Origin of the sequence: Shewanella mangrovi, from assembly GCF_000753795.1 — a bacterium.
Taxonomy (GTDB): Bacteria; Pseudomonadota; Gammaproteobacteria; order Enterobacterales; family Shewanellaceae; genus Shewanella; species Shewanella mangrovi.
In genome coordinates this window covers 1-57,671 of the sequence record NZ_JPEO01000021.1, presented here as the reverse complement: position 1 = coordinate 57,671, position 57,671 = coordinate 1, and the positions used below count along the sequence as shown (strand labels likewise).

General features: G+C 49.2%; 48 protein-coding genes (1 of these 48 running past the window's edge). 20 read left to right on the top strand and 28 right to left on the bottom strand.

Annotation, left to right across the window (positions count from 1 at the left end; translation table 11 throughout):
* The 5 genes from gorA to mog form a co-directional block, all read left to right on the top strand.
* Window positions 1-1,279 carry the 3' portion of a glutathione-disulfide reductase gene (gene gorA / locus HR45_RS17015; RefSeq protein ID WP_037445408.1) on the top strand. Its footprint begins 77 nt before the window's first position, so 1,279 of the gene's 1,356 nt are visible here — the last part of the coding sequence; the start codon falls outside the window, past its left edge; the stop codon is at window positions 1,277-1,279.
* Between the two features lie 100 nt (window positions 1,280-1,379).
* Complete coding sequence (locus tag HR45_RS17010; RefSeq protein ID WP_037445407.1) at window positions 1,380-2,402, top strand: FAD:protein FMN transferase; 1,023 nt, start codon at window positions 1,380-1,382, stop codon at window positions 2,400-2,402.
* Between the two features lie 69 nt (window positions 2,403-2,471).
* Complete coding sequence (locus HR45_RS17005) at window positions 2,472-2,960, top strand: NlpC/P60 family protein (protein ID WP_037445406.1); 489 nt, start codon at window positions 2,472-2,474, stop codon at window positions 2,958-2,960.
* Window positions 2,961-3,144: 184 nt separating this feature from the next.
* Window positions 3,145-4,257 (top strand): GGDEF domain-containing protein, encoded by a 1,113-nt coding sequence (locus tag HR45_RS17000; RefSeq protein WP_052074815.1) that lies wholly within the window; start codon window positions 3,145-3,147, stop codon window positions 4,255-4,257.
* A 93-nt stretch (window positions 4,258-4,350) separates the two neighbouring features.
* Window positions 4,351-4,884, top strand: coding sequence for a molybdopterin adenylyltransferase (gene mog / locus HR45_RS16995; RefSeq protein WP_037445405.1), 534 nt, complete (start codon window positions 4,351-4,353; stop codon window positions 4,882-4,884).
* 65 nt (window positions 4,885-4,949) lie between these two features.
* On the opposite strand, the gene HR45_RS16990 is transcribed toward mog, so the two are convergent.
* The 4 genes from HR45_RS16990 to HR45_RS16975 form a co-directional block, all read right to left on the bottom strand.
* Window positions 4,950-5,624 carry a hypothetical protein gene (locus tag HR45_RS16990; RefSeq protein WP_037445403.1) on the bottom strand — a complete coding sequence of 225 codons (675 nt, stop codon included), beginning with the start codon at window positions 5,622-5,624 and terminating at the stop codon, window positions 4,950-4,952.
* Window positions 5,625-5,759: 135 nt separating this feature from the next.
* Window positions 5,760-6,200, bottom strand: a complete 441-nt coding sequence (locus HR45_RS16985) for a DUF2057 family protein (RefSeq protein ID WP_037445402.1) — start codon at window positions 6,198-6,200, stop codon at window positions 5,760-5,762.
* A gap of 83 nt (window positions 6,201-6,283) precedes the next feature.
* Window positions 6,284-6,640 (bottom strand): hypothetical protein, encoded by a 357-nt coding sequence (locus HR45_RS16980; protein ID WP_037445401.1) that lies wholly within the window; start codon window positions 6,638-6,640, stop codon window positions 6,284-6,286.
* Between the two features lie 208 nt (window positions 6,641-6,848).
* A complete protein-coding gene (locus HR45_RS16975; protein WP_037445400.1) occupies window positions 6,849-7,727 on the bottom strand; it encodes a DUF2989 domain-containing protein in 879 nt (292 codons plus the stop codon).
* 223 nt (window positions 7,728-7,950) lie between these two features.
* Between HR45_RS16975 and HR45_RS16970 the strand changes: the two genes are divergently transcribed.
* On the top strand, window positions 7,951-9,621 hold the full coding sequence (locus HR45_RS16970) for a KAP family P-loop NTPase fold protein (RefSeq protein WP_037445399.1): 1,671 nt from the start codon (window positions 7,951-7,953) through the stop codon (window positions 9,619-9,621).
* A gap of 204 nt (window positions 9,622-9,825) precedes the next feature.
* Here the strand turns inward: HR45_RS16970 and HR45_RS16965 are convergent, their stop codons facing one another.
* Window positions 9,826-10,593: an SDR family NAD(P)-dependent oxidoreductase gene (locus tag HR45_RS16965; RefSeq protein WP_037445398.1), complete on the bottom strand. Its 768-nt coding sequence runs from the start codon at window positions 10,591-10,593 to the stop codon at window positions 9,826-9,828.
* A 45-nt stretch (window positions 10,594-10,638) separates the two neighbouring features.
* On the bottom strand, window positions 10,639-11,403 hold the full coding sequence (locus HR45_RS16960) for an SDR family NAD(P)-dependent oxidoreductase (RefSeq protein ID WP_081933527.1): 765 nt from the start codon (window positions 11,401-11,403) through the stop codon (window positions 10,639-10,641).
* A gap of 222 nt (window positions 11,404-11,625) precedes the next feature.
* Here HR45_RS16960 and HR45_RS16955 point away from each other — a divergent pair, with 222 nt between their 5' ends.
* Complete coding sequence (locus HR45_RS16955) at window positions 11,626-12,513, top strand: LysR substrate-binding domain-containing protein (protein WP_052074814.1); 888 nt, start codon at window positions 11,626-11,628, stop codon at window positions 12,511-12,513.
* A gap of 53 nt (window positions 12,514-12,566) precedes the next feature.
* On the opposite strand, the gene HR45_RS16950 is transcribed toward HR45_RS16955, so the two are convergent.
* A complete protein-coding gene (locus HR45_RS16950) occupies window positions 12,567-14,723 on the bottom strand; it encodes a xanthine dehydrogenase family protein molybdopterin-binding subunit (protein WP_037445395.1) in 2,157 nt (718 codons plus the stop codon).
* A 3-nt stretch (window positions 14,724-14,726) separates the two neighbouring features.
* Complete coding sequence (locus HR45_RS16945) at window positions 14,727-15,194, bottom strand: (2Fe-2S)-binding protein (protein WP_037445394.1); 468 nt, start codon at window positions 15,192-15,194, stop codon at window positions 14,727-14,729.
* 293 nt (window positions 15,195-15,487) lie between these two features.
* Here HR45_RS16945 and mtnC point away from each other — a divergent pair, with 293 nt between their 5' ends.
* The gene (gene mtnC / locus HR45_RS16940; protein WP_037445393.1) at window positions 15,488-16,168 is read left to right on the top strand and encodes an acireductone synthase; all 681 of its coding nucleotides are present in this window, start codon (window positions 15,488-15,490) and stop codon (window positions 16,166-16,168) included.
* Window positions 16,169-16,330: 162 nt separating this feature from the next.
* Entirely contained in the window at window positions 16,331-17,260 is a 930-nt protein-coding gene (gene pbpG / locus HR45_RS16935) for a D-alanyl-D-alanine endopeptidase (protein ID WP_206537917.1), read from the top strand.
* 50 nt (window positions 17,261-17,310) lie between these two features.
* On the opposite strand, the gene HR45_RS16930 is transcribed toward pbpG, so the two are convergent.
* The 12 genes from HR45_RS16930 to HR45_RS16875 all read right to left on the bottom strand — a co-directional run bounded on the left by HR45_RS16930 (window position 17,311) and on the right by HR45_RS16875 (window position 35,542).
* A complete protein-coding gene (locus HR45_RS16930; protein WP_037445390.1) occupies window positions 17,311-17,700 on the bottom strand; it encodes a DUF1850 domain-containing protein in 390 nt (129 codons plus the stop codon).
* The gene (locus HR45_RS16925; protein ID WP_037445389.1) at window positions 17,700-19,721 is read right to left on the bottom strand and encodes a TRAP transporter permease; all 2,022 of its coding nucleotides are present in this window, start codon (window positions 19,719-19,721) and stop codon (window positions 17,700-17,702) included. The genes HR45_RS16930 and HR45_RS16925 overlap by 1 nt, the downstream gene beginning before the upstream one ends.
* Before the next feature lie 81 nt (window positions 19,722-19,802).
* Window positions 19,803-20,756 (bottom strand): TAXI family TRAP transporter solute-binding subunit, encoded by a 954-nt coding sequence (locus HR45_RS16920; protein ID WP_037445388.1) that lies wholly within the window; start codon window positions 20,754-20,756, stop codon window positions 19,803-19,805.
* Between the two features lie 680 nt (window positions 20,757-21,436).
* Complete coding sequence (locus HR45_RS16915) at window positions 21,437-23,227, bottom strand: AMP-dependent synthetase/ligase (RefSeq protein WP_037445387.1); 1,791 nt, start codon at window positions 23,225-23,227, stop codon at window positions 21,437-21,439.
* A gap of 286 nt (window positions 23,228-23,513) precedes the next feature.
* A complete protein-coding gene (locus tag HR45_RS16910) occupies window positions 23,514-24,395 on the bottom strand; it encodes a transglutaminase family protein (RefSeq protein ID WP_037445386.1) in 882 nt (293 codons plus the stop codon).
* A complete protein-coding gene (locus tag HR45_RS16905) occupies window positions 24,392-26,959 on the bottom strand; it encodes a circularly permuted type 2 ATP-grasp protein (protein WP_037445385.1) in 2,568 nt (855 codons plus the stop codon). Before HR45_RS16905 ends, HR45_RS16910 begins: the two co-directional genes overlap by 4 nt.
* A 23-nt stretch (window positions 26,960-26,982) precedes the next feature.
* On the bottom strand, window positions 26,983-30,327 hold the full coding sequence (locus HR45_RS16900) for a transglutaminase family protein (protein ID WP_037445384.1): 3,345 nt from the start codon (window positions 30,325-30,327) through the stop codon (window positions 26,983-26,985).
* On the bottom strand, window positions 30,324-31,268 hold the full coding sequence (locus HR45_RS16895; protein ID WP_037445383.1) for an alpha-E domain-containing protein: 945 nt from the start codon (window positions 31,266-31,268) through the stop codon (window positions 30,324-30,326). The genes HR45_RS16900 and HR45_RS16895 overlap by 4 nt, the downstream gene beginning before the upstream one ends.
* Before the next feature lie 2 nt (window positions 31,269-31,270).
* Complete coding sequence (locus HR45_RS16890) at window positions 31,271-32,725, bottom strand: circularly permuted type 2 ATP-grasp protein (RefSeq protein WP_037445382.1); 1,455 nt, start codon at window positions 32,723-32,725, stop codon at window positions 31,271-31,273.
* 317 nt (window positions 32,726-33,042) lie between these two features.
* Window positions 33,043-34,296, bottom strand: coding sequence for a hypothetical protein (locus tag HR45_RS16885; protein ID WP_037445381.1), 1,254 nt, complete (start codon window positions 34,294-34,296; stop codon window positions 33,043-33,045).
* A complete protein-coding gene (locus HR45_RS16880; RefSeq protein ID WP_037445379.1) occupies window positions 34,293-35,138 on the bottom strand; it encodes an ABC transporter ATP-binding protein in 846 nt (281 codons plus the stop codon). Before HR45_RS16880 ends, HR45_RS16885 begins: the two co-directional genes overlap by 4 nt.
* Before the next feature lie 11 nt (window positions 35,139-35,149).
* The gene (locus HR45_RS16875; RefSeq protein ID WP_037445377.1) at window positions 35,150-35,542 is read right to left on the bottom strand and encodes a GntR family transcriptional regulator; all 393 of its coding nucleotides are present in this window, start codon (window positions 35,540-35,542) and stop codon (window positions 35,150-35,152) included.
* Between the two features lie 87 nt (window positions 35,543-35,629).
* Between HR45_RS16875 and HR45_RS16870 the strand changes: the two genes are divergently transcribed.
* Genes HR45_RS16870 through HR45_RS16860 form a run of 3 tightly spaced genes read left to right on the top strand, consistent with a single transcriptional unit; the run spans window position 35,630 to window position 38,969 of the window.
* On the top strand, window positions 35,630-37,102 hold the full coding sequence (locus tag HR45_RS16870) for an alpha/beta fold hydrolase (protein WP_156104107.1): 1,473 nt from the start codon (window positions 35,630-35,632) through the stop codon (window positions 37,100-37,102).
* Window positions 37,102-37,836: an ABC transporter ATP-binding protein gene (locus HR45_RS16865; RefSeq protein ID WP_037445375.1), complete on the top strand. Its 735-nt coding sequence runs from the start codon at window positions 37,102-37,104 to the stop codon at window positions 37,834-37,836. Before HR45_RS16870 ends, HR45_RS16865 begins: the two co-directional genes overlap by 1 nt.
* Window positions 37,833-38,969: an ABC transporter permease gene (locus HR45_RS16860; protein ID WP_430742028.1), complete on the top strand. Its 1,137-nt coding sequence runs from the start codon at window positions 37,833-37,835 to the stop codon at window positions 38,967-38,969. The genes HR45_RS16865 and HR45_RS16860 overlap by 4 nt, the downstream gene beginning before the upstream one ends.
* A gap of 61 nt (window positions 38,970-39,030) precedes the next feature.
* Here the strand turns inward: HR45_RS16860 and coaD are convergent, their stop codons facing one another.
* The 6 genes from coaD to HR45_RS16830 all read right to left on the bottom strand — a co-directional run bounded on the left by coaD (window position 39,031) and on the right by HR45_RS16830 (window position 44,950).
* The gene (gene coaD / locus HR45_RS16855; RefSeq protein WP_037445373.1) at window positions 39,031-39,519 is read right to left on the bottom strand and encodes a pantetheine-phosphate adenylyltransferase; all 489 of its coding nucleotides are present in this window, start codon (window positions 39,517-39,519) and stop codon (window positions 39,031-39,033) included.
* 177 nt (window positions 39,520-39,696) lie between these two features.
* Complete coding sequence (locus HR45_RS16850) at window positions 39,697-41,781, bottom strand: YjbH domain-containing protein (RefSeq protein ID WP_037445371.1); 2,085 nt, start codon at window positions 41,779-41,781, stop codon at window positions 39,697-39,699.
* 24 nt (window positions 41,782-41,805) lie between these two features.
* Window positions 41,806-42,537 (bottom strand): capsule biosynthesis GfcC family protein, encoded by a 732-nt coding sequence (locus HR45_RS16845; protein WP_037445369.1) that lies wholly within the window; start codon window positions 42,535-42,537, stop codon window positions 41,806-41,808.
* On the bottom strand, window positions 42,534-43,121 hold the full coding sequence (locus tag HR45_RS16840) for a YjbF family lipoprotein (RefSeq protein ID WP_037445367.1): 588 nt from the start codon (window positions 43,119-43,121) through the stop codon (window positions 42,534-42,536). The genes HR45_RS16845 and HR45_RS16840 overlap by 4 nt, the downstream gene beginning before the upstream one ends.
* Before the next feature lie 132 nt (window positions 43,122-43,253).
* The gene (locus HR45_RS16835; protein WP_037445366.1) at window positions 43,254-43,532 is read right to left on the bottom strand and encodes a hypothetical protein; all 279 of its coding nucleotides are present in this window, start codon (window positions 43,530-43,532) and stop codon (window positions 43,254-43,256) included.
* A gap of 377 nt (window positions 43,533-43,909) precedes the next feature.
* Window positions 43,910-44,950: a glycosyltransferase family 9 protein gene (locus HR45_RS16830; RefSeq protein WP_037445364.1), complete on the bottom strand. Its 1,041-nt coding sequence runs from the start codon at window positions 44,948-44,950 to the stop codon at window positions 43,910-43,912.
* An 85-nt stretch (window positions 44,951-45,035) separates the two neighbouring features.
* Between HR45_RS16830 and HR45_RS16825 the strand changes: the two genes are divergently transcribed.
* On the top strand, window positions 45,036-45,767 hold the full coding sequence (locus HR45_RS16825) for a 3-deoxy-D-manno-octulosonic acid kinase (protein WP_037445362.1): 732 nt from the start codon (window positions 45,036-45,038) through the stop codon (window positions 45,765-45,767).
* Between the two features lie 47 nt (window positions 45,768-45,814).
* On the opposite strand, the gene waaA is transcribed toward HR45_RS16825, so the two are convergent.
* On the bottom strand, window positions 45,815-47,086 hold the full coding sequence (gene waaA, locus HR45_RS16820) for a lipid IV(A) 3-deoxy-D-manno-octulosonic acid transferase (protein ID WP_037445361.1): 1,272 nt from the start codon (window positions 47,084-47,086) through the stop codon (window positions 45,815-45,817).
* Between the two features lie 92 nt (window positions 47,087-47,178).
* Here waaA and HR45_RS16815 point away from each other — a divergent pair, with 92 nt between their 5' ends.
* The 6 genes from HR45_RS16815 to HR45_RS16790 all read left to right on the top strand — a co-directional run bounded on the left by HR45_RS16815 (window position 47,179) and on the right by HR45_RS16790 (window position 53,346).
* A complete protein-coding gene (locus HR45_RS16815; RefSeq protein WP_037445360.1) occupies window positions 47,179-47,820 on the top strand; it encodes a TetR/AcrR family transcriptional regulator in 642 nt (213 codons plus the stop codon).
* 184 nt (window positions 47,821-48,004) lie between these two features.
* The gene (locus HR45_RS16810; protein ID WP_037445359.1) at window positions 48,005-49,198 is read left to right on the top strand and encodes a glycine C-acetyltransferase; all 1,194 of its coding nucleotides are present in this window, start codon (window positions 48,005-48,007) and stop codon (window positions 49,196-49,198) included.
* 20 nt (window positions 49,199-49,218) lie between these two features.
* Window positions 49,219-50,244, top strand: coding sequence for an L-threonine 3-dehydrogenase (gene tdh / locus HR45_RS16805; protein ID WP_037445358.1), 1,026 nt, complete (start codon window positions 49,219-49,221; stop codon window positions 50,242-50,244).
* Window positions 50,245-50,348: 104 nt separating this feature from the next.
* Complete coding sequence (gene glpE / locus HR45_RS16800) at window positions 50,349-50,657, top strand: thiosulfate sulfurtransferase GlpE (RefSeq protein WP_037445417.1); 309 nt, start codon at window positions 50,349-50,351, stop codon at window positions 50,655-50,657.
* Window positions 50,650-51,480, top strand: a complete 831-nt coding sequence (glpG, locus tag HR45_RS16795) for a rhomboid family intramembrane serine protease GlpG (protein ID WP_037445356.1) — start codon at window positions 50,650-50,652, stop codon at window positions 51,478-51,480. The genes glpE and glpG overlap by 8 nt, the downstream gene beginning before the upstream one ends.
* A 117-nt stretch (window positions 51,481-51,597) precedes the next feature.
* Window positions 51,598-53,346, top strand: coding sequence for a M1 family metallopeptidase (locus tag HR45_RS16790; protein WP_037445355.1), 1,749 nt, complete (start codon window positions 51,598-51,600; stop codon window positions 53,344-53,346).
* Between the two features lie 76 nt (window positions 53,347-53,422).
* Here the strand turns inward: HR45_RS16790 and elbB are convergent, their stop codons facing one another.
* On the bottom strand, window positions 53,423-54,076 hold the full coding sequence (gene elbB / locus HR45_RS16785) for an isoprenoid biosynthesis glyoxalase ElbB (protein WP_037445354.1): 654 nt from the start codon (window positions 54,074-54,076) through the stop codon (window positions 53,423-53,425).
* Between the two features lie 386 nt (window positions 54,077-54,462).
* Between elbB and polA the strand changes: the two genes are divergently transcribed.
* The gene (gene polA, locus HR45_RS16780) at window positions 54,463-57,222 is read left to right on the top strand and encodes a DNA polymerase I (protein WP_037445352.1); all 2,760 of its coding nucleotides are present in this window, start codon (window positions 54,463-54,465) and stop codon (window positions 57,220-57,222) included.
* Window positions 57,223-57,671: the final 449 nt, after the last annotated feature.

Sequence of the window (57,671 nt, the reverse complement as noted above, 5' to 3'; positions counted from 1 at the left end):
TGGCGCAAAGGTACTACTGATTGAAGCCAAACAGTTGGGTGGCACCTGTGTTAACGTCGGCTGTGTCCCGAAAAAGGTCATGTGGTATGGCGCTCATATCGCTGAAGCGATGAAGCTATATGCCGCAGATTATGGTTTCGACGTCAGTATCAATAAGTTTGATTGGCAAACACTGGTCAACAGCCGCGAAGCATATATCGAGCGCATTCACGGCTCTTATGAACGTGGCCTAAGCGGCAACAAAGTTACTGTCGTCAACGGTTACGGACGCTTTGTCGATAATCGCACCATTGAAGTTAACGGCGAGCAATACACGGCCGACCACATTTTGATCGCCACTGGCGGTGCCCCAACCATTCCCAACATTCCTGGTGCAGAATACGGCATTGACTCTGACGGTTTCTTTGCCCTGACTGAACAACCTAAGCGCGTTGCCGTGCTGGGGGCTGGTTATATTGCGGTTGAGATTGCCGGGGTACTACATGCACTCGGTAGCGAAACACACCTGTTTGTACGTAAACATGCGCCGCTGCGTAACTTTGACCCAGTGCTGTGCGACACGTTAATGGAAGCAATGGCTGCTGATGGTCCAACATTGCACACTCACAGCGTACCTAAATCGGTCATCAAAAATGCTGATGGCAGTCTAACGCTGACGCTGGAAAACAATGAACAGTATGACGTCGATTGTCTGATCTGGGCTATTGGCCGTCATCCATCGACCGATAATATTGGCTTAGAAAACACTGATGTGGAGCGTGATGAACGCGGCTATATCATTACCGATGCCCAACAAAACACTTCAGCAGCAGGCATCTATTGCGTCGGCGACATTATGGCGGGCGGTGTTGAACTAACGCCAGTAGCGGTCAAGGCGGGTCGCTTATTATCAGAGCGACTGTTTAATGGCATGAGCGATGCCAAAATGGATTATCAAAACATTCCAACCGTTGTATTTAGTCACCCGCCCATCGGCACTATGGGCTTATCTGAACCCGAAGCGATCGCGCGTTACGGCGAAGATAAAGTCAAAGTCTATAGCTCAGGTTTTACCGCCATGTACACCGCAGTAACAGCCCATCGTCAACCATGCAAAATGAAACTGGTCTGCGTCGGTGAAGAAGAAAAAGTGGTCGGCATTCACGGTATCGGCTTCGGCATGGATGAAATCCTGCAAGGGTTTGGTGTCGCCATCAAGATGGGAGCCACCAAAGCTGACTTTGATTCGGTCGTTGCGATTCACCCAACTGGCGCCGAGGAGTTCGTGACCATGCGTTGAGTTATACGCCAGTCATTTGTTGCTATTAAGGTCGCACTCGCGACCTTTTTATTAAGACGTTCATGTTGAACGTGATGCATGACTTAAGGACAGTCAGTCAATGAGCAAACTTCTTTATCTTGGTAAACAGTTAGTCAGCCTTGTTAGCGTGCTGCTGCTTTGTAGTTGCGGCCAGAGTGATGAAGTAAAAGTGCAGCTAACCGGCAGCACGATGGGCACTAGCTATCACATAACCTATATCGCAGATGCAAACACGCCGGATAAAGCCTATCTACAAGCGAAAATCGACCATGAGTTGGCCAAGGTCAATCAGGTAGCATCGACTTACATCGACGATTCTGAGCTCTCCACACTCAACCAGAACAAATCAACAGAACCACAACAATATTCTGTTGCACTGACCGATATGCTCGCCGAAGGCATACGTCTGGCAAATGTAACCCACGGCTATCTGGACATTACCGTTGGCCCTTTGGTCAATTTATGGGGGTTTGGTCCAGACCATCATCCGAAGTTCATTCCCTCACCAGAGATGATCACACAAGCCAAGCAAAGTGTTGGTGCCAATTTTTTACAGTTGCATGGAAGGTCGGTTCGAAAACTGAATCCTGATGTGTATGTTGACCTATCAACGCTGGCGAAAGGTTATGGTGTCGATGTGGTGGCCGATACACTGGCGGCAGCAGGTATCGGTAACTACCTTGTTGAAATCGGCGGAGAGATGCGCATTGCTGGTCACTCGCTCAAACAACAGGACTGGCGTGTAGCGGTAGAGAAACCCGTTGCAACCCAGCGCCAAGTGCAGCACGTGTTTCAGCCTAAAGACAGCGCGGTGGCGACTGCAGGTGACTACCGTAATTTTTTTGATGAAAACAATGTTCGATACTCCCATATCATCGATCCAAACACTGGCTATCCGATTCATCACCATACGGTGTCGGTGACTGTAGTCGCCAAATCCTGCATGGTGGCCGATGGTCTATCTACCGGCCTGATGGTCATGGGTGTGGAAAAGGGCTTACGGCTTGCCAATGAACAACACCTTGCCGCGATGTTTATTACCCGCAACGCCGACGGCAGTTTTAGCGAGCATTATTCGCAAGAATTTCAGCAATATTTGTAGTGCTGGCTGACGCTAACAGGCGATAACTGCTAGGCTAAGCCCTGAATTGGTTGCGTTGGAGTCGGTCACATGCGTTTATCTGTCGTGTTGATCATCAGTGTATTACTGCTATTGCTCACTGGTTGTAGCAGCACTAACACGCCTGCAGCAAACAGCGTAACTAACACCAATGCACCGCTATTGCCTGTGAAAACGCTAACAGCATTTGAGCAACAATGGCGCGGTGTGCCCTATCGTTTTGGTGGTAACAGTAAACGCGGGATCGATTGTTCCGCGTTTGTCCAACTCACTTACCAACAACTAGCCAATATCCGTTTACCGCGCACCACAGAAGCACAAGCAAACCAAGGCTTCAAAGTACCGCTTACCGCGGTGACAAGCGGTGACTTACTCTTTTTTAAAACGGGCTGGAGCAGTCGCCATGTCGGCATCTATCTCAGCCAAAACAATTTTATGCATGCTTCCACTAGCGAAGGGGTGACCATCTCTTCACTCAACACGCCTTATTGGCGTGAGGCCTTTTGGCAGGCTCGGCGGTTAATCACGCCCACACACTAGTTACCCTCGTACGCAGCACTAAAGTCACTAAACAACCATATACTCGGCTGCAAACTGCTTATATGATGGCGTTAAAGCTGAACAGCGATGTTCTTTTTCTCGCATGGAGCGCCAACACAAACCATAACTCGCAGCGCTCTGCGGTAATGAGCGGCACGCGCAGGTGAATTTTGAGGCGATATCGGTGAGCATTAACAGCATCTTAGACAGGGTCAGGCGTGAGCCACCTATCCAGCTACCAACAGATTTCAACACTTGGTATTTGTACGCCAAGCTGCCACAAATTCGCTACACCGCACTCGTTACCACACTGTTGTATCTTATCTACTCAGTAGTCGAATATCAGATCGTCGCCGATTACCATATTGAGCGCTTTTGGTTACACGCTGTGCTGGTACCAATCACTATGGCCACCGTGGGTATATTGACCCACATGCCGAAGCATCATCGCGCCATGCTGATGTTGTTGCTGCTCGCACCAATTGCTGCCAACGCAGTTAACGTTTATCTCAACCTTGATTCCGGTCACTTCAGCTACTTTTCGCCCGAGCTTTATCTCAGCATTATGTGGACCTTTGCCATATCGGGGCTGAGATTACGGCATGCATTGCTGTCAGCGCTGATCAGTTGCGGCATTATTCTGCTGGCCAGTTTTAGCGCCAAACTGCCCACCGACTTCTTTTGGCTACATCTGATGTGGCTGTTTTCCGCCTTTAGCTTTGGCTTTGTCAGCGCCTTAGTGCTGGAAAAAGTGCATCACACCTTGTACGAAAAGCACATGGAACTAGCCGCGCTTGCCAGTCACGATCCGCTCACACAACTGTGGAATCGCGAAAAAATGGCCATGCTGTTTAACGATGAAAATCAGCGTGCTATCGAACAAGACAGTAGCATTTCACTGATCATGCTGGATATCGACCACTTTAAAGTGGTCAATGACGTTCACGGCCATGAAACGGGCGATATCGTACTGCAGCATTTTGCCGACATTTTGCAGCACAATGTGCGCAAGCAAGATCATATCGGCCGCTTTGGCGGCGAAGAATTTGTGATTATTTTGCCGCACACGACGGGCGCAGAGGCGCTACAAGTCGCGCAAAAATTGCAGCAGCGCATCAGCCAATATCAATTTCCGACAGTTGGCCGCAAAACCGCCAGCATCGGCGTCACCGAAGCGCGTTATGCGCACGAACCGCTCTCCCAGCTAATGCGTCGCGCTGATGTTGCCCTCTATCAGGCTAAGGAAAGTGGCCGCAACTGCGTGATGTTTGTCGCCAAAGAGTTAGCCAGCGCCTAACGCAACAACACAAACTGCGTCACCTAAGCTCTTTGGTCGTGATTATGGTATCGTGGCGCTTTTACAGTGCCGAACGAGATTGTGGAGTAGAGCATGGCAAAAGCTAAAATCGGGATTGTTACCGTTAGTGACCGCGCAAGTGCCGGCGTATATGAAGATCTGTCTGGTCAGGCGATTATCGATACCCTTAATGATTACCTCACCAGCGAATGGGAACCGGTTTATCAGGTGATCCCAGACGAACGCGATGTCATTGAAGCCACGCTAAAGCGGATGGCGGATGAAGATGGCTGTAGTTTAGTGGTGACCACAGGCGGTACCGGTCCGGCGAAACGCGACGTAACTCCTGAAGCCACTGAAGCGGTATGTGATCGTATGATGCCGGGCTTTGGTGAACTGATGCGGCAAGTGTCGCTGCAATACGTGCCAACCGCCATATTGTCGCGTCAGACTGCCGGATTACGTGCAGACACACTGATTGTTAACCTTCCCGGCAAACCTAAGTCGATTCGCGAATGTTTGGATGCGGTTTTCCCGGCGATCCCTTACTGCATCGACCTGATGGAAGGGCCATATCTGGAATGTGATGAAACCGTCATTAAGCCATTCCGCCCTAAAAATAAGTAAGTCTGAGACATAAAAACGTCGGACATTGTCCGACGTTTTTATTCATTCAGCGCGTAGCGCATTCGCTATTTACGCAGCTTGATATACAGCTCACCATCGCGAATTTGAATATCTTCCACACCATCGGCGAAGGTGTTCCAAAAACCACGATCACCAAACTCACTCACCAAATTCACGTGCTTCATATTGCCTAACCAAGCGTTGGGGATAGGCACCCCCATCAAGCTCACGCCGACTAACGCCACCACCGGGCGACGATTTTTATCTAAGTGAATATCTAACCCGGCATTCACCCGTAAAATTTGCCCCGCCATAATAGGAAAATCCTGCGGAATAGGGATCAGCACCTTGGCGCTGGCAAGATTGTCAGAAAAGTCGATTGCCACCCGCTCAGAAAAATCCGGACTGCGGGCAATAATGGCGTTCACCTCTTTTTCGCTAAAGGTTACCTGGCGCTTGGCATCTGACTCGCTATAAGGCTCTGGAGTTAGGTCATTGCTGTCAGATTGATTGCGGCTGAAATCACTTTGCCAGCCCAACACCTGCAATTTGGAATCAAGCTTACGTTCTTCCTTTTGACTCAACGACACTGGCGTAAAAGGCTGCGGGAAAATATAGGTGCGAATAACAAAGTAGCTCACCGCAATGGTTACCAACACAGTCGCAAGTAACATCAACAGCACCTGTGCGCCCGTAAAACCGCGTTGCTTTGCACTTGAACTCGAAATGGACTGTATCATCAGACAGCCTTTGCCAAAGGAAACATGGCTCTATAGTAGCCTCGCCGACGCTGATGGCAAAGTTTGCTGCTCATCCATAACCAAATAAGAAAAGAGTGTGCTCAATAAAGCACACTCTTTAATACTAATCAGCGATTAATGACTCTCTAAAAGGTTTGCCAATACGCCATACGCCGACTGTAACTTAATGGTTTGGCTATTACCTTGACCATCGCGTTGTAACAGTGTTGGCTGCTGTACGAATGCTCGGGCATCAGCAACATCCAAGATTTTGGGTGTTGCTAAAGAAATTTCAGTTTGTTGCCCAATATTTATCTTGCCAAACAAAGTATTGGAATTTACCCAATCACCAGAATCATCGGCATAAGTATTAAAATAATCGCGGTATTTCAACGTGATTAAATGTTCACCAGCATCAAGTTTGATAGTGGAAAACACGTTGACGGCATGGCCATCAATACTGCTGATTTGAATGCTGTCAGGCACATGTAATGTTGCAGCAGAAGCCAATGGAGCAGCAATTGCAGAAACAACCAAAGAAGCAGCGATAACGGTTTTAGTCATAGATACAAACATAGTCATAATTCCCAAATCAATGAAAGGTAAAACGTAAATAAATTAATTAGCTAACAAGAAATTAAGCCGCAAAATGCGGTCATTTACGCTTGATTTGGCGGAGGAGTTTGTACCGCAGCTAACGCAGTTTGCACGCTCCAAAGCGGAACGTTAATGCGTTGTGTCACAGGGGAAGAAAGGAGCACAGCACCCAAGTCAGCAACAGCAGAGGTAGCACTGCAATGAGCAGAACAACCCGCGCTAGTCGCGCAATGATCGCCGCTCATGTGGCACTTACAGCCCGTCGCACTTTGGCAACATGCCATATCGCTTGAGTGAGCCACCTGAGTTGTGGCGGTGCTTGCAGATTGTGGCATCGACATAGCAAAACTGTGGTTGGCAACTAAACCTTGCCCCACGAGCGCTAATATCAATGAAACAACTAGCAAGAGATTACGCACCTAATCACCATCACTCCCAAATAACTGCCTTTTAGCCTATGCCTCCAAAACGGCGGAGACAAGTGGTGATTTATATTCATGATGTAAAGATTAGCCTTAGCTCACATTTGGGGCTGCCACGCCAAACCAAAACTCATCATAAACGAGCAAATCTGTTGTGAAGAAATGTCACATGACGCAATGGGGGGCGAAGACTCGTGATACAGGTTTAGCCTTCCGCTGCAATAATGCTCGGCAGTACCTGTTTATTGCCTGCTAAAAAGTCGGGCCAGCGACTGTTGCTATAACTACCGCTGGTAAACGCTTTGGCTAACAACAGCGCCTGCTGATCCAATTGCGCTTGCACCTCGGCGGGGGCGGCCAATTGTGCGCTCAACATACGCTGATCAGCTTTACGCTCCGTCAAATCGATATTGGTTTTCTGCAGTAGATATTTGATTTCCCGATCTGGGGTCACTTTCGCCAGCGCTAACAGCCAGTCGGCAACGAACTCTTTAGCTGAGGCATTGCGCAGCGCCTCAAGGAACAACATTCGCGCAGTATCGGGCTCATCATCAAGCTGAGATGTCGCTAGCCCCGCCAGAATATAAGCCTCTTTGATTTGACCATTGCGTTGCGCCGCTAACAAAACGCGAAGTGCCTGTCGATCACCTAAATGCACCCAATGGTAATAGGCTAAGTGGGGATTCGTACTGCCTTCAGTCTGTTCCAATATCTGCGCCAAGGTAAGTGACGTCAGCGCATACGCCCGCTGGGCATTATTGGTCAGATAGGGGTTATTCACATGTTGAATGCCGGACGCTCGCTTAAGGCAGCGGTTATACGCCTCAACCAACTGCAGTTGCTTAAACTGCGTTTCATCCTGTTGCAGCAACTCCGGTTGCTTGCTCAACGCAACACGCAGCGCCACCAGCGGCGTACGAGCTTCACGACAAGTTGAGTCAAGGTCGAGATCCTGACAGATAGCAGGCGATGCCTGACAAACTTCAGCCAGTGAGTCTCGCCGGGAACAGCCAACTAGCAAGCACAGGCTCACGCTCACCAATATGCCAACACACCTCAGCCCCAACTTATCTAAACTCGCCATTTGTCCCTTTATCCTTAAGGCTCGTGTCGTTACGACGTCCTTGAAACACCACTAAACAGCATTTAATAGATAAGCGACCTTTCAGCGGAAAAACTTCAATGAAAAGTTGATATTTCGTAGGGTGAAATTAGTGCGAAGCAAGACAATAATCACTCAACTTAATTGCCTATATCAAGTTTCAAGCCCATGATGAGCCTATGGTTTTTAGGGATAGTCATCACTCATGGATTTTGACTGGTCAGTTGAACACTTTACCTCAGATAACGAACTACTACCTGCCGATGCGCTCGATAGAGCCAAGTATGCTGAGTACTTAACCCACTTTCTGGTTGGCAAAGGCCATACTCATAAAGACAACCCCAACTCAGGGCATTATGTCCTCAACCTCAATGCCGAATGGGGCGCAGGTAAAAGCTACTTTCTTAAGCGCTGGGCGGAAGATTTAAAGCAACACTATCCGGTGGTGTATATCGATGCGTGGCAACAGGATTACTCGGACGATCCGCTGCTCACCGCAGTATCAGCCATGATTAATCAGTTGCGTGTGCAAGCAGGAAAAGACGCAGATAAAACTATTTTTAAAGCACCACGAAAAATGCTTGGTTTGCTCAAAGCTGCTGCGCCCGCCGCCATTGCTGGCATCGTCAAACGCTACGCAGGGTTTGATTTTCAAGAGATTATGCAAGCGGCAGATGATGCTCTTGGCACAGTTACAGATGAGCATACTGGCAAAGAGATCGATTTAAGTAAGGCCGCCAGCGCTATGGTCAAAAGTCTGTTAGATGACCATGATGCCAAGGCACAAGCGATACAAGCGCTGAAAGAACAAGTTAAACAGTGGGTTGGTGCAGTTGTTGGCTTAAACGGGCAAAGCGAACACCCCAAAAATTACCCAGCGTTTATTTTGGTGGATGAGCTCGATCGCTGCCGTCCAAGTTATGCGGTGGAGATGCTGGAAACTATCAAGCATATCTTTGATATTCCCCGCGTAGTATTTGTGGTAGCAACCGATACAGAACAACTGCAACACACAGTGAAAGCGCTCTATGGCGAGGGGTTTGACGCCCACGCCTATCTCGGCCGCTTCTTCAACAGCCGCTACACACTCAAAACCCCAAGCCTCGAAAAACTGCTTCCAGTGCATTGCGAAGTACACAAACTGTCCAAGGAGTATTTAGAAGGAAGAGGTATTATTTCATGGCCGGATTTGGACTATCCGCCGGAAGCCAATGACCTACCAGAAAAAGGTAATTTGAAGAATCTTATTGCAGTATTTGATGCGTACAAGCTAAATGCGAGGTTAGCACTACAAGTTACGGAAAGACTCATATGTTCCATAGATTCATTAAAGCCGAGCCAACATATAAATCTCGTTTACTTAGCATTTTTAATGTGTTTGAGAGAAGCTAATTACCCACTATTTAAGGCTTTTTTAAATAACAAAAATTTAAGTGGCAATTTCAGGTACGAGTCTCGTCCAATTTCTATTGATGAAACACTAAGGGAACTCTTAGATTTAAGCGATAAAAAAATCATCATACACCTTGCTCCGAGTCAAATAGTTCCCGTGTTTACACCAGAAAATACTGGAGATCGGTATTTCAACAGGAGGTTTAATGAATACTGTAAGATGAATTATCAAGGGAATTTGTCAGAATTCATAAACCGAGTTCACCCTTATATCTTTTCCCTGAATGCTCAAAAAGACATTGACCAATGTATGAGAAATCTTGGGCAGAATAAAAACCAAGGACAATCAACGTCTGATGCCAGACTGTTTGGTAGCTGGGTTTCAATCTACACATCATTTAATCGTAACAACAACCACACTATAGATTTCTACAAAGATCTAGTCGAACTCTCAGCTTGCCTCGATAGCGGAGATGCTGAATAGCAACGAGCCGACGCTTAGCGCCATGGATGGCGCGCGGCAGCCTTCAGGGACGAATTCACGGCGTGTCGGCGAGCGCTATTCAGCATTAACAACAAACTATCAAGCAAATATCACAGTAATTAGTTATCTAAACTAACTAATAACCACCAAACACACCCAACAAAAAAGGGCCAATTGGCCCTTTTCGAATATTACTGCAGCTAATTAACGCGCTAAGAAGCCGCCATCAACAGGGATATAAGAGCCGTTGACGAACGACCAAGTTGGCGCAGAAATCGCGGCCACTACGGCGCCGACTTCTTCTGGTTCGCCCATGCGGCCGATTGGGTGAGCTTCATCCAAGGCGGCACGGGATTTAGGATCTAGATTGCTTTCCAAACCGGTTTTAATAAAGGCTGGGCCAACCGCAATCGCACGAATGTTTTGCGAAGCGTAGTCCACCGCGACTTGTTTGGTTAGGCCAACAATGGCGTGTTTAGTCGCAACGTATGGGCCTAAGCCGGGGAAGCCAACTTGACCAAGAATAGAGGCGATATTGACGATAGTGCCGCCTTGGCCGTTGTTTTGTTGCATCGCTCTAATTTGTGCACGCATACCGTAGAACACGCCATCTAAATTCACTGAGGTGATTTTGTGCCACAGCTCGTCGCTCACTTCTGCCAGTGGCGTGGCCGGTGGTGCGACACCAGCGTTGTTACAGGCGATATCGAGGCGACCATATTGATTAACGGCAAATTCCACCAGCGCTTCCGCGTCAGCCGCTTTTGATACGTCGGCGCGTTTGAACGAAGCGGTACCGCCGTTTTCGGCGATCAAGGCGGCGGTTTCCTTACCGTTTTCTTCATTGATATCAGACACCACTATAGTGGCACCCGCGTTGCCATAATGCAGCGCAATTGAGCGACCTAAGCCAGCACCGGCGCCAGTCACCAGCGCGATTTTTCCTTGTAAAAATTGATTATCCTGAGACATAACATTTTCCTTTTGTCATGGTGATAATAGACGTGGAACCGCGCTCTAGTGCGCAGTCTGTCCACCATCGACCAGATAAACTTGACCAGTCACAAAGCTTGCAGCTGGCGAACATAAAAACAGCACTGTGCCGCTCATCTCGGCAGGATCGGCTGGGCGACCAATAGGGCTATTTGCCATCAGTGCTTCGACAAACTTAGGATCTTTTAACCAACGCTCGGTCATCGGCGAAGCCACTAAACCGGGGGCTAAGGCATTCACTCGAATACCATCTTTGGCGTAATCCAACGCGGCGGCGCGGGTTAAGCCCACCACACCATGTTTGGCCGCCACGTAAGGCGCCATACCGGGATCAGCCACAACCCCAGCAACTGAAGCGGTGTTAACGATGGCACCCCCACCAGATTGTTTCATGGCTGCAATTTCATACTTCATGCTGAGAAATACGCCTTTGAGGTCGACTCCGATAACACGGTCAAAATCGGCCTCAGATTGTTCAGCTAATGGCGCAGTCGGCGGCAAAATACCGGCGTTATTAAATGCCGCATCAATTTTGCCAAACTGTTTTACGGCGCTATCAACGAGGTGCTGTACTGACTCAGCACTGCTAACATCGGTTTTTACAAACAACGCCTGCACACCTTTTGCGACCAGTTCAGCGACGGTTTGCTCTGCGCGAGGATCAACATCACCGACAACGACATTCGCTCCCTGCTCGGCAAACGCTAACGCGGTAGCTTTACCAATACCGGTTGCGGCGCCTGTGACTAATACGGTTTTGCCGCTGTAATCCAATAAATTGTTGCTCATAACATCACCTTTCATTGTGCTTGGCACCTTTGCGCAATATCGCTTGCTAAGGTGCAGATGAATGCTGCGGGATGAGTGATTGACCTGATTAGGCAGTGTTATCACCGCTCATAAAAACGTGATCAACATCACCCTTTATTGGTTACTTTATGCGGTTGGATAAATTTCTGCCAATTGTTTAAAAGCCTGATACCATACTCAAAAAGTATGGAAACCAAGCTTATGGAACTTAGACATCTACGCTATTTTGTTACCATTGCCGACACCGGAAGTTTTACTGAAGCGGCCAACCAACTGTGCACGGTACAGCCATCGCTAAGCCGTCAGATTAAAGACCTTGAAAGCTACGTTGGCGCCGAGTTATTAATTCGTGGTCACCGCCAGGTAAGTCTGACGGAAGCGGGTAAGGTGTTTCTGGATGAAAGCCGATTGGTACTGGCACAGTGTGAGCGAGCAGTAGAAAGAGCACGCCAAGTTGCGCAAGGTGCGGCACCGCAATTTGTCGCGGGATTTGACTATGGTTTGGAGCACAAATATCTCGCGCAAGTTTCCACCATAGTGCAGCAACCAGAGCAGGTTGACTTAGTGGTCAGAAGCTTACCGGCACCCACCTTATTTGATGAAGTGCAGGCAGGAAAAATTGACGTCGCCTTCACTCCTCCCAGACCTGATATGTATGGATTCAAGCATCATGTGTTAGGGCATGCGCCGCTGATTGCGGCGATGCATCAAGATCATCCGCTGGCGCAACATGAGCAGCTGTCGGCAGCCACCTTAGCCAACGAACCAATCGTCACCGCCACACCCAAGTTTGGCCCAGCGCTGCATCAAGCCAGTGTTGATTTTGGGCGGCGTAACGGGGTTAATTTCGCGTTGAGTTATCAGGCTGAAACCTTGACCATGGCGATCTCGTTGATGCAATCGATGAAGAAGCATGTTTGCTTGCTGCCAAGCTATAGCCGCCACCTATTTCCACATAATATCAAAGCGGTGCCGCTGCAAGGTAACGTACCGGAAATCCCCTATGCGATGGTATGGCACGCAGATAACCACTGCGATGCAATAACCGCCATGTTGGCGGTATTCAGCACTGACAACAGCGCCAAATAAACAAGCCGCTCAGTAGCGGCTTGTGATGGAGAAAGTACGCGGCAAGGCACTGTTTAAGCAAACATTTCCGCTTTAATCGGCAAACTGCGTACTCGTTTACCTGTGGCAGCAAACAACGCATTACAGAGCGCGGGGATCACCGGTGGCAATGCTGGCTCGCCTAAACCGGTCGTCGGATTATCGGTGGCTAAGAATTCCACCTCAACCTCAGGTACGGCATTCATCGCCAGTATCTTGTGTTGATGGTAGTTGCTTACCTGCGCCCCACCATCAATCAATACTTGCTGATACAGCGCCTGTGATAAGCCTTCTAGCACCGCACCTTGCACCTGATGCATGGCGCCACTGGGGTTCACAATAAACTGACCGACATCGCCAACCACCCAAATTTTCTCAACCTTCACCGCTCCCATCTGGTTGACGCTGGCTTGCACCACTTCGGCAAAATAGCCTGCGTGACTGTAATAGCAAGCGATGCCTTTACCATGAAACTCAGGTACAGGCTTGCCCCAGTCACTGAGCTCAGCAACCCGCTCTAACACCGCGGCCATACGCTGTGGTGAGAAACCATTTTGCGGCTTAGCATCACTGCGTCGCAGTAACGCCAATTGGAACGCAAGCGGATCTTGGCCAGCAGCGTGCGCCACTTCATCCAGCATTGACTGGAATACAAAGCCCATGGCGTTGCTGGTCGGTGCCCGCAACCAACCGGTGGGAATCTGCGCCTCAATTAAAGAGCTGCCAAATTGCAGGTTAGGCACAAAGCCGGTTGGAAACTCTGCAGCATGCATTCCCGCCGCTAGCAGTGTGCGGCCATTATTGCCAAAGCTGACAAAGTGGTCGCTAAAGGCCTGTAGTTGCCCCTGCGCGTCGATGCCCGCCTTAAACTTGTGATAGCCACCCGGACGATAATAGTCATGCTGGAAGTCATCCTGGCGATTCCACAGCAATTTCACCGGCACGCCCACCTGTTTGGCGATAATGGCGGCTTCCGCCATGTAGTCGTTAAACAGCCGGCGCCCAAAACCTCCGCCCATACGAGTGACATTAACGGTGACATCATTGACGTCAATACCGATGGCTGATGCCGCCTGACGCTGACCACTGGCAGGATTTTGCGTTGGTGCCCACAGGGTTAAATGCCCCGCTTGCCAGTGCGCAGTGCAGTTGATGGGTTCAAGTTGTCCGTGGGCAATAAAGGGGTAGGCATATTCAGCTTCAATTACTTTGGCTGCATCAGCAAATGCCTTGTCGACATTGCCGACTTGCTGGGTTATCTGGCTTGGCGCCTTTCGCCATAGTTGCTGAGCTTGCTTATCAAAGTCAGCGCTATTTTGCTGTTTGGCCTTGCCTTCGTCCCATTGCACCTTGAGCTGACGCCGTGCTTTTTCTGCCTGCCACCAGCTATCCGCCACAATCGCGACGCCACTATCAACACTTGAAGTGTCAATCACAAAGGCGTGACGAATACCGGGCAAAGCGTTAATCGACGCCAGATCTACCGTCTTCACCCGGCCGCCAAATACCGGGCACTTATGAATAACTGCGTGCAGCATGCTAGGCAGCTCAACATCGATACCAAATAGCGGACGACCATGCACTAGCGCATCGTTATCCACGCCAGAGGTAAATTGGCCAATCAGGCTAAAATCAGCCGGATTTTTCAGGGTTATTGAGGCTAAATCGGGCGATTGTTGCCGCGCGGCTTGGTTCGCCAGTCGCGCATAGCTCAGCTGGCGGCCGCTGGCGCCATGATGAACAATCCCAGCTTGAGTGGTCAACGATGCCAACGGCACCTGCCATTGCTCTGCTGCAGCTTGCAGCAACATCTGCCGTGCGGCAGCACCGATACGACGATGTTCATCAAAGTGGGCGGGCGTACTGCGACTCCCTCCCGCTGACTGGCGGCCAAAGGCGTCACTGTTAACTGGGGCTTGCAACACACTCACTTGCGCCCAGTCGGCATCCAATTCTTCACAAATCACCATCGGCAGCGAGGTTTTAATTCCCTGACCGATTTCAGGCGCTACCGACATAATTTCGATAACACCGTCAGCAGTAATCCGCACGTGCGCACTCAATACCGCCATTTGGCCGGCTTCCGCGGCATAAGCTATGTTCGGCAGATACAGTCCCAGAAATAACCCACCGCCAATAGCAGCACTGGCTTTAAGAAAATGACGTCTTGCCGGATTGAGAGTCGTGGTCATCGCTTAGCCCTCCTTGACCGCATCTGCGACCTGATGAATCGCCGCTTTAATACGATGGTAGGTAGCGCAGCGACAGAGATTACGGCTCATGCCGGCATCAATCTGCTGATCTGTGGGTTGCGGAAACTGCTTGAGCAGCGAGACAGCCGCCATGATTTGCCCCGCTTGGCAGTAACCGCACTGTGGTACATCGAGAATTTTCCATGCCTGCTGCACTTTTTGGCCAACGGTGTCGTTGCCAATGCCTTCGATAGTGGTAATGGATTTGCTGCCGACGGCACTTATTGGCGTCACGCAGCTGCGTATCGGTTTACCGTCCAGGTGCACTGTGCAGGCACCACACAGCGACATGCCACAACCAAACTTGGTGCCCTTAAGTTTGAGTGTGTCACGCAACACCCACAGCAGCGGCGTATCTGGATCGACATCCGCTTCGAGTTGACTGCCATTGATGGATAACGCGTATTTCATTACATCCTCCTTAATTTGCCGCTCACACAGCTATTGCTGAGGTTGAATCCCGTCGTTCCCACCAGACGTGCGCGATCCGCTTCAGTGTTCAATTTTACAGCAGTTCTAACAGAAGAAGTTAAACAATACAAAGATTAAGGTGTTTCTAAATAGGTCTGAAGGCAACCGAAATTGATAGGGCCTATGAATTAAACTCACAGACACTAAGCAAATCGGTGTTTGACTGGTCAAATGCGGCAATAACGCTTAGTATGCTCTCAGCGCTAACAAGGAGTCTCGGGAGTACCAATCTCATGGGCATCAGAGCCATTATCGTCGACACTGCAGGAACCACCACGGATCACGCCTTTATCCATGATGTGCTGTTTCCTTATTCCATTAAGGCCATGCCGACCTATCTCGCACAACATAAAGATGATGTGCTGGTGGATAACTGCATCTGTGATACTCGCGAAATGGCACTTGAAGAAGATGCTTCCATTGAGCGCGTGGCGGAAATTCTACAGCAGTGGGTTAAAGAAGATCGCAAAGCCACCCCACTGAAAACCCTGCAAGGGCTGATTTGGAAAGAAGGCTACGCCAAAGGTGAATTCACTGGTCATATCTTCCCTGATTTCATCGACGCTGCTACACGTTTTAAGGCGCGCGGCATTCGTCTCTACAGCTTCTCTTCTGCCTCAGCTGAAGCGCAAAAGCTGCTGTTTAGCCACAGCGATGGTGGCGACCTGACCGAAATTTTCAACGGCCATTTTGATACCCGTACCGGCGGCAAGCAGGATAAGCAAGCCTACAGTAATATCATCAACACCATCAGTATGGCGCCGAAACAGGTCATGTTTATCTCCGATTTAGCGGATGAATTGAAAGCAGCCCAGTCTGCCGGACTACAGACCTGTCAGATGCTGCGCGATCCTGCGGAAGCCGCAGGCAGCTTCCGCCATATTCGCAGCTTTAACGACCTGCAATTAAGCTAAGTTTTAGCCCTAAAAATGAAAGGATGGCCCAATGCCATCCTTTTTTGGTTGTCGCCCGCAAAAGGCAAATTAATCTCCGCTTGGCCGCCACATCCCTTGCAACAGCAAACGATTTTATTACACTGAGCAACGATATTTTTACCAGAAATGCGTTTAGTGCCAATGTTGAGACGACTTTTTACAGCCAGCCTCTGCTGCTTAATGCTGCTATCCAGCAGTGTTTTTGCCGCTCCTAAGATACCGGAAAACCAACAGCTTTTAGCCTCACAAAGCACAATGTTGGTCGACCTCGACACTGGTAAAACCCTCTATTCTGAAGCGCCTGATCTGGTAACCCCTATCGCTTCGGTCAGCAAACTGATGACCGCATTGGTGGTATTGGATGCTGGCTTACCTTTGAATGAACGCATCAGGGTAGATGTCAGCCAATCACCAATTATGCAAAACGTGATTTCCCGTATTCGCATCGGCAGCACCCTCACCCGCAAAGAGGCACTAGCGTTGTCACTTATGGCCTCAGAAAACCGCGCAGCGACAACCTTAGCGCATCATTATCCTGGTGGTTTTACCGCTTTTGTTGCAGCGATGAATGCCAAAGCGAAAGCATTGGGCATGAACAACAGTCACTTTGAAGAACCTACGGGTTTGTCGTCACACAATGTGTCGACGGCAGCCGACTTAATCAAACTGGTGTTGGCCGTCAGAAAGTATCCACTCATTGGCAAACTGAGTTCGGCGAAAAACCGGAGTGTCACCTTTCATCGGCCACGCTATAGCCTTGCCTTTTATAACACCAACCCGTTGGTTAACCGCAAAAGCTGGCATATTGAATTGACGAAAACCGGCTATACCGATGATGCTGGCCACTGCTTGGTGATGCTAACCAAAATGGGCCACCGTCATGTCGCATTTGTGGCGCTTGATTCCTACGGTAAATACACCCATATCGCCGATGCCACCCGCTTAAAAAAATGGATTACGACCGGCAAAAGCTCACCGGTACCTGACGAAGCATTGGCGTATAAGCTGAAAAAACGCGCCGAACATGAGCAACTCTCAGCGCAACAGGAGAATCTGCTAGCAGTGCCTTAGTTGCATAAAAAACGGCGCAATTAGCGCCGTTTTTTATTGCGGTTCTCGACTCAAGGGTTGACTGCACAACTCCATAGCTCAACCGCCTCGACTTGATGATTCGGTGCGCCAATCCAGTGACTCATCGGCTGACATTTACCATTAAAGCACAACTGGTAGTCACCCGCTTCCGGTGCCCGCCCCAAGCGCAGCACAGCAATGGGCGCCAATTTTGGCTGATAATGCCAACTGTCATCATAAAACTTAGCATCATCGGGGATCTCCATCCCAGCACCAGTGCCTTTCACCCGCGCCTGCAATATTTGTAAGCCTGCTGGGGTGAGCCGGTAATCCTCCTGCCAGACGATTTTCTCCACCGTGTGATGCCAACTGAGGGTGAACTGCTGTTGCGGCAGTTCAGCCCACACATGACCAGCAAGCCCTAAACATAAACCGAGCATCAGGCTTTACGACGCGCTAAGAAATCGCGTCCCAGGTGTTGCAGCAGGAACAAGCCTACTAGCGTAAAGCCGAGTTCATCGCTCATTGGCGTCGCCAAAATCAGCGAAGCACCAGCAGCAAAGCCCAACAATCGCTCCCACCATGCCAAAGGTTTCGTAAGATAGCCGGTAAACACCGCGCCCCATAAGCCAATTGCCAATGCCGCTTTGATCACCACGTAGATAATCGCTAAGGTGCTATCGCTCTGTAGCATCAACGCTGGCGAGTAGACCGACATATAGGGAATGATAAACCCGGCAATCGCGATGCGCACCGCCCACAGGCTGATCTTTAAACCACGCTCTTTCGCAATGGGGGCTGCAGCAAAACAGGCCAAGGCGACCGGCGGAGTTAAGTCCGACATGATGCCGAAGTAAAACACGAACATGTGCGAGACGATGAGCGGCACACCAAGATCCAGCAGTGCTGGCGCAGCAATGGAGCTGGTAATGATGTAGTTCGGAATCGACGGGATCCCCATACCGAGGATCAGGCAGGTGATCATGGTCAGCACCAGCGACAGGAACAGATTATTTTGTCCCACATGCAGAATGTAACCCGCAACGGTTGAAGCCACACCAGTAAGCGACACAATACCGATAATCACCCCGACCAGCACACAGGCAATCCCCACTGGTACCGCATGACGCGCGCCATCGACCAACGCATGCAAACAGATTTGCAACGTGTCACGGCCACCTTTAATAAACCAGCACACGCCGACCAAAGCCGCGATCACACCAAACACCACCGCGATGCCCATTTGGAAAAAGCCCGCGCACAAAATGCCTAAGGCAATCCAGAACACCAGCCGTAACCACTTAGACGACACTTGCATCACAATTGCCGAGCCAAGGATCACCAACGCCGTCAGCGATAAGCCAACGGTGCCACTGAACAACGGCGTACGACCAGAGAACAACAAGCCAATCAATACCGCCAGCGGAATCAGCAAATACCAGCGTTGGCTAATCGCTTGCCATGGATTTGGACACTCCTCTTTTGGCAGGCCGTCCAATCCGGCGCGTTTTGCCTCCAGATGCACCATCCAAAATACTGAGCCGAAGTAAAGCATGGCGGGGACTAATGCCGCTTTAGCAATCTCGATAAATTCTACGTTGATGGTTTCCGCCATAATGAACGCCACCGCGCCCATGATGGGCGGCATGATCTGACTGCCCATACTTGATGTCGCTTCAACACCACCAGCAAACGCAGGGCGATAACCAAAGCGCATCATCAACGGAATAGTAAATTGGCCAGTGGTCACCACGTTGGCGACACCAGAGCCGGTAATGGTGCCCATCAGCGCTGATGACACTACCGATACTTTGGCTGGCCCGCCCGATTTATGCCCGAATAGCCCGAGTGCAAAATCGGTAAAGAGCTTGATCATGCCCGCCTGTTCGAGGAAGGCGCCAAACAGAATAAACAGGAAAATATAGGTCGCCGACACATAGGTAGGTGTGCCGTAGAAGCCTTCAGTACCAAAGGAAAGCTGATTAACGATTTGATCAAAGCCATAGCCACGGTGCATCAGCTCGCCCGGCAGATATTGACCAAACAAGCCGTAACCTAAAAAGATGGTGCAGATAAATGGCAGCGCAAATCCCATCACCCGCCGCGCCGCTTCAAACACTAACGCAATCAACAGTGTGCCAATAATCAGATCGGCGGTGGTCAATTCGCCTGAGCGATAGATAAGATCCGCTTCAAACACCCATTGATAAACGGCGGTACAAAACCCCAAAATCCCTAACAGCCAGCCAAACGGCTTGAGTGGATGACGCTTAGTGGTGGGATAAGTAATAAATACAATCAGCAACAAAAAGCCGACGTGAACTGCGCGCAGCACCTGCGTGGAAACAGGATGGAATGCCGCAGTAATTAATTGAAACGCCGAAAACAGCAGCGCTACAGTGAACAAAGCCTTGGGCCAATCTTTGGTGGCCGCATGTAACCCCTGTTGGGAATCCGTCATTTTTGCCTCGCTACATCAGAAACGACAAATCGCTTCGACATTTCGTCGAAGCGATTTCTGAAATGGAACTACTGGCGAGCATTATTTGATTACGCCAACTTCCTTGTAATAACGCTCTGCACCAGGATGCAGCGGAATTGCAGTACTCACCGCTTTTTCTAGACTAATAGCCTTTGCAGCAGCATGCGCATTGCGCAGATAGTCGAGGTTTTCAAAGATGAGCTTAGCCATCTGATAAGCCACTTCATCTGGCACATCTTTCTGGCTGACCAGCATGTTTTGAATCGCAATAGTGTCAACATCGGTATCTTGACCATCGTAAGTGCCAGCAGGGATCACGCCGGGTTGGAACGCTGCGTTACCGATACGGTCAATCACCTCTTTTGGGATCGGTACAAAGTTCACTGGCATTGTGGACGCTAAATCGCGAAACGCCGCCATGCCTAAACCAGAGGATTGCAGGGTGGCATCCAGCTGACGGTTTTTGATCAGTTCAACCGACTCGGCATATGGCAGATATTCCACAGCGCCCAAATCATCATAAGACAGACCAGCTGCCGCAAAGATGGCACGCGCATTCAACTCAGTGCCAGATTTTGGCGCGCCTACCGACACCCGCTTACCTTTGAGGTCGGCCAGCGATTTGATATTGGCATCTTTATTGGCAACGATTTGAATGTAGTTAGGGTAAACAGCGGCGATCAAACGCAATTTATTCAGCGGCTTTTTAAAGCCCGCTTCTGCATCACCTTTCCAGGCAGCAGCAACAGAGTCACCTAACGCGAAGCCTAATTCGCCACGGCCAGCTTGTAATAAGTTAAGATTTTCTACCGAGGCTTTAGTTGCTTGCACTGAGGTTTTGGCGCCGTCGATGTTGTTGCCGTACAGCTGAGATAACGCCACGCCCAACGGATAATAGATACCGCTAGTACCGCCCGTGAGTACGTTAATAAAGGTAGGTGCGGCCCATACCGCCGAGCTGAAGCTGACGATCGCCGCAGCGCCTATCACACCAAGTTTCTTATAAAGTTTCATTTTGGTATTCCTTGTTTGACTTTGACACAGCGTTACAGACCCCCGCATAACGCTGACAAAGAAGTGATGATGCCTTCATCAGTTAATTGCCAATCAATTAATAATCGCTTATTGCTGTTTATTCAATAACCAAAAAAGTTAACTAGCAGTTAATTTTGGTCAAAAAACACTGTTACAGCAAATGCTAATATATTGGTGTGATTCTGATAAAATCACCAACTGGACAAAGGTCGAATAGCTTTTAAGATAAGTGATTTAGCGGAGATAAATTATAAAGACGTTAATTTTTGCAGAAGATATTAAATTTTTAATCATAACAATAGAAAATATAAAAACAGATAGGAGAACAACCTATAACCAATTGAATATAAACAATTTTAAAATAAAACATGAAATCCATAATTTCAAATAAATCAACAACCCACCATTTTTAACTTGGCATTAACAAAAATTCACCGTCAGCTATTCTCCCCCTTAAATATGGCTATTCATCAGCGATGACGGCTCGACGATAAAAACAAATATTGCGCCATTTTCAGCCCTGAATAATCGAATAAAAAATGTACTTTTATGTGGTAATTAAGCAAATTGCAGTCAACGCGCTGAAAATCCAATTTTTGTGAGCCAGTCGACAAAAAAGGCCGCTCCATGGCGACCTTTTTTATCGACTAAAGATTCACTTAACCACCATACATGGCGTTAATTTCACGCGCATATTTCAGGTAGATCATCTTTCGGCGTAACTTCAAGGTGGGGGTGATTAGTCCGGCTTCCATTGAGAACGCTTCTGGCAGCAGAGTAAACTTCTTAATCTGCTCAAAGCCCGCCAATTCGTGCTGTAGCTGCTTGAGACGCTCTTCAAAATGCGCCACCACCTGCGAGTTACGGATCAGCTCCAACGGTGAGTCATAGCTCAACCCTTTCTGCTTTGCCCACGACTCTAACGCTTCAAAGGCAGGTACGATCAACGCGGTCACATAGTTACGCGCATCGGCAACAATTGCGACCTGTTCAATAAACGGACAGCAACCCACTTTTCCTTCCACCCGTTGCGGCGCAATATACTTGCCGTTTGAGGTTTTCATCAGCTCTTTCAAGCGGTCAGTGATAAACAGATTACCCTTGTCATCAATTTGACCAACATCGCCCGTTTTCAACCAGCCATCTTCAAACACTTCGGCAGTTTCCATTGGCCGGTTAAAGTAACCGCGCATCACGGTCTCACCGCGCACTAGGATTTCGTTATCGGTGCCAAGGCGTATTTCAACTTCATCCAAAGGCTGACCGTTAGCCCCTTTGACGCGATTATCTAGTGAACAGCAGGCGACAGTGGCGGTGGTTTCGGTCATGCCATAGCCCACCAACAGTGGAATATTGATAGCAGCAAAGAAAGCACCTACATCGGCATCCAGCGCCGCGCCACCACAAGGCATATACTTGATACGGCCACCCAGTGCCGCATGTAACTTGCCGTAAACCAGCTTATTAGCCAACAGCCATTGCCATTTCAGCAGTAGCCCGCCTTTAGCGCGACCTTGCTCAGCTTCAAACTGGCGCTGACCCACTGACATAGCCCAAGCAAACAATTTACGCCGCGATGCAGGGCCTTTGTTGACCTTTTCCATGACCGCGCTGTAAACCTTCTCAAGAAAGCGTGGCACCACACAAACAGTATGTGGTTTAACAGCGGCGATGGCTTCTTTAACCCTTGGGGTATCCGCCAGATAGACGTTACGACCTCCGCGGCTCATCACGTAGTAGCTCCAGCCACGCTCGTATACATGGCTTAATGGCAAGAACACGAGTGATACATCACCTTGCTCAAACGGCACTCGTTGATGATGCTGTCGCATCGCCGAGGCGAAATTACGCTGATCGAGCATCACCCCTTTCGGATCACCCGTCGTCCCCGAGGTGTAGATCAATGTCATCAGGTCATCGAGGCTCGATTCTGCAATGCGCTGCTGCAATTGCGGATGTTCAATGCCCGCTTCTTCAGACAACAAAGTATCCAGATGGTAGTGCAGATTACTCTTTAGCTGCACATCGTTATCAAACACGATCACTTGTTGCAGCGACGGACACAAAGGCTGCAGTTTGCAGGCCATGTGATATTGCGCTTGGTTGGTCACACACAGCACCTTGGCGCCGGAATCACGAATGATATAGACCGCTTGTTCCAAGGTAGAGGTAGGATAAATCGGCACCAATGCGCCACGTGCTTTATTGGTGGCGATATCGACAATTGACCATTGTGGACAGTTGTTAGATAGAATAGCGACGCGATCTTGAACTGCCAGACCATGGTCGATAAAAGCGGCCGCAAGTTGGTCACTATAATTTTTAAATTGAGTCCAGCTGACCTTGTCCCATGGGGACGCCATTTCAAAGCCTTCCAGGGCGATATTATCCGGCTGCTGTTGCACTTGTTGTTCCAGCAGGCTGACAATTTGGTATTGCTCAAGAGACATGATGTAAATCACCTTTTAGCTTACAGCTGTTTCGCTTTTATCATTTTAACCCAAGCACCCGCAGAGCAGAAAGATTTTTGCCTTAATTAAGCGATGACTCACACTCAAAAAATCTGGTTCGACCAGATGCTAATTTATTGAAATAACGGACAATGAATTTATATGACCGGTTAATCACCATTATTCAGATTAGGCTAAAGTAGAATAAAAACTCTATTTTACAACCGCTTGAATGGCGCAGACGGAGGCGTCTGCGCTGGCTGGTTTTATGAACAGCTGGCGTGTATTAGATGCGTTGAACGTCAACAGAAACTGACAGTGAGTGAGTCTCCCCACCATCAAAGATCACGCCTTGCAATGGCGAAACATCGGCATAATCGCGTCCCCAGGCGGTGACAATGTGCTGCCCGTTGGGCATTAAATCATTGGTGGGGTCGAATTCAACCCAACCTAACTCAGGCACATAGATAGCAAACCATGCATGTGATGCATCAGCGCCGACGAGCTTTTCCTGTCCGGGCGGCGGTAGGGTTTCGAGGTAGCCGCTGACATAACGAGCAGGTAGCCCGACAGAACGAATACAGGCAATCGCAAAATGGGCAAAATCCTGACATACGCCGCGCCTTTCCTTCAACACGGTTTCCGCTGGCGTGGTCACATCGGTTGCCGTGGCATCAAAAGTAAATTCGGTAAAGATTTTATGAGTAAAATCTAACGCGGCTTGCAATACTGGCACCTCATCCGCAAAGGTTTCCGCCGCATAGTCACGGAGCAATTTCGAACACTGGATATGGGTCGAATCCAGCATAAACTCTTTCACCATGCGTAGCTCAGGCGTCCACGGCTGCGCTAATAGACGGCGTAAGTCACCGCAGGTCATGTCATGCAGTTGCAACTGATTGGGGAGATCTTCTTCCTCAATCTCAAAAAAGCATTCCACCTCAATCGCCAGCTTTTTATGCGGTTCCTGAATCGAGAAATAGAAGGTTTCATTGCCGAAGTAATCTTCACCGGCACTCTGGTAGATAGGTGTTGGCGTCACCAGAATACGTTGACTCAAACACTGCTGCTTCGGCGTGTTGCGCGGCAGTAAATGGGTCATGTTGTAACACAGCGTCACTGCGGAGCTGTATTGATACTCAGTGAGATGACGTACGCGATATCTCATATGTCTGCCTTCCATTGCGCTTTAATCAACTGTTGCGGCCCGGCGGTGTGGTCAAAATACTTATCACTCAGCAAGCTGGTGAACTGATCGAGCTGATCACTGATTTGTGTCATCAGTTGCTCTAAGTTCACGCGGGTTTCAGTGTCTTCATCAATTAACGCCAGCGCCTCAAGGTCGGCCAACTGGATATCGTTAAGCGACTTAATGATCAGCCGATTTTCCGCATTGAGCCCAGAACTTTGGGTGTAGCTGCGTGGCAATTCATTCAAATACTTGCGCAGTTGATCAATCTGATAAATCAGCGAGCGTGGGTTGGAGGCATCGATCATCAATAAATCCAAACCATAGGCGATACGGGCCCGCGTGCGATAACGACGACGGAAGGAGATCAAGGCTTCTACGCTAAGCAGCACGGACTCTAAGATCTGCTGCTGTTGCAGACTTGGCAGATGAGAGGTTAGCGTTGCTTTGAGCAATGTGGCCGTTTGCAAGGCGCGCTCGGTGCGGCGACCAATCTCTTGGAACATCCAATCCATACCACGCAACATGCTTTCGTGAGTCAAACCTGACAACGCCAGTAATGAGGTCACCAAGCTATCGAGCGACTCTTCCGGTACCGCTGGCAGACCATCTCGGTAGGCTTCATCGACTGCCAGAATATGGTCGCGCAGTTCATTCAAAATAATGCGCGTATCGGCAGAAAGCATCTCTTTAACCTGTTCACCACAGGCCAACATAGATTGCAGGTTGTACTTGATGCTGCCAACCCGTTCACCATCAATCACTAATGCCGCCAGCTCATCATTAGGATTCTCCAGCAGCTCTGGATCCTCTGTAAAGCCGGGCAAACATCCGGTGAGCTGCGACATAGCACTGAGCAACACATCACGGCTTTCTGGTGGAAATGGTTCAATACCATTCAGTTGTTTAAAGATGGTGCGCATCAAACGCAGACTCAGTTCTGCTCGCTCTGCGTAGCGACCAAACCAAAACAGATTTTCGATAACCCGCGATGGCAGATTGCTGGCTTCAGCACGATCACGCGGCTGCGCATCCAAAACCGGTAAGCTACTGTTATCTGGTTGGTCGCTGACGACCCAGGTATCTTTACTCATAGCGCCAGATAAACTGGTCACTATCGCTTCGGCAGTGGACTCTGCCACTCGCGTCAATCCGCCCGGCATCACACAGTAACCTTCTTTATCGGCCACAGTGAAACCACGGAAAATACTGGGGCGCGGTTCGATATTGTGCGCGTTCCAGATCGGCGCAATGGCCCCAGGAATATAGCTCTGTGCCACATAAGAATGAGGATTTTGTTCAATCTGCTCGATGATCTCTCGCCGTGTTTGCTCATCCAAACTATGGCCATAGACGCTGCGACTGTTATAGCTGCGATAAGCCGGCTTAATGATCAACTGTTCAAGGTTAGCCAATACATAGTTTTTTTCATCGGGGTTACCGCACCACCACGTACGCACCGATGGCAACATCAGTGGCTCATTCAGTAAAAATTGGCTGATTTGCGGTAAAAAGGCCAATAAGGCTGGCGCTTCCAGCACCCCACTACCCAACGGGTTGGCCAACACTACATTGCCGTTACGCGCCACTTCCAGTAGACCGGGCACCCCGAGACGAGAATCAGCGCGCAACTCACTCTGGTCACAATAGCTGTCGTCCATACGTCGCAGAATCACATCTACTTGGGTGAGACCGTTAAGCGACTTCATCCATACCTTGCCATTACGCACGGTAAGATCGCCGCCCTGTACCAGCGGGAAACCAAGATAGTTGGCCAGATAGGCGTGTTCAAAGTAGGTACTGCTGTACGCGCCCGGAGTCAGCACCACAATCCGTGGTGAATCGGTCTTATGCGCAACAAGGTTCGCTAAGGTTTGCCGCACCGTGTGAAAGAAGCTCGACAAGCGCAGCACGTTGGCATTACGAAACATGCCAGGTACAACCCGCGATACTACGGTACGATTTTCTAGCGCATAACCCGTGCCGCTAGGCGCCTGCGTGCGATCACCGATGGCGATAAAGTGCCCGTCTTGACCACGCACCATATCCACCGCATGAAAAATGAGTTGATGCGTCCCTGGCAGCTTAAGCCCATGGCACTGCCGCAGAAATCCCGGATGGGAAAAGATAATCTCCGACGGAATAATGCCCTCTTTTAACAAGCGCTGTTCGCCGTAGAGATCTTGATAAATCAAATCAAATAATGTGGCTCGCTGCGCCAGTCCACGTTCAACAATCTGCCACTCCGCTTGCTCAATCACATTTGGCACTATGTCCAATGACCAGACCGTTGGTGAAAGCGGGTCGTTATTGAGGTTATAAGTGGCCCCATCGTCGCGCAAAATGCGTTGGGCGCGGCGATAGCGATCCTGCATGGCATCGTCACCCAATCTGGCAATATTATCCATGACCAGTTGCCAGTGAGGTCGCACAGCCCGTGCAAAATCGAACGCTTCATCATAAGCGCCCTGCGGCTGCGCATAGGGTGCCTGCGGCTGCAAATCATCGCTTGCAGCGGCAGACAGAGAACCTGTTGATGTCATGTTTTACTGCTAATTGTCGAAAATTAGAGCCTAGTATACTTTCTTCTGAGATCTAAGGTATGCGGATATTCCTGCGTTGGTTCCTCCTCAGCAGGAGCTAATTGTTTTGGCAGGGTTTTATTTTCATAAAACTCGCGCAATGCATTAAATTCCGGCGGTGGAATCAAAGGTCCCTGCGTAAAGCCCTGATCAAAGAAGCGATTGACGCGACGCGCCTCGGCCTCATTGCTGTTCACTGGCAGCGTATCGTAGTTACGTCCACCGGCATGGCTGACATGATAAGTACAACCACCGACCGACACACCATTCCAACTGTCCACCAAATCAAACACTAACGGCGAGTCGACACCTAAGGTGGGGTGTAATGCCGAAGGCGGAGCCCAGGCTCGATAGCGCACGGCACCGACCATTTCTCCTTGGGTGCCCGTGGATGACAGCGGCACACGACGACCATTACAGGTGAGCACATAGCGATTATCGCTCATGCCAGTCAAGCGCACTTGTAAACGCTCGACGGAGGAGTCGACAAACCTTGAGGTGCCAGACTGAGTGATCTCTTCACCGAGCACATGCCATGGCTCAATCGCCCAGCGTAGCTCTAACTGGATATCACCAATCTGCTGTCGGCCATAATGGGGAAAACGAAACTCTTCAAACGGCGCCAACCACTCTAACTTGAATGGATAACCGTGGCGCTGCAGATCGTCGACAACATCTTTAATATCCTGCCATACGTAATGCGGCATCATAAATTTGTCGTGTAACAACGTGCCCCAACGTACCAGCGGTTTCTTGTACGGCTTGTGCCAAAAGCGCGCCACTAAACAGCGCAATAGCAGCATCTGCACCAAAGACATTCGCGCATGCGGTGGCATTTCAAAACCACGAAACTCCAGCAGGCCTTGACGCCCACTGGCGCTGCCCGCGGCATAAAGTTTGTCGATACAGAACTCGGAGCGATGGGTGTTGCCGGTAATATCCACCAGCAGATTACGCATCAGACGATCCACCAGCCATGGCGCATTCACTTCGCCATCAGGCATATTGTCAAAGGCGATTTCCAGCTCGTACATGGCTTCATCACGGCCTTCATCGACCCTCGGAGCTTGGCTGGTTGGGCCGATAAACATGCCAGAAAACAGATAAGACAAGCCCGGATGATGCTGCCAGTAGGTCACCAAACTGCGCAGCAGATCGGGGCGCCGTAGCATAGGGCTATCGGCGGGCGTGACGCCACCTAAGGTCACATGGTTACCGCCCCCTGTGCCAGTATGACGACCATCGAGCATAAATTTCTCGGTGTCGAGTCGTGATAGATAGGCTTGCTCGTACAGCGTTTCAGTGTTGTGTACCAGCTCATCCCAGTTCTTCGCCGGATGAATGTTAACTTCTATCACACCCGGATCTGGGGTGATAAGGAATTTCTGCAGGCGGTAATCTTTTGGCGGCTCGTACCCTTCAATCACCACAGGTAACTGCAACTTACTCGCGACTGCCTCGATGGCATTGATCAGTGCCACGTAGTTTTCTAAGTAACTCACCGGCGGCAAAAACAGGTGCAAGCGGCCATCACGCACTTCTAAACAGATAGCGGTGCGCACCACATTTTTGACGATTTTCAGTGCTGGCTGACAATGCCCAGCAGCCTGTTGCTGCTCGGCAATAGCAGGCGCATCAGCTGCAATATTAAATACAGGCAGCGGTTCACGAGGTTCGAATGGATCGCGCTCGGCATCCAGCTCTTCTTCCGACACAGCAGGCAAGGATGCCAACGGCAAACGGAATCCCATCGGGCTATCACCGGGGATCAAGGTGATCACTTCGGCACGCATCGGCCACAAACTGCTTTGCCATGCCACGCCATTGAACTCAACGGGCAGAATAAAGCCGGTCGGGTTTTCCAATCCATGACTCAATAGTTTGGCCAATCGGCGCCGTTCTAAATCATCTTTTAAGTCGGCTTTACGCGGGTCTACGCCTTCTGGCAACTGCCGCTCTAGCCATAAGTAATACAGTGTGTCTTCAAACGCTGGTTGCAGATAGCGCGACGCGACGCCAAGCTGGGTGCAGAGCTGCTCACCAAATTGCTGCGCTTGTGCCAATGTATGCCCATAGTTGGTATCGACGCGCGCCAACAACTTAGGGTCGTGCCACAGCGCTTCACCATCGGTACGCCAAAAACAACCAAGGGCCCAACGCGGAACTTCCTCACCGGGATACCACTTGCCTTGGCCGTAATGCAGCAAACCATTGGCACCAAATTGCTGCTTCATGCGCAGCAATAGATCTTTGGCTAAGCGTAATTTATCGGCGCCGAGCGCAGCAGTATTCCACTGCGCGGAGTCCATATCGTCTATGGAGACAAAAGTAGGCTCTCCGCCCATGGTAAGCCGCACATCGTGCTCAGCAAACTCCGCATCTACGGCGCGGCCCAGCGCTTTTATGTTTTGCCACTCGTCATCGGAATAGGGCTTAGTCACTCGAGGGTCTTCGTGAATACGAGTGACCACGTTTTCATAGCTGAATTCGCACTCGCACAGGTCGGTAAAACCGGTAATAGGCGCAGCAGATACCGGATCTGCAGTACACGAGAGCGGAATATGCCCTTCACCAGCGAATAAACCACTAGTTGGGTCGAGGCCAATCCAGCCAGCACCAGGCAGATAAACCTCGCACCACGCATGCAAGTCGGTAAAGTCGTGGTCAGTTCCCGAAGGACCATCGAGCGCTTTCACATCGGCGACCAGTTGCACCAGATAACCGGAAGCAAAACGGGCGGCGAGACCCAGACGGCGAAGAATTTGCACTAATAACCAAGCGGTATCACGACACGAACCTTTCTTCAGCGTCAGGGTTTCTTTGCAGGTTTGCACCCCGGGTTCTAAGCGGATGCCATAACCAATATCCTGCGATAAACGGCTATTAAGCGATACCAAAAAACCGACAATGGCTTGCGGCTTGCGATTGATGCCCGCCATCCATTCATCTAATTCAGGACAATCTTCCACTGTCTTTAAGTAGGGCGCTAACTCCTCTTTTAAACCATCGGCATAGTTGAACGGGAATTTTTCGGCGTATTCTTCGATGAAAAAATCGAACGGATTGATAACCGTCATATCGGCTATCACTTCAACCGCGAACTCCAGCTTCTTGGTTTTTTCCGGAAACACTAAGCGCGCCATCCAGTTACCGAACGGGTCTTGCTGCCAGTTGATAAAGTGATCTTCTGGCGTCACCTTGAGCGAATAGCCATGAATGTGGGTGCGTGAATGTGGCGCAGGCCGCAAGCGCAAAATATGCGGCGACACATTGATGTAGCGATCAAACTCGTAAGTGGTTTTGTGTTGAATCGCAACGCGGATGGTCATGCGGCATCCCCTTGCTGAAAATGAAACCAGTTTTCAGTGATTTGATGATGCAGGGTGATCATACCGAGCTGCACTTCATTTAAGTAATCACTAAACTTCTCATTTAGATCAGTGGAATGCTCAACACCATTGGTGATTTGCAACAGCTTGTCGACATTAGCCGCAATAATACCGAAACGCGGTAAGGTCGCAGCGGCGGCTTTGACTTGCTCTAAACAGTAGCGTTGCGAGCGCGGGAAGCAGGGATCGGTCAGCATAAAGGTCACCACCGACGCACCGTTAATGGAACAACGCATGGTACGACGAAAACTCAGATACGCACTCTGTGATTTCAATACCTTAGACCACACCACTTGGCCGAGTTTAACGCTCTCTTCCTCTTGCGAATGCTGCATCTGGAAGTTAGCCGCATCCAGAATACGAGTATTCATGTCAGCACGCTCTAAAAAGCGCCCCATCATAATGAAATGCCAACCGGCATGGCGATCCATGGTGCCGGTGAGCAAACCAATAATCTTTTGGCAACCTTCAATGATGGTATTGAGATAGGCGTGACGAACCGAGCGATTGATCCCTTGTTTGATATTTTGCCGGGCATACAGATCGAGCTCGTTAATCAACTCCCACATCTCGCCCGGCACCACGTCGCGGGTCGTACGGATATTCTCACGCACCATTTTCACGGAGGACAACAAGGAACTCGGATTGGTATCGTCCGCCAGCATAAATTTCAGCACATTGTGCTCATCGCGCACTTTGTAACGTTGGTTATAGAGCTCAACCCCACTGTTTATCTCCACCAAGTTATACCAAGACACCGCAATGTCCCGCGGCAAGTCATACAACAAGTCATCGTAGACACTGACCAAACGGGCGATGTTCTCGGCCCGTTCCAAATAACGCGCGCTCCAGTAAAGCCGTTCTGCAACTCGAGATAACATGTTTATTCTCCTTTGGTCACTACGATCCAAGTATCCTTACTACCACCACCTTGTGACGAATTAACGACCAAGGAGCCTTTTTTCATGGCTACCCGCGTCAAGCCACCAGTGGTCACATAGGTGTTGCGGCTTTGTAAAATAAAAGGACGGAGATCAAGGTGGCGCGGTTCGAGTGCGCCAGTACCAATTAAGGTTGGTGCGGTCGATAACTTGAGTGTCGGTTGCGCAATATAGTTGCGCGGATTGGCTTTAATCAGCTCGGCAAAGGTTTGCTGCTCTTTTTTGCTAGAGTGCGGCCCAACCAACATGCCATAACCACCGGATTCGTTGGCTGGCTTAACAACTAATTTGTCGAGATTTGCCAGCACGTATTCGCGCTGTTCCGGATCGTCGCACAAGTAGGTTTCAACGTTCGGCAGAATCGGTTCTTCATCGAGGTAGTAACGGATCAGCGCTGGTACGTAGGCATACACCACTTTGTCATCGGCGACACCTGCACCAGGTGCATTCGCCAGCGCTACATTGCCCGCTTTCCACGCCCGCATCAGCCCGGGAACGCCTAATACCGAATCAGGATTGAAGGCTTCCGGGTCGATAAATAGATCGTCAATGCGGCGATAAATCACATCCACCCGTTCCGGACCGTAAATGGTTTTCATGTAAACACAGTCGTCGTCGCCGACAAACATGTCACTGCCTTCAACTAATTCGACGCCCATCTGTTGTGCTAGAAACGCATGCTCAAAGTACGCCGAGTTATAAATGCCGGGCGTCAACACCACAATTTCAGGGCGGGCGATATCCCGTGGCGACAATGCCGCTAAGGTTTCAAATAACTCTGCCGGGTAGGATGCATTGGGCTGAATATCATCGTTTTCAAACAGTTCAGGTAAAACACGTTTGGTAATAGCGCGGTTTTCCAACATGTACGAGACACCTGACGGCACCCGCAGGTTATCTTCCAGTACATAGAACTTGCCGTCATGATCGCGCACCAAATCGGTACCACAGATATGTGCCCACACCCCAAAAGCGGGCGAAACACCGACACACTCTGGGCGAAAGTTTTTCGATTCTTTGATGATATGTTCAGGAATGATGCCGTCTTTGATACAGTTCTGCTCGTGGTAGAGGTCATCAATAAAGCGGTTAAGTGCGGTGAGTCGTTGTTTGAGGCCCGCTTCGGTGACTGCCCAATCCTTGGCTTCAATGGTGCGCGGAATGATATCGAATGGCCAAGCGCGGTCGATGTTGCCCTCTTCGGTATAGACGGTAAAGCTAATGCCCATCTCCTGCACCGTAGCTTCGGCGGTAATGCGCCGTTTTTCTAGTTCTTCAGCGGTGAGCGAGTCGAGATATTTGAGCAGTTGTTTGGCGGGTGGGCGTGGCGCTCCTGATGGTTCGATGAGCTCATCGAAAAAGTCACCAGAGTCATAATTTTTTATTAGTTTATCCATAGACCGAATGTCCTCTTTGACAACCTTGGTGCAGGCTATCGCTGCTGTGCGTTTTTCCAGCGCATCCTGAGCTATCAATGCCCCAAATTGGTGCTATTAGCAAGCAGAACTCCCCGTTATACGGCAAAAAACGAAGATTTATCTACCGAATTGCAGACAGCGATGCTGAAAGGATAGAGCAGCAAATTCCATACCACAGCAGGAAGCAATTGCAGCGAACAGAATGGCCACCAACGAAGACAACGTTAGTGCAAAAATTAGCATAAAAGTTTTGCTAACAAAGAAGTGTTAGCTTGCCCTCAAATAGTTAAGGGAAGCTAATAGGACCAGCCAGAGCGCCACAGACGCTGATTGCTCCAGCGGAAAAAGAGAGTTGAGAGCAGCATTATCACCACGTCAACCAGTAACAGCCATTCAGGGATATCCAATCCATGTTCTCCCTTAGCTAAATAGACACTCATAAAACCATTTTGCAATCCGTAAAAGAACACCATAAGCGCCATATGCAATGGCTTGGAACATAAGCAACCAAGGGCAAAACCGATCATGCAACCATAATATGTGGCGAACAGCAGATGTAGCGTCGGTTGCCATGCCCAAGCCGCGATCACAGTGGTTTGTACCAACCACACCAAGCAGACAATCGACATCGACACGAGTAACAAACGCATTTGCGCATGCGAGAATGCGCGCCGCATGCCATCAATACCATCGTACATGGGCAGCATCAGCAACGAGGTAACATTACGAGCCCGCATAATTCGGCTCCAATGCACCATCAAGCCGGTAAATACCGCCAGCACTCCGGCAATAAGTGGTGCAGGAAAATCTTTCTCTAATAGCAGATTAACGGCGATAGTCGCGAGCGGAAACACCGCAGATAACACCAAAATCCACAGTAGCCCCGGCCCGATAAAATGGGGAATAGGATAAAACCATCGACTTAGCTTAAGTTGCAGCTGCGATGCACCAAGACGTGGAACCCAAAGCCAACCGCACTCAATACCACTTCGATATACCGCCATGCCCTCGCTTTTCCAGCGAGACTGCCTTATTTGTGGCCAGGCAACAACCGCAACCGCTAACGCTAAGGTCCACCACACAAATGCGGGTAACCAACGGGCAATATCATCCAGCACAAATAACAACACGAACAAAAATAACGACAACTGAAAGGTATTGGGACGTCGAAGACAATAAAGTACGAAACAACCGGAAATTAACCATGCTACCCCTTGAACCGCAAGCATCAGTTCTGATTGGTAAAGCAGCTTCGCAATCGCGAGGTTTGCCAACAGAATAAAAGCCAGAATCAAACGAGTGTGGCGCAGCACCATACTGCGATAGCCCGGTACTAACGCCGACCATTCGGTCGCTTGTAAACGAATCAGCTGCCACAACACGGCACAAGTCGCACTGAATATACTGAGGCCAAAAAACAACGCGGGACGCTGATCTTCTGGATTCGTCACACCAAACACGATGGCAAAGAGCAGACCAAGCAGCACATTAAACAGAAAGCTGCCGCTGCCCATGTCTTTACCCCACAGTAATACCAGCGCTTTCATCATGGATGTAACTCCATAAATAGCTGCTCTAGATTGAGCGGCAAACAACTTTGTGCATCAGCGATAACTTCCCCTTGGTAGCCATCAATCAGCAACGTGCGCCCTTTGTGCGCCAACACACTTACCGAACTTGGTAACTCAGGCAAAGAGTCATGACCCAACGTCACGATTCGCAGCTGCTCACGCAGCTCATCCAGCTCGCGCATTAGCATTAACTCGCCATTTTTCATTAATGCTACATGGCTGGCAACACGCTCCAAGTCTGAGGTGATATGAGATGAAAACAGTACCGCAGAGCCGGATTCTAGTGCCAAGTCAAACAGATCCGCCATAAAGCGACGGCGCGCCACTGGGTCAAGACTGGCGACTGGCTCATCTAACAGCAACAGTTTGGGCCGATACGCCATGGCCATAATCAGCGCCAGCGATTGCCGTTGCCCGATCGACAGTTTTTGTACGGCGGTTTTACCGTCTAGGTCAAAACGTTGCAGCCAGTCTTGCTCCAATGCCTGATCCCAGTTGGGATAGAAGCTACGATGCAGACTTAACGCTTGAGCAACCGAAAATCCTTCATAACCAAAAGGTTGCTGAGCAACATAACCAATGGTGGCCTTAGTCTTGGCACTCAGCGCCATGGGCGACTCATTCAAGATCCGTACATTGCCGCTGTCGGCCGCAACAATGCCCAGCGCCACTCGCATCAGCGTAGATTTCCCCGCGCCATTGGCGCCGAGTAGTCCTACCACCATTCCTGGATACAGGGTTAATGACAAACCATTAAGCACAGTTTTACCGTCAAACTGCTTGGTGATATCACGTAACTCGAGTAACGCATCTTGCTCCATGAATGACTCCATTACTTTTCATCCGAATCCAATTGCTGCCATTGCGCGGCAAGTAACACTTGCAACTGCGACAGCGATAATCCTAATTGGCGGGCGTTGGCCAACACGTCAGCAAGTTGTGGTGCCAGCAGAGCTTCAGGCGACGCTGTTGTTTTAGGTGTATTAGCGGCAACACGCGTTGCTTGACCACGACGACGCTCCAACCATCCTTGATCGACTAACTGCTGTATCGCACGGGACACTGTCATCGGGTTTACCGACAGATGTGCGGCAATCTGCCGCACCGATGGCAGCACTGTATCAGTCGGCAATTGACCACCGACGATTAAATGAATGATTTGCTCGGTCAACTGGCGGTAGATAGGTTCACCGCTACTGGGGTTGACATGCAGAAGTTCCAACATTAGCCTTGAACACTGTATTAATACATTGATACACTCGATTTAGTTAAATTAACATACCTGCATCGAATTGCAAACAAGGAAATCAGCATGAAGCAGTATCAATTACGCTGGCGCGGCCCCATGCTTGGGCTGTTACTGGCCACTTTAGCTGTGACTCTGACAGCCAACGCGGCCGCTGATGATAGTAGTAGCTGCTACGCTGACGGTCTGTCTGATCGGCTCAAATGTGGCAGTGTCGAAGTCGTCGAAAACCCTAACAAACCCAATGGACGTAAGATTCAAATCCATTACGTGGTGATCCCAGCCATCAAAAACCAAGCGCCGCAGGAAGCGATTTTGGGCATTGCTGGCGGACCGGGCCAATCGGCGATTGACAATGCGGCATCATTCGAACGCATGCTCAGCAAAGCACGACAACATCGTGATATTTTGCTGATTGATCAACGTGGTACCGGTGAATCGAACAAACTGGCCTGTGCCGGACAAGATCTCAGCGATATTCTCAAGCTCAATGATGATGCCTTTGATAGCGTTAAAGAAGCGCGCGAATGCAAAGCCAAATTGGATGCCGATGTCACGCAATATGGTAGTGAGCAGGCACTGCATGATTTTGAAGTAGTACGTCAGCACCTCGGTTATGAAAAGCTGCACCTCTACGGTGTATCTTATGGCACGCGGATGGCGCAGCTGTATATGCGCCAATATCCGCAGGCGTTGAAAACCGTCACGCTCGATGGTGTGGTGCCGATGAGTCAAAGCGTATTAGCGATTGGCGCCGCCATCGCCCGCGCCCAAGACTTAGTCATCGACGACTGTGAACAAGATAAATCTTGCCAAGCAACCTATCCCAAGTTGCGCCAAGAATTTACCCAGGTACAAGCTGCTCTGGCGGAATATCCGGTGATGGAAAAGGTGCATAATCCTGTGACAGGCGACACCGCACTGCTAACCCTGACCCGGGATAAATTCCTCGGAGCACTGCGCTTAGCCTTGTACTCCCCGGCTGTACGTTCATTACTGCCCTTTACCATTCATCAAACCTATCGCAAAAATTATCAGCCGTTGCTCGGTCTGCTGGCGATGCAAGATGGCTCGCTGGACTTAGCCATGGGCATGCACGCCGCGGTTGTGTGTGGTGAGGATTGGCCGCGTTTGACGGCCGCGCTACGCGAAGAAGCCGCACGGAGCGTCATGGGCCAAATGATGTTAAAGAGCCTCGATGAGAGCTGTCCAATTTGGGGGATACCAGCTGTAGACAAAGCGTTTGGCGCACCGATCAGCAGTGATATTCCGACGCTATTGCTCTCTGGTGAAAAAGATCCGGCCACGCCCCCGAAGTGGGCAGAGATGGCCATGCAAAAAATGACCAATGCGCGACATCTGATTTCACCTTACGCCACGCATAACGTCGCCGCCCAATCTTGTGCTGGTGATTTGATTGCCACACTGGTGGAAACCGATGACGTTAATGCCATTGATGGCGAGTGTCTCAAGAAAGATGTCCGCCGTAGCTTCTATCTGAATGCCAGCACTGTTGAACCTTTGCCGGAGGGTAAATAATGATAAACGTGAATAATATCAGTAAGAAAATCGGCAAAGTACAGGCACTGGATAACTTAAGTTTCTCAGCCGAAGATGGCATGATTACCGGTTTACTTGGGCCTAACGGTGCGGGTAAAACCTCCTGTTTGCGCACCATTTTCGGTCTGCTGAAACCAGACAGCGGCAATGCCGAAATTGATGGTATCGATGTTGCCAAGCAGCCCGTAGCGGCCAAGGCTCAATTGGGATTATTTCCCGATCCCTTTGGCTTGTACGAACGATTAACGCCGCGGGAATATATCCATTATTTTGCCAAGCTTTCAGGCATGAGCAGCAGCGATGCTAAACAGGCAACGGCGTCGGTATTAGCCAAACTGCGTATGGATGATATTGCCGATCGTCGCACTAAGGGTTTCTCGCAGGGGCAACGAATGAAGACGGCATTAGCGCAAGCGATTGTCCACCAGCCAACCAACATTATTCTCGATGAACCAACGCGTGGCTTAGATGTGATGAGCACCCGCGTGCTGCGGGATTTGCTGGTCGAGCTGAAACAGCAAGGCCATTGCGTGTTGTTCTCCAGCCATGTGATGCAGGAAGTTGCTGCCCTGTGTGATCGGGTGATTGTGATGGCTAACGGTAAAGTCGCCGCTATCGGCAGTCCACAGGAGCTGTGTGATCGCACTGGCAAGGATTCTCTGGAAGAAGCCTTTATTCAATTGATTGGTACCGATGAGGGGATTGCCGCATGATCAGTAAAGTACTTACCTTGCTGCGCAAGGAACTCATTGATGCCAGCCGCGATAAGCGTTCGGTATTAGCCGGTCTGTACTATGCCATTGGCACACCATTGATTATGTGTGGCCTTTTTATGGTGTTAATCAATCAGCTGTCGAGCCCCGATGATCTGCCAATTAAGGTCACGAATGCCGAGCAAGCCCCCGATTTAGTGCGTTATCTCGGTCAAAAGGGGATTAATGCTGCAGAAGGCGAAAAGGCCGATAAAATTCGCCTTGAGATCAGTGACGATTACGCCAAGCAGATGGCACAAGGCAAAAGCGCAGAAGTCATAATCGTCGCCGATAACTCTGAGGAGAAACTGCAAAAGTCAATTCGTCGCTTGCAACAAGCGCTGCAAGGCTACTCGGCAGAAATGGGCAGTTTGCGTCTGCTTGCGCGCGGTATCGATCCCCGCGTACTACGCCCACTCAAAGTGGAGTTACATGATCAGGCCACCCAAGATTCTAAAGGTGGCATGATCATGGGTATCGCCATCTTCACTATGCTGTATTCGGTGTTTATCTCTGGTATGAACTTAGCGATTGATACCAGTGCGGGTGAACGTGAGCGCAACTCACTAGGGTTGTTGCTGAGCCATCCAGTAACGACCGGACAATTAGTACTATCGAAACTGCTGGCGGTGACCGCATTTGCCATGCTGGGGTTAGTCCTAATTCTGATTATTAGTCACTTTGCTTATCCTATGGTGCCGTGGCCTGAGCTGGGCTTTAGCATCACCATCACCCCCGCGTTTATGGCAACCGTGTTGTTGATTGGACTACCGGTAGCCATGTTAGCGGCAAGTTTGCAGTTGTTTGTCTCCTTTATGGCGAAGACCTTCAAAGAAGCACAATCCTATCTGACCATGGTGATGTTTATTCCGTTGGCATTGGCAATGAGTGCCAGCTACAACATCGCACCAGATGTACTGAAATGGCTACCAGTGTCTGGACAGCAAGGCGCTTTGATGGAAGTGATTAAAGGAAAAGCGTTACCGCTACAGGAGCTATTAGTGTCATCAGGCGCCACAGTGGCGATTACACTGCTGCTAGCACTGGCGTTAACTCGAATGCTACGCAGTGAAAAGGTTGTGTTTGGCCTGTAAATTTGAAGGGTAAGCTAAATTACCCTCTCGAAACAAAAACGCCGACATTTGTTGGCGTTTTTTACGCTTTATTTTTAAAGAATTGCTGCAGTGCTGCCATCACTGTGGGATGCACAAATTGCGCAACATCGCCCCCATGTAACGCCACCTCTTTGACCAGCGTCGACGAAATAAAGCTGTTCTCCTCAGATGGAGTCAGGAACACGCTTTCTAAGCCTGGGTACAAACGACGATTCATGCTGGCCAATTGAAATTCATACTCGAAATCCGATACCGCCCGCAAACCTCGCACCAGAACCGTTGCTTGATGTTGTTTAGCAAAATCTACCAGTAACCCACTGAAGCCAACCACTTCAACATTATCGAGATCTGCTGTCACTTGGTTTAGCAATGCAACACGTTGCTCCAAGTTAAATCTAGGCTGTTTAGAAGGATTAGCTGCAACCGCAATAATCAACTTAGGAAACAGCGAAGCTGCGCGCACGATAAGATCCGTGTGACCATTCGTCACCGGATCGAACGTACCAGGGTAAACCGCAATGTTATGCATAACTAATCTCTTAAGCCAAAACCGTCAGCCCGCCGCTGAAAAACATGAAACGAAGCTGCCAAAAATTTTTCATAGTATGCCATGGAATAATGCGCACCAGAAAAATATTCACCTTGAGTAACAGGCATGAAAAAGCCCTGTCAAACAGGGCTTTTTAGCAGGTAAAATCTGCAACGCTTACTGCTTACGCGCCTTTACTTCATTCGCGCCACGTTGTTCAGTCATATAGTACAAAGAATATTTGCGACCCAGTTTTTGTCCACCATCACGCGTTAATGGCGTCCATCCCAACCCGGCACGACTCAAAGAGCTTGTGGTTGAGAACATATCAAACGGAATCGACAAGAACACGCCCTTGGTAAAGCTACCTTCACCATATTCTTCCGCACTCACATCGGTGAACGTTGCATAAGCGCCCAATCGAACGCCGTTATCAAACTCACGATAGAGAGAGAACGTCGCACCATAATCTTTGGCTAAATAACGGCCGACATCGATTTCGGAATGTAAATTATACCAAGGCAATTGATAGTAAAAACTAAAATGCCCGGTAACGGTTTCATAGTCCCTAAAACCAAATAACTGATTGAAATCACGTTGTTTCACGGCGTTAATATCAACACCGAAGGCATAATCCTTACCAAACGGACGATACAATAGTTCACCACCGACTCCACCGAACATGGACTCAAGATATCCAGCATAAACTTGGCTATACCAGCTACTACCTAATTGGTTAAACCAAGTAGCCTGCAAATCACTGATTCCCACATCCGAGTTCACCAAATATTCACGAATATAAGTTCTTACGCGCGGCAGGTTACTGAAACCATCGTATTTATATTTATCAAAGTTGTTGAATAGGTTAAGCGCTAAATTACCACCGACTTCAAAATTATCGCTAAAGCTATAGCGCAACCCGCCACGCAAATTAACTTGATAGAGCAAGAAGCCGTCAGGGCCCCCCAAAGACTGAGTGAACCCTGGATTGACAGAATACCCCCACCCGGAATTAGACTCCTTTTGCCACACTTGCTCACCAATAGGTGAATCAGGTGAGTTCACATCCGTCAATTGAGGGGTATCATTAAAATCATGATTATAATTTAATTTCTCTTCTAAGGTTTTGCGCTCAATCGTTGTTTCTACGACGGACATTCCCGCCGATTGCTCAACAAAGCGATATTCACGGGTTCCCAAGTCTGTGACGTTATACAAAATGGCTGCCGCACGCACATCGGCCTTTTCGCGATCGCGATATTTGCCTTGCACTCCCTCCACAATCACTTGACGGTTGTTTTGGTAAATCTTGCGCGGATAAAATCCGGCCTTACTACCCAAATCCTTGGCGACCTTATCCCAATCTTTCTCTGCGGGCTTATCAGCTAGCTTGCTCACGGGAGGATCTTTCTTAAATCGGATGACGTCATTGATTAAATTAGCATGCAAGGTAAAACCAAATGACAAGGTATTACCACGTTCATAAGACAGCTTTAGATCGAGATTATCCGTTGGTTTAAGCACTATACCAACATTAAATCTTGAGTCCTGAGGTTGATTATTGTTCTGCGGCTCATGCTGATAATCATTACCATCCCACTCCAACTTCAGCGTCAATGGATCCCAAGGTGTTTGATATTCTACCCCAGCGAAAAGACCGACTCGCTCACTGCGAAAGAAATTATTAAAATCAACCGTACCACCGCTACCACCTTGCCAATCAGCTCTGTCACACATTCTGTCAGCAGCTTGGCAAAATGGGTTCTGAATATCGCCAGCGCCCCCGAGATAACCCCAAGCCATCCCTAGGGTAAAATCAAACGGTCCAACTCGCTTGGTGGCACTAAGATACTCACTGGAGAATAATCCGGTTCCCCCAATATCCTGAAAGCCGACCGCAACGTCTGGCAGATAGTAACTTTCTTCTAATAAACGGAATTTTACGTCTATCCCTTTATCTTTATAGGACTGATCACCCGCAATAGAAGGCCCATACAAGCGATTGGTAATACTGACGTAACGAATTGAGGTACTCATCCAAGGAAGGGGTTGAAAGTTAACCGCACCAAAGACATAAGGGTTGATTCTTGAGTAATTAATACTCATATCGCCGTCCGGCGCCATACGCGCCGTCGGCATCTGCATCAAACCAATACCGCCAAAGTCATTACGTGTCGGCGTTACTTGGTCAGACCATGCGCCCCATGACGTTGAACAGGGCAGAAGTAAACTGGTTAAGGTTAGCAGTTTAGAAAATTGCATATATCGTCCATGGCTCCAACACATTTATGGCAATAACTGCGCAGCAAAAAGTTGTAATAGTGATTGTTGGAAGTGCTCCAGCTGTTCATCATCGTCATCAATAGGAACGTAAACATAACTTCCTGGTGCTAAATAGGCTTGCTCGGTATTCCAGTACGCGATACCCACTTTACGAATACTGGTATCTGGCCCTATAACCCACACATAACTAGGATTTGCGCCATCGAGCCGCTCTAGTTCAGCGGCATAATCGGCAACGGTTTTACCGGAAACAAAGGCGACTGAATACGGCCTAACTGCGCCGACAATATTTATCGTGTTCGGACGAGTCGGCACATAAAACCGGTCTTCTTGCTTCAGGAAGCGGTTTTGTTGCGGATCCAACTCCAATAAATCCCAAGAAAACGTGACGGGCACTCGTCCAGTGGCTTGCAGTTGTTCTATCTGCTGGGTAAACGACGCAGCCAGTTCAGGACTTAAGTCAAGACTGGGCAATTCTGACAATAACAATAAGCGACGGGCACTTTGGTGCAGCACAAAAGATTGTCTAATCCAAGCCGCACCTGTGAGGTAAGCGTCTTGTGTATATTCAGAGGCTGCTACCACCTTACCGATTCGATCCCCCATTGAAAACGTGACAGCTGGAGGTAATTTAACTTGTCCTGTTACCGAAACATTCATTTCTGCAGCAGCATAAGAAGAATCGACGAAAATGAAAGAAATTAAACAGGCGACAAGATAACAAAGCGGTTTCATGATACATCTCCGCTAAAAGGTTTAAGCAGCGTAATACTAAAAACTGGTAAATCTGGTGATGGAGCCTGCTTTGACTTCCATACCAAACCATTATCATCCAGCCAAAATCTATTGATGACTTGATAGCCAATCTCGGGGATGGAAAAAGTTTCTTCAGCCAGAGTAAGTCGCTTGTTATATGGACCAAGTTTTATCGTTTGTTGCTCTTTAACCGCAAACTGACTTTCAAACTTTAAGCCAAATTTGTAGCTCGGTAACAAATCCACATGTCCAGTAGCTTTAGCACCATTCAGCTGATTAAGTGGCAAGGCTAGTGGGTCTTGAGTATCGAATACTAGGCTGGCGAGATTGTGCTCTAGCCCGTCAGTGCGGACCAAACGTCCGTAAGCCGTGGTGAGGCTCTCTTTTTGAGCCGTCAGCCATTGCCGTTCATTTCCCTTAATATAGGCAAGCACAATAACAGCCTGTGGACCATCACCAAGCTGACCATAGATAGTGGCATAAGGCAGCTTATCAAGATCTTCGGCTGAGATATCATAACTAGGCGGAGCGGATATGGCGTCTATAAACGTCTGATACGCCATAGTACTCTTAGAACCACATCCTGTTAATCCGACAGCGCATAAGAGCGCAAGTAAGAGTTTTTTGTTCATGGAATTATGATGAACCGATAAAAAAAGGCCAGCGTAGGCTGGCCTTAATATGAAAACAATAACTTAGTTGGTACCTGTAGTACCTGTACCTGTAGTACCTGTAGTACCTGTACCTGGAGGATTAATTGGGTCGGTAGGATCACTGCTGTCGTTGTTATTGTTATCAACAGCAACAACAACACCGGCAGCTACCGCGACACCAATGGTCGTCAAACCAGCAACACCTAAACCGCCAAAGCCAGCACCACCAGCACCAGCACCAGCACCAGCACCTTCAGCAGCCATTGCAGATCCCGCAAACAATAAAGATGCGGTCAACATCGCAATTGCACTTTTCTTCATAGCAAACTCCTTGTAGACATAGATAAAAGTTGTGCAAACGAGGATAGTGAGGCCGCGAAACGGATTCTGACACTATTCGTTACAGCAAAAACTGCTCTAAATGTAATCGTATCGCAATACGAGGTCAAGCTGATTATCTAATTTACCGTAAAAAAGATTGGGTTCAAAAAACAGTATAATTACTTGATATTGCTGTATTTGGTATGTGGGAATTTCGGGATTTTCGAACGGCTTTTAACTTTGTTAATGACCAATAGCTGTTACGTAACAGCTATTGTTTGCTGTCATTGATACATATTTAAACAGCGGAATGACAGCTAAAATAAAAACAAATTGGGTAGATAGGTTTCTCTCAACCAATCTCAATTTGCTGTTATTTATTCAACGGCCATCGCTTTATCAAACAAGTGATATACGCATTCTACAGAGATCTTTTCCATTAAGTTCTCACCTTTCGCGCGCTTTCCCCAAGCTATTGTTTGCTTTGGATATTGTTCGGTAATCACTCGCTCGTAAACACTGGCGACATAATCGCGATAGAGATAAGGGCCTGTGCGACCGGGGTTGGAATGGGCATATAAACCAATAACTGGCGTGCCTTGAGTGACAGCCATATGCGCAGGACCAGTATCGGGTGCCAGTGCAATCGTGGCGCGTTTTAGCATCGCCAGCAGTTGCACAAGGGAGGTTTGTCCCACCAGATTGGTCAACTCAGATTGACTGTGCTTGATGATATTGACCGCTAAATCTTTTTCTAATTGCGCCGGGCCACCGCACAGATACACTTTAAAGCCTTTGGCTACGGCGTAATCCGCGACGGCGGCATAGCGCTCTGGCAACCAGTTGCGTTCCGCTTTGCTAGCAGCAGCGCAGATCACCAAGGCCTTTTCATTACTCGGCAGTTGTTGCTCGGCAAACGCCATATCTGATTCTGGGATGGGAATATGCCACTGCGGCGTTAAATCGGTCACGCCGATTTTTTCGGCAAAGCCCATAAAGCCTTCCAGCACGTGCGGTGTTGCCAGCGGCTTGACCCGTTCGTTGGTCACCAGCCATTGACCTTCTTTGGCGCGCGCCCGATCAAAGCCAATACGGACTTTGGCCTTGATCATCAGTGATGCAATGGTCGCTCGAGCCGCCACTTGCATATGCAGCAGCACATCGAATTTACGCCCGCCGAGTTTGCGTTTCAGATCGCCATAGCTCTTCCAGCCCAAAGATTTATCAAAGATGACAAAATCTACTCCCGGCAGATGCTTCAGCAGTTGATATTCCACCTTACCAATCACCCAAGTGATCGGTAGCTGCGGATATTGCCGCTGAATAGCCTGCACCATAGCAACCGCGTGGCAGACATCGCCAATCGCAGACAGACGCAGAATACAGAGAGATTTCATTTGGCTGGGGTCAAAACGCATCGGATTTATCAAGGCTTATTAAGTGCAAGGCTCAGATCTTAATGTAGAATGGCGTCAGGTGCTAACGCTTTAGATACTCATTAACATGCAATTAAAAAAAACCGCCCACGGCCAAATTGCTTTTTGTCACGACACCCCCACTGAAATAAGCCCCGAATGGTTTACTGAGGCCTTCTGGCGCCAGCAAAACGCCGTGGTTGGCAGCTCCAGTGGCCGCAATATCACTTGGTTTGTTGCGCATGAGAGTGAGCGTTGGGCACTGCGCCATTACTGGCGGGGCGGCTTAATTGCCAAACTGATCAAAGATGCTTATCCGTTTTCTGGTTACGAAAACACTCGCGCCTTTGCTGAGTTACAACTGCTCGAACAGCTATACGATGAAGGCTTTGCGGTGCCTAAACCTATCGCCGCACAAGTGGTGCGCAGTGGGTTTGTTTATCGCGCTGATATTCTCACGAAACTTTTGCCGAATGCGCAGGATTTGGTGGGCTTGCTAGCAGAACGCGCGCTAACAGATACGGAGTGGCAAGCGCTAGGTCAGCTGATCGCTAAGTTCCACCATCGCGGTGTGTATCATGCGGATCTCAATGCTAAGAATATTCTGCTGAGTGATGGTCAGTTTTACCTGATTGATTTTGACCGCGGTGAACTGCGCGATGCCACGCCCGACTGGCAACGCAGCAACATGGAACGGTTACTGCGATCGTTTAGAAAAGAGCATGGCAAACAGCCAACACTGGCGTTTGATGAACATTGTTGGCAACAGTTAATTGCAGGCTACCAACAAGTTAATCCAATTGGGCTTGAGAATAGCTAACACCGAACGGAATAAACTGCGCGCGTTAGCTTTCACTAGCGGGTGTGCTACTCGTGCGTAATCTGATTCAGCAACGGCGCTGCCACCGCAAATTGTCGCGCCAGCGTACCGCGATTAATCTCGACCACGTTTAACCCCGCATGGCCTGCGGCGGACTTTTGTTCAACATCACTCAACAAATTTATCGCGGCGCGAGCCATTGCGTCGCCGTCCGCCACAATCTGCATTGCGCCAGCTTCTTGCAAAATGGTGCTGATCTCTAAAAAGTCGCGATAGTTTGGCCCTTGCAGAATTGGTAACCCTAATGCCGCGGGTTCCAGCGGATTATGGCCGCCCATCACAATCAGTGAGCCACCAACGAAGGCCAAATCACCACACGCATACCAGCCGAGCATTTCACCCATGGTGTCACCGAGTAACACTTGAGTTTTTTTGATGACCGGTTGCTGCGCACTGCGACGCACACATTCAAATCCAGCATCATTAATTGCGGTGGCGGCGTTATCAAATTGCTCCGGATGACGGGGCACCATAATGAGCAGTGCATCAGGCCAACGCTGCAAAATCTGCTGATGACATTCAAGCACTGCGGCAAACTCGCCGGGATGCACGCTGCCTGCTACCCACACCACCGAACGTTGCCATTGCTGTTTCAACGCCTGGTAAGGCGCAAGTTGCGCGGCATCTAGGGTTAAGTCGAACTTCAAACTGCCACAGATATGCACCCGCGGTTGCGGTACGCCGAGGGCGATAAAGCGCTGCGCTTCTTCAGGAGTTTGCACCGCGATTAAATCCAGTTGCTTGAGCATCGGGCCGCTTAACTTGGACCATTTTTCATAGCCCAGCGCCGATTTTGCAGACAAGCGCGCATTAGCCAGCATGATGTTGGCGCCACGCTGCTTGCTGTAATGCAGTAGATTTGGCCACAGCTCAGTTTCCATCACAATCAGCAAGTTAGGCTGGAGTTGGCGCAAAAAACGTTTGATGCACAGCGGCAGATCAAACGGCAGATAACAGTGCTGCACGCTGTCACCAAACGCTTTGGTGACCAACTTTGATCCGGTAGGACTGGTGGTAGTAACGGTAATCGACAGCTGCGGATATTGCTGCTTAATCTTTTTGATGAACGGAATGGCGGCTTGAGTTTCGCCCATTGATACGCTGTGGATCAGCACATCGCTGCGCTGTAATCGCGTCAAACCAAATCGCTCCGCCCAACGGCCGCGATAATCCGCGCTTTTGATCGCACGAATCGTTAAATAAATCAGCAATATTGGCGTAAGCAGGTACAATAAAAACGAGTAGCAAATGCGGTTCATGCGCGTTATCAATCAGGTTTACCACTGAAACGGCAATGGTAACATAGACGCGCCCACCGCATAAGCAAGGCCCTATTGATTCAAGGATTGCCATGAAAACCCGCGACCGTATCATTCAAGCGAGTCTCCAGCTCTTTAACGAACATGGTGAGCGTAGTACCACCACTAATCATATCGCCGCGCATTTGGGCATGAGCCCAGGCAACCTGTATTACCATTTTCGTAATAAAGAGGACATCATCCTAAGCATCTTTCAGCAATATGAGCAGCACTTAGAATCGGCATTTCAGCCGTATCACGATGAAGCGCTTAACATTGAACTGCTGATCAAATACTTCGATGCGGTATTTTACGCGCTGTGGCAATTCCGTTTTGTTTATACCAACTTAGCCGATATTTTGAGTCGGGATGAACAACTCAAAGCGCGCTATCTCAAGGTACAAACAAGGCTACAAGACCATGTATGTAAGCTGCTAACCCAGTTGTGTAACGACGGCTTTTTGAAAATTGAATCGGCCCATATTCCTGCGTTGGCAGATACGGTAAAAATGATTGTGAGTTTTTGGATTAGCTATCAACTTACGCAAACCACCATGAAAAGCATTACCAAAAGTGCCATTTATGATGGGGTGCTTCGACTGCTGATGCTGTTTCGCGCCTATGCGACAGAAACGTCATTCGAGACGATTAATCGCATTGAACAACACTATCTTAGTCTTTCTCAAAGCAACTAATTTATCGCGGTACCTTACCTCAAGCTGACGACATCAGATTAGATTTATTTATGAAACTCACTATCACGCACTAATCTTACTAATAGCGCTATGGCTAGGCTAAAAATCACTGTGGTGGCGGTCTAATTGGGGTTAAAATGCCGCCAATTCCACAAGTCAGCATAATCACTAAAGGAGACTGAACGTGGCATCTTCTGTATTCTACCAACAGATCCAACAACAACTCGAACAAACCAAAGCGGACGGCCTCTATAAAAGCGAACGCATTATCGTATCGCCACAACAAACTGCCATCACCGTAAATGACGAAGAAGTGATTAACTTCTGCGCCAACAACTACTTAGGGTTAGCTAACCATCCAGCGCTGATTGAAGCCGCCAAACAAGGGCTTGATGATCACGGCTTTGGTATGGCATCAGTACGCTTTATTTGCGGCACTCAAGATATCCATAAACAGCTGGAAGCTAAGCTGTCTGCCTTTTTAGGCACCGAAGACACCATTCTGTACTCATCATGCTTTGACGCTAACGGCGGTTTATTTGAAACCCTGCTGAGTGCTGAAGACGCGATTATCTCTGACGCACTGAACCACGCCTCCATCATCGACGGCGTGCGTTTGTGTAAAGCTAAACGCTTCCGCTACGCCAACAACGATATGGCGGATTTAGAGCAACAATTGATTGCCGCCAAAGATGCTTGCGCGCGCCATATTTTAATCGCCACCGACGGCGTATTCTCTATGGACGGCGTGATTGCCAACCTCAAAGGCGTGTGCGATTTGGCCGACAAATACGGCGCACTGGTGATGGTGGATGATTCCCACGCAGTGGGTTTTGTTGGCGACAAAGGCCGTGGCACTCACGAATATTGCGACGTAATGGATCGCGTAGACATCATCACCGGCACACTCGGCAAAGCCCTTGGTGGCGCGTCTGGTGGCTACACTGCTGGTAAAAAAGAGGTGATCGACTGGCTGCGTCAACGCTCACGCCCATATCTGTTCTCTAACTCTTTGGCGCCAGCGATTGTGTCGGCCTCTATCAAAGTATTGGAACTGCTGGAAGATGGCGATGCACTGCGTAACCAATTGCGTGAAAACGCACAGTACTTCCGCGAGCAAATGTCTGCCGCAGGTTTCAACTTGGCCGGAGCCGACCACGCTATCGTGCCGGTAATGATTGGCGACGCCAAACTGGCGGGCGATTTTGCTAACAAACTGCTCGAAGAAAACATCTACGTGATTGGCTTCTCGTTCCCGGTTGTACCACAAGGCCAAGCTCGTATCCGTACCCAAATGTCGGCCGCGCACACTAAGGCGCAGCTGGACCGCGCCATTGCCGCCTTTACCCGTATCGGTAAAGAGATGGGCATTATCTAAGGCGAGCATTGAGAGTCATCATGAAAGCATTAAGCAAATTAAAGCCTGAACAAGGCATCTGGATGGTCGATGTTGAAAAGCCGGAAATGGGCCCGAACGACCTGCTGATCAAAATTCGCAAAACCGCCATTTGCGGCACCGATGTGCATATCTACAACTGGGACGAATGGTCACAAAACACTATTCCAGTACCTATGGTGGTTGGTCACGAATATGTTGGCGAAGTGGTGGGCGTAGGCAGCGAAGTACGCGGTTTTAACCTCGGTGACCGCGTTTCTGGCGAAGGCCACATCACTTGCGGCCACTGTCGTAACTGTCGCGCAGGCCGCACTCACTTGTGCCGCAACACTTTTGGTGTGGGCGTAAACCGCGAAGGCTGTTTTGCTGAATATCTGGTGATCCCAGCGTTCAACGCTTTCCGCATTCCAGACGATATCAGCAACGATTTAGCCTCTATCTTCGATCCATTCGGTAACGCAGTGCACACTGCGCTGTCATTTGATCTGGTTGGCGAAGATGTGTTGATCACCGGCGCCGGTCCCATTGGCATTATGGCGGTGGCGATTTGTAAACACGTGGGTGCGCGCCACGTGGTGATCACCGATGTCAACGAATACCGCTTAGATCTGGCGCGTAAAATGGGCGCCACCCGCGCGGTCAACGTAGCTAAAGAAGATCTTAAAGACGTCATGAAAGAGCTGAAAATGACTGAAGGCTTTGACGTCGGTTTAGAGATGTCTGGCGTGCCATCAGCGTTCCACGCCATGCTGGACACCATGAACCACGGCGGCAAAATCGCTATGCTGGGTATTCCTGGCGGCCAAATGGCGATTGATTGGAGCAAAGTGATCTTCAAAGGCTTAGTGATTAAAGGCATTTACGGCCGTGAGATGTTTGAGACTTGGTACAAGATGGCCAGTTTGATCCAATCTGGCTTAGATATTTCGCCAATCATTACTCACCAATTTGCCATCGATGACTTCCAAGCGGGCTTTGATGCCATGCGCTCTGGTCAATCAGGCAAAGTGATCCTGAACTGGGAATAACACCCAAATCAGGACTCTGCTTGCTGGGCACTGTACTCACGCAGTGCCCTCAGGCAAAATGTGATCAGTATCAACAAATTAGCCGCAAAGCATTAGGTATTCCCATGACGACCTACAAGATCCTGAACATTGCCGAACTCAAACAACGCCTGCAACAAGGCGAAGAATTACAAATCATCGATATCCGCGATCCCGCTAGCTTTGAGCAAGGCCATATCGCCGGCGCACAACGTGTGGGTAACGACAACATCGCCCAATTTATGGCGCAAGCAGATTTAGACGCGCCACTGGTTGTCGTTTGCTATCACGGCATTAGCAGCCAAGGTGCCGCCGAATATCTGCACCAGCAAGGTTTCGATGACATTTATAGCCTCGAAGGAGGTTACACCGCATGGGCGGCTGCTAATGGTTGAGATTGGCCGGCTGGCATCGCCCCGTGCCGTCATGGCACTGACCGATTATCTCAAAAGCCAAGGGATTGAAACCCGCATCGAGCATACCGCGCAGGGCACCGCGATTTACGTGGTGGACGAGCGTAATGCCATTGCCGCACAGCGCGAATTTGCCGCCTTTATTCACAATCCGATGGATGGCAAATACCAGCAAGCATCGTGGGAAGTGGGCGACAACCAAACCAAACTCGATTACGGCGCGCCTGGCTTACAACTGCTGACACAAGTTATCACTGGCGCCGGTCCGGTCACATTAGTGACCTTAATTACCTGTGTGGTTATCTATATTGCGATGATGTTCGCGCCCGAAGCCATCTTCAGCGCGCTATCGTTTTTTGGTGCCAGCACGGACAGCCATTGGCAGATTTGGCGCGTGTTTACCCCAAGCTTGCTGCATTTTTCGCTGCTACATATCGCCTTCAACATGGTGTGGTTGTGGTATCTCGGTGGCCGGATTGAAAACAGCCTCGGCAGTGGCCGTTTGTTACTGCTGCTTATGGTCGCCGGCACCTTGCCTAATATGGTGCAGTTTTTCTTTAGCGGGCCTAATTTTGGTGGGCTTTCCGGCGTAGTCTACGGCTTGATTGGCTACAGCTGGGTGATGAGCCAATGGGCGCCGCAACGCGGTTTAGTGCTGCAACCTGCGCTAATGGGCTTTATGTTGCTCTCCCTCGTACTCGGCTTTAGTGGTGTGATGGGCGATAACATTGCCAATAGCGCCCACTTAGCAGGCTTACTTACTGGTTTACTGCAAGGTTGGCTCGACAGCCGCCGCAAACGTTAATCTTCCACCTTCTGTTTACAAGTTTGAAACGATTCGCAACAGTTTTGCCGTAGTGATGCTCAGCATCACACGGCACAATGGCGGCTTAACCAACAAGAATAACGCCTGAAAGTTGCCATGAAATCCTACGCTTACCTATTTGCACCATTGCTCACTTTAGCCGTCGCGGGTTGTGCCAGCACCGCTTCACCAACGCCCGAGAAACCGCTCTACACTCAGCTGACGAAAGAATCTGGCGGCGACATGCCGGCCACGCAAAAAGACTTATTGTTCAAGCATGCTGAACTGCATTGGCAGGTGTTTCCGGAAACCCAAACCATTGCTGGCCATGCGGTATTACGTTTTGCCGCCAAAGCTGCGTTGACAACATTTTCCGTCGATCTCGACCGCGAACTGCCGATCAGCCAAATTGCAGTGAATGGCCAAACCTTATCTGCCAACCAATGGCAAAATCCTGAAGGCCGCGAGTTTATCACTCTGCCTCAAACGGTCGCACAAGGCGCGGAGTTTACCGTCACCATCGATTACGCCGGTAAACCACACCAAGCTAAACATGCCCCTTGGGATGGCGGTTTTGTCTGGAGCAAAACTGAGAACGGCCAACCATGGATTGCCACTGCGGTGCAAGGTGAAGGCTGCGATCTGTTCTGGCCGTGTATCGACCAACCAATGGGCGAGCCGTTAGTTGCCGATCTGTTCATCAAGGTACCCGCGCCACTGATCGCGCCATCTAACGGCAAATTGATTGATATAACTGAACAAGATGGTTGGAATACCTATCATTGGCAAGTTCAACAACCCAATACCTATGCCGTCGCGCTTAATATCGGCCCTTATGAAGAGCTGCAAGCGGATTATCACAGCAAATACGGTCATCAATATTCTATGCAATATTGGTATCTGAAAGGCGATAAGAAAGATGCCAGTGTGCTATTTCAAGAATTTCCGAAACAGTTGGAATTCTTTGAGCGTTACATCGGCCCTTACCCTTTTTGGCAAGACAAAATGGGCGTGGTGAATACGCCGCATTTGGGCATGGAGCATCAAACTATCAACGCGTATGGTAACCATTACGCCAAAGGGATTTTTGGTTACGACAGCTTGCTACAGCATGAACTGGCCCACGAGTGGTTTGGTAACCAACTGACCAATGAGAACTGGGACGATTTTTGGCTGCACGAAAGTTTTGCCACCTATATGCAACCGCTGTATGCCGAGTATCTGCACGGCAAAATGGCCTATGACGCGCAACTTTACGGCCTACGTGCCAAAGTCACCAATAAAGCGCCAATGGTATCGGGCGAATCGAAAACCGAAGAAGGCGTTTACGATGAAAAACGCGGCCCGGGACAAGATATCTACAATAAAGGTGCGCTGATGCTGCACACGCTACGCAACTATCTTGGTGATGAGAAGTTCTTCCGCGCCGTACGCGAGTTGGTGTATGGCACACCTAATCCGCAACCGGGCAACTTCAAGCCGATTTACAGCAATACCAAAACCTTTATTGCCATCGTCAATCGCGTCAGCGGTGAAGATATGACAGGCTTCTTCAACACCTATCTATACCAAGCCAAGTTGCCACAACTGGTGAGCGAACGTGAGGGTGATGTGTTGAAAATCCGTTGGCAGCAAACCACTGGCGACTTTGCGCTGCCAGTTGAAGTGTTGGTCGACGGTAAATTGTTCACGGTGTCAATGCCACACGGCCACGGTGAATTGGTTGTCGGTAATGCAGATCGGATTCAACTCGACCCTAAGCAAAAGCTATTAAAAGACGAGCCTTACTTTGCCGAACATCAAGCGTGGACCAAAGCGCAAAAAGAAAAGGCCGTTAAAGCCAAAAAAGCAACCACCAAATCCTGATAGGAGATCCGTTTAAAATTACAAAATGCCGCGAACGAATAAACGCTCACGGCATTTTTTATTATCGGGAAAATGATTACGCCAGCTCAACCACTTTGGCCACCAGCTTTTCAATGCCGTTATGCACTTCAACAATGTTACCCGCCAGCATGTAGGCAGGCGTGCTAACCACCTTGCGCGCAGCATCAACAACAATCTCATCCACCGTGACTGCTTGATGGTCGCCGCCCATCGCTTTAAATGCCGCCGCGGTATCAGCATCAGTGCCAATCGTGCCTTGCGCGCCCGCGCCATACAGCAGTGGGATCATGATTGGCGAGATACAGATAAAGCCGACCACTTTGTTAGCTTTGATAAACTGGCCAATAAATTCAGTCACAAGCGGTGGTATCTGCATCTCCGCCCCATTCACCGCAAAATCACACAGATTCTTCGCTGCACCAAAGCCACCAGGAATTACCAAGCCATCAAACTCACTGATATCGAGCTCAGTAGTTGCTTTTATCTCACCCCGCGCGATACGGGCAGATTCCACCAACACATTGCGAGTTTCACCTTCAGCCACTGCACCAGCAGCATGATTAATTACATGCATTTGCGCTATATCAGGCGCAAAACATTGGTAACTGACGCCAGCTTTTGCCAAGGCTAACAAGGTCAAAACGGCTTCGTGGATTTCACTACCATCAAATACGCCACAGCCACTTAGGAGCACGGCCATTTTCTTCATTAAAAAATCCCTCTTATGTCATTTGGGTTTAACAAATCTGTTACGAAACTGTTGATCTGTTCAAAAATCATGCTAACTTATTGCAACTGTTCCAGCGAGAGTTTGCTCTTTAACTCTCCGCAGTAAATCTGGAAATGGAATTTTAGAAATCCACAGACAGGAATATTTACGTAAAGTAAAGCACAACTCACAAAAAAAATTAAAATAAAATAAAAACAGTAAGTTAGATACAGGGACGATTTAGCCTTTCTCCTTTTACCCACGCTGTTACATTTTTCACTCACAGACTTATCCACAGGCTGAGAGTATTTTGTCGTGGCTCAAATTCACCGTCTGTGGCATCCTTTAACGCTAATTCAAACAGCTAAAAAATCGATTTCGACACTATGCCAAAAATCGCTGACAACCCACTGATCCTCGTTGACGGATCTTCCTATCTCTACCGCGCCTATTATGCCCCGCCACACCTCACCAACTCAAAAGGTGAAGCGACCGGAGCTGTCTATGGGGTTGTCAATATGCTGCGCAGCCTGCTGTCGCGTTATACGCCTTCGCAAATGGCGGTGGTGTTTGATGCCAAAGGGCCAACCTTTCGTAACGAGATGTACGCCGACTACAAAGCACATCGTCCACCAATGCCGGACGATCTGCGTAGCCAGATTGAACCTCTGCACCAAATCATTAAAGCATTAGGCCTGCCGCTGTTGTGCGTTCCCGGCGTAGAAGCAGATGATGTCATTGGCACCCTCGCCAGCCAAGCCAGCAAAGATGGCCGCGCGATTTTGATCAGCACTGGCGATAAAGATATGGCGCAGTTAGTGGATGATAACGTCACCCTGATCAATACCATGACCGATACCATTCTCGGGCCTGAGGAAGTCACCACTAAGTTTGGTGTCGGTCCAGAACTTATCATCGACTTACTCGCCATGATGGGCGACAAAGCCGATAACATTCCAGGCCTGCCAGGCGTGGGAGAGAAAACTGCGCTGGCGATGCTAACGGGTCTTGGCGGCGTAAGTAAGTTGTTAGCCAACCCTGATGATGTTGTCGCGATCGGTTTTAGAGGCTCGAAGACGATGCCGCAGAAAATTCGCGATAACGCCGAACTGCTGCAACTCTCCTATGAATTAGCGACCATCAAAACTGACTGTGAGTTGGATATCAAATGGGACGAGCTCAATATTCAACATCCCAACCGTGATGAGCTGATCAAGCTATACGGCGAGATGGAGTTCAAACGTTGGCTTGGCGAAGTGCTGGATAACAAAGCACCACAAAATGCGCATAAAGAAACTGCCAGCGCTGAAGATGTGGCAGAAACCGCCGCAGTGGAAATCGATTACGCCACCATTCTCACCAATGAACAGTTGAATAGCTGGCTGGAGCAACTGAGCAAGGCAGACGAATTCGCCGTGGATACCGAGACCACCAGCCTCAACTATATGGATGCAGAGCTCGTCGGTTTGTCATTCTCTATTGAGGAAGGCAAAGCTGCTTATCTGCCATTGATGCACAATTACGACGGCGCGCCAGCACAACTCGATAAAGCCGATGTGCTCGCCAAGCTGAAGCCGATTTTAGAAAACCCAGCAATTGGTAAAATCGGCCAAAATCTCAAATATGACATCAGTATTCTGGCTAACGTCGGTATCATCCTGCAGGGAGTGCGCTTTGATACCATGCTGGAATCCTATGTGTTCAATTCAGTGGCCTCGCGCCACGACATGGACGGCATGTCGCTGAAATATCTCGGCCATAAATGTGTCAGTTTTGAAGAGATTGCCGGTAAAGGTGCTAAGCAAAAAACATTTAACCAGATTGAGTTAGAAACGGCAGCGCACTATGCCGCTGAAGATGCTGATATTACCCTGCGTTTGCACCAACATCTTTGGCCACGCTTGAGTAAAGAAACCGACCTGCCCAGCGTGTTTACTAACATTGAGCTGCCGCTGATCACCATTTTGTCGAAAATGGAGCGCAACGGCGTACTGATCGACAGCATGTTGCTGGGGCAACAAAGTGATGAACTAGCACGCAAGATCGACGAACTCGAACAAAAAGCCTATGAAATTGCAGGTGAAGAGTTCAACTTGGGCTCCACCAAACAGCTACAACAGCTGTTCTTTGAAAAGCTCGGTTATCCGATCATCAAAAAAACACCGAAAGGCGCACCATCTACCGCAGAAGAGGTGTTAGTCGAACTATCGCTCGACTATCCGCTGCCCAAAGTGATTTTGGAACACCGTAGCTTAACTAAGTTGAAAAGTACCTACACCGATAAACTGCCAATGATGGTCAATGGCAAAACTGGCCGCGTCCATACGAGCTATCACCAAGCCAATGCGGCTACAGGTCGTTTATCATCGAGTGATCCGAACCTGCAAAACATTCCAATCCGCACTGAAGAAGGCCGCAAGATCCGCCAAGCCTTTATTGCGCCAACAGGCCGTAAAGTGTTGGCTGCCGACTACTCGCAAATTGAGTTGCGCATTATGGCGCATTTGTCGGGAGATGAAGGCTTGTTAACGGCATTTGCCGAGGGTAAAGATATTCACCGCGCCACCGCCGCCGAAGTGTTTGATGTAGCTTTTGAAACAGTAACATCCGAACAACGTCGCCGCGCCAAAGCAGTGAACTTTGGCTTAATTTACGGTATGTCAGCCTTTGGCTTAGCGCGTCAGTTAGATATTCCACGCAGCGAAGCCCAAAGTTATATCGATACCTACTTCAAACGTTATCCGGGCGTGATGCGTTATATGGAAGAAACTCGCGCATTGGCTGCCGAGCAAGGTTATGTCTCCACCCTGTTTGGTCGTCGGCTGTATCTGCCAGAAATTAGAGATCGGAACGCGATGCGCCGCCAATCTGCGGAACGCGCCGCGATTAACGCGCCGATGCAAGGTACGGCCGCCGATATCATCAAAAAAGCCATGATTGCGGTAGATGAATGGATCAGTAGCGAACAACGTGATGACATCACCATGGTGATGCAGGTACACGATGAATTGGTGTTTGAAGTCGATGAGCAAAATGCGGATGTGCTGAAAGATAAAATCTGCCAATTAATGGCGGAAGCGGCTGACTTAAAAGTACCGCTTTTAGCTGAAGCTGGCATTGGTGATAGTTGGGAACAAGCTCACTAATCATAGCGATGAAAGTTTGTCGAAATACTGAAAAAGGCATCACCAGATGCCTTTTTTATTTATATTCAAATGGTTACATAAAGACAGATAGAATCCCATCGAGTTTGCGATACCTACATCTGTGATCAAAAACGCGATTATTAACACCAAAAATAAAAAACTGTTTTCAAAATAGAGATAAATGGGCTATTATTCGCGGCGTAGGGTACAGAGGTTAAGATGTTCTATCTTTCAGACCTTTATTTCACTTTTAGTGATCAGCCAAATAATGGCGCCCCGGCCTCCACACACGGCCGGGGCTTTTTTTTGCCTTAGGATTAGAGTAATTACTTTAATTCGATAAAAAGATGCGCTATTCTGCAACAGAATCGTCAAATCACAGCTTTGATGATTCTTGAGTCTTGTTGGATTTTAGCTTCTCCCCAAAAGGGGCTAAATGAATTTATGCC

What these genes read in the sequence shown, in the direction of transcription:
- HR45_RS17010 (WP_037445407.1), top strand. Translation starts at nt 1,380, where the DNA reads ATGAGCAAACTTCTTTATCTTGGTAAACAGTTAGTCAGCCTTGTTAGC.
- HR45_RS17005 (WP_037445406.1), top strand. Translation starts at nt 2,472, where the DNA reads ATGCGTTTATCTGTCGTGTTGATCATCAGTGTATTACTGCTATTGCTC.
- mog (WP_037445405.1), top strand. Translation starts at nt 4,351, where the DNA reads ATGGCAAAAGCTAAAATCGGGATTGTTACCGTTAGTGACCGCGCAAGT.
- HR45_RS16990 (WP_037445403.1), bottom strand. Translation starts at nt 5,624, where the DNA reads ATGATACAGTCCATTTCGAGTTCAAGTGCAAAGCAACGCGGTTTTACG.
- HR45_RS16985 (WP_037445402.1), bottom strand. Translation starts at nt 6,200, where the DNA reads ATGTTTGTATCTATGACTAAAACCGTTATCGCTGCTTCTTTGGTTGTT.
- HR45_RS16975 (WP_037445400.1), bottom strand. Translation starts at nt 7,727, where the DNA reads ATGGCGAGTTTAGATAAGTTGGGGCTGAGGTGTGTTGGCATATTGGTG.
- HR45_RS16970 (WP_037445399.1), top strand. Translation starts at nt 7,951, where the DNA reads ATGGATTTTGACTGGTCAGTTGAACACTTTACCTCAGATAACGAACTA.
- HR45_RS16965 (WP_037445398.1), bottom strand. Translation starts at nt 10,593, where the DNA reads ATGTCTCAGGATAATCAATTTTTACAAGGAAAAATCGCGCTGGTGACT.
- HR45_RS16960 (WP_081933527.1), bottom strand. Translation starts at nt 11,403, where the DNA reads ATGAGCAACAATTTATTGGATTACAGCGGCAAAACCGTATTAGTCACA.
- HR45_RS16955 (WP_052074814.1), top strand. Translation starts at nt 11,626, where the DNA reads ATGGAACTTAGACATCTACGCTATTTTGTTACCATTGCCGACACCGGA.
- HR45_RS16950 (WP_037445395.1), bottom strand. Translation starts at nt 14,723, where the DNA reads ATGACCACGACTCTCAATCCGGCAAGACGTCATTTTCTTAAAGCCAGT.
- HR45_RS16945 (WP_037445394.1), bottom strand. Translation starts at nt 15,194, where the DNA reads ATGAAATACGCGTTATCCATCAATGGCAGTCAACTCGAAGCGGATGTC.
- mtnC (WP_037445393.1), top strand. Translation starts at nt 15,488, where the DNA reads ATGGGCATCAGAGCCATTATCGTCGACACTGCAGGAACCACCACGGAT.
- pbpG (WP_206537917.1), top strand. Translation starts at nt 16,331, where the DNA reads ATGTTGAGACGACTTTTTACAGCCAGCCTCTGCTGCTTAATGCTGCTA.
- HR45_RS16930 (WP_037445390.1), bottom strand. Translation starts at nt 17,700, where the DNA reads ATGCTCGGTTTATGTTTAGGGCTTGCTGGTCATGTGTGGGCTGAACTG.
- HR45_RS16925 (WP_037445389.1), bottom strand. Translation starts at nt 19,721, where the DNA reads ATGACGGATTCCCAACAGGGGTTACATGCGGCCACCAAAGATTGGCCC.
- HR45_RS16920 (WP_037445388.1), bottom strand. Translation starts at nt 20,756, where the DNA reads ATGAAACTTTATAAGAAACTTGGTGTGATAGGCGCTGCGGCGATCGTC.
- HR45_RS16915 (WP_037445387.1), bottom strand. Translation starts at nt 23,227, where the DNA reads ATGTCTCTTGAGCAATACCAAATTGTCAGCCTGCTGGAACAACAAGTG.
- HR45_RS16910 (WP_037445386.1), bottom strand. Translation starts at nt 24,395, where the DNA reads ATGAGATATCGCGTACGTCATCTCACTGAGTATCAATACAGCTCCGCA.
- HR45_RS16905 (WP_037445385.1), bottom strand. Translation starts at nt 26,959, where the DNA reads ATGACATCAACAGGTTCTCTGTCTGCCGCTGCAAGCGATGATTTGCAG.
- HR45_RS16900 (WP_037445384.1), bottom strand. Translation starts at nt 30,327, where the DNA reads ATGACCATCCGCGTTGCGATTCAACACAAAACCACTTACGAGTTTGAT.
- HR45_RS16895 (WP_037445383.1), bottom strand. Translation starts at nt 31,268, where the DNA reads ATGTTATCTCGAGTTGCAGAACGGCTTTACTGGAGCGCGCGTTATTTG.
- HR45_RS16890 (WP_037445382.1), bottom strand. Translation starts at nt 32,725, where the DNA reads ATGGATAAACTAATAAAAAATTATGACTCTGGTGACTTTTTCGATGAG.
- HR45_RS16885 (WP_037445381.1), bottom strand. Translation starts at nt 34,296, where the DNA reads ATGATGAAAGCGCTGGTATTACTGTGGGGTAAAGACATGGGCAGCGGC.
- HR45_RS16880 (WP_037445379.1), bottom strand. Translation starts at nt 35,138, where the DNA reads ATGGAGCAAGATGCGTTACTCGAGTTACGTGATATCACCAAGCAGTTT.
- HR45_RS16875 (WP_037445377.1), bottom strand. Translation starts at nt 35,542, where the DNA reads ATGTTGGAACTTCTGCATGTCAACCCCAGTAGCGGTGAACCTATCTAC.
- HR45_RS16870 (WP_156104107.1), top strand. Translation starts at nt 35,630, where the DNA reads ATGAAGCAGTATCAATTACGCTGGCGCGGCCCCATGCTTGGGCTGTTA.
- HR45_RS16865 (WP_037445375.1), top strand. Translation starts at nt 37,102, where the DNA reads ATGATAAACGTGAATAATATCAGTAAGAAAATCGGCAAAGTACAGGCA.
- HR45_RS16860 (WP_430742028.1), top strand. Translation starts at nt 37,833, where the DNA reads ATGATCAGTAAAGTACTTACCTTGCTGCGCAAGGAACTCATTGATGCC.
- coaD (WP_037445373.1), bottom strand. Translation starts at nt 39,519, where the DNA reads ATGCATAACATTGCGGTTTACCCTGGTACGTTCGATCCGGTGACGAAT.
- HR45_RS16850 (WP_037445371.1), bottom strand. Translation starts at nt 41,781, where the DNA reads ATGCAATTTTCTAAACTGCTAACCTTAACCAGTTTACTTCTGCCCTGT.
- HR45_RS16845 (WP_037445369.1), bottom strand. Translation starts at nt 42,537, where the DNA reads ATGAAACCGCTTTGTTATCTTGTCGCCTGTTTAATTTCTTTCATTTTC.
- HR45_RS16840 (WP_037445367.1), bottom strand. Translation starts at nt 43,121, where the DNA reads ATGGCGTATCAGACGTTTATAGACGCCATATCCGCTCCGCCTAGTTAT.
- HR45_RS16835 (WP_037445366.1), bottom strand. Translation starts at nt 43,532, where the DNA reads ATGAAGAAAAGTGCAATTGCGATGTTGACCGCATCTTTATTGTTTGCG.
- HR45_RS16830 (WP_037445364.1), bottom strand. Translation starts at nt 44,950, where the DNA reads ATGCGTTTTGACCCCAGCCAAATGAAATCTCTCTGTATTCTGCGTCTG.
- HR45_RS16825 (WP_037445362.1), top strand. Translation starts at nt 45,036, where the DNA reads ATGCAATTAAAAAAAACCGCCCACGGCCAAATTGCTTTTTGTCACGAC.
- waaA (WP_037445361.1), bottom strand. Translation starts at nt 47,086, where the DNA reads ATGAACCGCATTTGCTACTCGTTTTTATTGTACCTGCTTACGCCAATA.
- HR45_RS16815 (WP_037445360.1), top strand. Translation starts at nt 47,179, where the DNA reads ATGAAAACCCGCGACCGTATCATTCAAGCGAGTCTCCAGCTCTTTAAC.
- tdh (WP_037445358.1), top strand. Translation starts at nt 49,219, where the DNA reads ATGAAAGCATTAAGCAAATTAAAGCCTGAACAAGGCATCTGGATGGTC.
- glpE (WP_037445417.1), top strand. Translation starts at nt 50,349, where the DNA reads ATGACGACCTACAAGATCCTGAACATTGCCGAACTCAAACAACGCCTG.
- glpG (WP_037445356.1), top strand. Translation starts at nt 50,650, where the DNA reads ATGGTTGAGATTGGCCGGCTGGCATCGCCCCGTGCCGTCATGGCACTG.
- HR45_RS16790 (WP_037445355.1), top strand. Translation starts at nt 51,598, where the DNA reads ATGAAATCCTACGCTTACCTATTTGCACCATTGCTCACTTTAGCCGTC.
- elbB (WP_037445354.1), bottom strand. Translation starts at nt 54,076, where the DNA reads ATGAAGAAAATGGCCGTGCTCCTAAGTGGCTGTGGCGTATTTGATGGT.
- polA (WP_037445352.1), top strand. Translation starts at nt 54,463, where the DNA reads ATGCCAAAAATCGCTGACAACCCACTGATCCTCGTTGACGGATCTTCC.